Here is a 56,348-nt window from a genome sequence, read left to right on the forward strand (position 1 = left end):
GCAGCGGGGCGGCGTGCGGGCCGGTCAGCGTGAGGGTGTCGCCGTCGAGCTCGGCCACGCAGGCCAGCAGCGCCGGCTCCTCGCGCGCGGTGAGGAGGTCGCCGTTGCGGTCGGTGACGAGATAGCGCCGGTCGCCTGCCAGACCCCACGGCTGCACCTCAGCCTCATCGACGTCATGACCGGTGGTCGATTTGATGGGATAAAAGCGGATGTTCCCCAGCTTCATACGGCAGACCGTATCTCACTGATCGGCGCGGCCTGCGGGGACGCGCTCCTGCGGTGCTGGTACGCGGCCAGCGCGACCGCGCCGAGCGCGGCCACCCCGATGGCGGCGCCGATCCAGGCGACGGACGGGTAGCCGAATCCCGCGCCGATGGACAGCCCGCCCAGCCAGGGGCCCACGGTGATGCCGACGTTGAAGGAGGAGACGTTCATCGCGGCGGTCAGCGTGGGAGCGGCCTTGGCGAGGGCGAAGGGGCGGGCGTTCAGCGCCGGGTTGGTGCCGAATCCGAACGCGCCGAGCAGGAAGACCAGCACGATGGCGAGGACGGGCACGGCCGCGGACGCGGCCAGCGCGGCGGAGGTCGCGATGAGGCCCGTGACCCCGGTGAACAGGACGAGGAACGGCCGCGCGTCGGCGGTCCTGCCGCCGATCGTGATGCCGATCAGCGCGCCGACCCCGTACAGGGCCAGGACGGCGGGAATCCAGGCGGGCGCCAGGCCCGTGGTGCCCGTCAGCAGGACGCTCAGGTAGCTGAAGGAGGCCAGCAGGGCCGCCGTGGTCAGCGCGATCGTGCCGTAGGCGAGCCAGAGCGGCGGGTTCAGCATGGCGCGGAGCTCATCCTGCACGCGGGGCCGAGCCCCGGCCTCGGGACGGCCGCCGGGGATGGTGGCGAACACGCCCACCGCGGCGAGCGCCGACAGCCCGGCCACCGCCCAGAACGCGGCCCGCCAGCCGAGATGCTGGCCGATGACGGTGCCCGAGGACAAGCCGATGATGGTGGCGACCGTCAGCCCGCCCGCCAGGATGCTCATCGCCCTGCCGCGGGCGTTCGCGGGCACGAGGCCGATCGCGGTGCTCGCCGCCACGGCCCAGAAACCGGCGTACACGAAGGCGCCGGCCACGCGGGTGGCGAACACGACGGCGTAGTCGGCCGTCATCGCGCCAACGACGTGCGTGAGGGCGAAGACCAGCATGAACGTCAGCAGCGCCGTACGGGGTGGCCAGCGCAGCGTGGCGATGGCCAGCACGGGAGCGCCGACCAGCATCCCGATGGCGAACGCCGAGATCAGCAGCCCCGCCTCGGGGACGGACACGTGCAGGTCGCGGGCCATCTCCGGGAGCAGCCCGGCCAGCATGAGCTCCGACGTGCCCTGCGCGAATATCGACAGGCCCAGTATGTAGACCGCCAGGGGCATGGCGATTCCTCCAATTTAGAATGATCAGTACAAAATTAGGGCGCGAAAAAGTCAGAACGCGTCCAGCGCGGTTCGTGCGACGGACGCGAGGGTCTCACGGCCGGCGCCCCCGCAGGCGGCCACGCGCAGGCCGCTGACCGTGGCGACGACGAAGTGTGCCAGGGCGAGCGCGTCCTTGCCCGCGTCGATCTCGCCCCGGGAGATGCCGGCCTCGATCGCCCCGCGGATCATCCGCACCCGCTTGTCGTAGTCCAGCCGCAGCAACTCGGCGACCGCCGGGTCGTGACGGGCCATCTCGACCTGCGAGTTGACCACCAGGCAGCCGGCCGGCTCCTCGGGATCGGGCTCGACCGCCCACCCCAGCACGGTGCCGACCTTCTCCCTGGCGGGCAGGTCGGACTCCATCAGCTCGGCGAGCCTGGCGTTGCGCCCGTCCATGTAGTGGCGCAGCGCCTTCTGGAACAGATCGTGTTTGCTCGCGAAGGTGTTGTAGATGCTGCTGCGCCCGAGACCGGTGGCCGCGCACAGGGCCTGCGTCGAGGTGTTCTCGTAGCCCGCGCCCCAGAACGCGCGCATGGCCGCCTCGACCGCACGGTCCTCCTCGAACGTCCTCGGTCGCGCCATGCCCGGCACGCTACCAGTTTTGGAACGGCCAGTGCAATATTCGGGGGTTCACGGTGAGACCCGCCGTCGCGCCGAGGTCAGGTGCTTCGCCGGAACGTGTCGAGGAACACCTTGCGCGTGCCGGCCTGGTCGTCCCACTTCAGCTCGGGCAGGTCGAACGTGATCATGAAACCGGTCGTGTCGTCGATCGTGACGTATCGGGTCAGCGCGTGCATGGGGACCCCGTTGGCGGTGGTGTAGGTGTACTCCCAGTCGGTGGCCTTCCATCCCCGGTAGGACACGGCACGCAACTGCACCTGGATGTAGCTCTCCCTGCCGCCCTCGGACTCCTCCCTGCTCAGCCGGGACAACCCGCCGTCGGCCTGCGGCGTCACCCGCTCCACCACGATCCGCATGCCGGAGTCCTCCGGCCCGTCGAACGTGGTCCTGCCGTCGGCCTTCGCCGGCTTCCAGCCCTCCGGCACGCCGGCCGCGAACCCGGCGGCGGTGTGCTCCTCGTAGCCCTCCGGCACCGGGGACGGCTCGCCCCCCGCGGCCGGAGCGCTCGTCGTGGCGGTGGGGGACGCGGTCGCGGCGGTGACCGCGGCCGGCTCCTGCGATGATCCGCCGGACAGGACGATCATCACGGCGCCCGCGACGACGGCCACCGCCACGATCGCGCTGATGAACGTGAGCGGCGTCGGCCGGCCGTCGCGTATCCACGCGCCGCCGCCGTCGTCCTCGCTCCTGCGCCTGCTCGTGCCGGTGCGCGGGGAGGGGCCGGGCAGCGTGGCCAGGCGGCTGCGGCCGATGTCGTGCGACAGGCCGCGTGACTGCTCGTGCAGGTCGGCGGGGGAGGCCAGCGGCCACGGGGTGGCGCCGGACGTACGGCTGTCGGACGTCAGCGGCAGGATCGGCCGGGGCCGCGGTCCTGAGGACGCGTCCATGCCGTCGGCGGAGTCGTCCACGGACGGGTACGTCCCGAAGGGGTCCGGTCCGCCGGGCGAGGACGCGCCACTCTGTGCAGGCGGGCCACCGAGCGAGGAAGGGCCGCCGGGCGCGTGCGAGCCGTCGAGCGAGGGCGGGGCGCCGATCACGGGGAAGCCGCCCGAGGACGAGGGCCCGCCCAGCGGGGAAGAAGGGTCGAGCGAGGGCGGGGCGCCGGCCACGGGGAAGCCGCCCGAGGACGAAGGGCCGCCCAGGGAAGGGCCGCCGTCAGGTGAAAGCGGGCCGCCGGGTGAGGGCGGGCCGCTGCCCGGCCGCTGTGCCCCCGACGGGCCGCCGAACGCCTCGAACCCCTGCGCCGGCGGTAACCGGTCGGTGTTGTGGCTGCCCGACGGGCTCGTCATCCCGTCATAGGGCATCGAGTAGCCGCCCGACGGGCTGCTCATCGGGTCGTACGGCACGCGCACCGGCCCCGAGGGCGTCTCCACGATCCGCGACGGCATCGGCCCCGAGGGGTGTTCCAGCGGCGGCAGCAGCACGGCCGGCGTCGGGTCGGCCTGGCTGGGCAGCGTTCCAGGCGGGGTCCCCGGCAGCGTCCCAGGCGGGGTCTCCTGCGGGCGCGGCCTGGCGGAGCCGTGCGCGCCCAGCACCGTCTCCAGCATCTCGATGACCTGGGCGGAGGTCAGCCGTTCCGCCGGGCTCTTGCGCAGCAGGCCCTCGATCACCGGCATCAGCGCCCCGGCCCGCTGCGGCCTGATCGGGTCCTGGGTGAGGACCGCGCCGAGCACGGCGATCGGGTCGGGCCCTTCGTACGGCGGCCGCCCCTCGACGGCGGCGTACAGCGTGGCCCCGAACGACCACAGGTCGGCCGCGTGCGTGATCGGCTGGCCGGACAGGCGCTCCGGCGGGATGTACGCGGGCGACCCCATGAGCAGCCCGGTCTGCGTGATTGTCACGTCGCCCTCGATGGCCGCGATGCCGAAGTCGGTCAGCACCACCCGGTCCGAGGTCAGCAGGACGTTGCCGGGCTTGATGTCGCGGTGCATGATGCCGGCGGCGTGGGCGTGCCGGATCGCGTCGAGCACCCTGATGCCGATCTCGGCCGCCTGGATCACCGGCAGCGGCCCGCTCTGGCGTACGGCCTGCTCCAGGGACCACGCGCGGACCAGTTCCATCACGATCCAGGGGCGGCCGTCCTCCTCGACGACGTCGTGCACGGTCACGATGCCGGGGTGCGTCAGCCGCGCGGCCGACCTGGCCTCGCGCAGCATGCGCCGGTGCGCCACCTGCTTGCCCGCGTGGTCGAGGCCGTACGGCAGGATCAGCTCCTTGACCGCGACGTCCCGGTCGAGCAGGACGTCGTGGGCCTGCCACACCATACCCATGCCGCCCCTGCCGACCGGCGACATCAGCCGGTAGCGCCGGCCGATCAGGCGGCCCTGGCTCTGCGGGGTGCCGCTCGGGGGGCCTCCCTCCGCGCCGGGGCCGCTGAGCAAGCGGTCGGCTGCCATGTTCCCGCCCCCATCTCGCCTCATCCGTCACGTGCGTTCTCACGCTACTTGCAGATTGCCACTGAGAAATCCGCCTGACGGCTGCCGCAATGGGCTTTGACCAGGTGCGGCGACAGGGCCGCGGCGGTTTTCTTGCTGGCCTGAGGTTCGTTACGATATCGGCGCTATAACCGCAAGGGAAGCTGACATTGCTTGACAATAGTGCTGACGTGCGGCTATTTCACTTTTCAAATGGGTCACTTGCCGAGCGTGCCAACGCCAGCAACGCGCCGGCGAACGCCTCGGCGGGCGGCCTGACCAGGCCCGCGCCGACCTGCCCCGTGCCGGCCACGCGTCCCGCGATGCCGGTGTTGACGACGGGCAGCAACCCCGTCCTGGCCACCAGGGCGACGTCGATGCCGGCGGGAGTGCCGCGGAAACCGAGGCCCGGGATCTGGTAGGCGGGATGCTCGGCCAGCGTGATCTCGTACATCGAACGGGTGGCCCTGACGGCGTCGGAGACCTCGCCGCCGACGAAACGCACGATGGCGGGGGAGGCCGCCATCGCGAAGCCGCCCAGGCCGGAGGTCTCCGTGATGGTGGAGTCGCCGATGTCCGGGTTGGCGTCGCCAGGGCCGTACGCGCCGAGATAGAGCCCGTCGGGCACGCCGGCCGGGCCGGTGAACCAGCGTCCGCCCAGCCCCGAGACCTGCACGCCGAAGTCGGTGCCGTTGCGCGCCATCGCGACCACCAGCGACGAACCCGGCACGTCGCGGGCCGCGTCCGTGCTGACCTTGGCCGCGGCCATGCCGGCGTTGAGGAAGAAGTGGTCGTTGCCGTTGATGAAGCGCAGCACCTGCGCGGCGGCCCCGGGGGCGGCCTCCACCACGGCGGGCGCCAGCTCGCGCAGCAGCAGCGAGGTGGCGGCGCGGTTGCGGTTGTGCAGCTCGTCGCCCATCTGCAGCGCCTGCGCGATCAGCGAACGCAGGTCGATCGGCCCGGTGCGCTCCAGCGCCGCGGCCAGGGCGGGGCCGAGCACCCCGTCCATCCAGCGCAGCCGCTCCAGCACCTCCGGCCCGTACGCGCCGTAGCGGAGCACCTTGCCCAGGCCCTCGTTGAGCGAGCAGTAGGCGGTGCCGCCGTGCTCCTCGTCGCGCACCTCGAACACCCACATGGACGGGCTCACCACGCCCGCCATCGGGCCCACGGTGGCGTGCTCGTGGCACGGGCGCAGCGTGACGCCGCCCTCGGCGAGCGTGCGCCCGGCCTCGTGCTCGTCGCCCGCCAGGCCCTCCAGCAGCATCGCGCCGATGAGGGCGCCGCGCATCGGGCCGGACGCGCGCTCCCACGTGATGGGCGGGCCCGCGTGCAGGAACGTCCCCTCCGCCAGCAGCTCCGAGGCGCGCCGCACGCCCACCAGGTGCGGGCGGGCGGAGGTCAGCCGGCTGACGGCCAGCTCGTTGGCGGCCTGCCTGCGCGGGTCGGCGAGGACTCTGGCCAGCGCCTCGGCCGTGCCGGGCAGCGGCGGCCGCCACGCCACGGGGACCGTCGGCACGGCCTGGGCCCTGAGCGCGTCGTCGAGCAGGCCGGCGCCGACGGTGACGACGCGGGGCGGTGCGGAGAGCAGGGTCACAGCAGGCTCCTGGCGTGCTGGGGGGCCTGGGCGTCGGAGGTGAACGGGGTCACAGCAGGCTCCTGGCGTGCCGGGCGGCCTGGGCGTTGGAGGTGAACACGGCCGCGCCCGCCTCGCGGAAGGCGGTGGCCTGGCGGTGCAGGTCCTGGGGGTCGCCCTCCGTGCCGATGAGGGCGATGACGACGGTGGCGGGGGCGCGGGCGACGGCGTGCGCGAGCGAGGCGGCCGGATCGGGGTCGGCGCCGTGGCCGAGCACGACGTCCATGAGCACCACGTCGGTGTCCTCGGTGCAGGCGAGCGCCTCGACGCGGAGCGCCGGGTCGATCATGGGGTGGGCGCGTCCCCTGGTGTAGGCGTCGTCGCCGTAGTCGACGATGTCGCCGGAGCCGGCGACCATCGCGGCCTCCGCGCTGAGCGTGCCGCCGGCGTAGACGCCCTTGATCGCCTTGCCGGCCGGGCGGCCGCCCGGCCACGACGGCCAGGACGGCCACTCGGGTACGGGCCTGCCGAGCGCGCGCAGCACCTGCTCCGTCGCCTCCGTGAGGTCGGGCGCGCCCTCCTGGAGCATCGCGCGTACGACCGGCGTGCGCAGCCGGCCCACCGACTCCTCCACGGCCCGGGCCACCTCCGGCGACGGCGGCTTGGAGATGAGCACGATCAGCTCGGTGGCCGGGTCGTCGTCCAGCATGCGCAGGGCCCGCAGCGCCGACAGGCCGCCCACCTCGGCCGACAGGTCCCTGCCGCCCACGCCGAGCACGTGGCTGACGCCCGTGCCCGCCCAGTCGAGCAGGGACGTCACCTGCTGCGCGCCGGTGCCCGAGGCCGCCACCACGCCCACAGGGCCGGGGCGCAGGACGTTCGCGAAGCCCAGGCCGACGCCGCCGATCACCGCCGTGCCGCAGTCGGGGCCCATCACGAGGACGTCCCTGGTCTCCGCCCGCTCCTTCAGCAGGCGTTCCTGCCACACGGGCACGCCGTCGCTGAAGATCATGACGGGCAGGCCCGCCTCGACGGCGTCCAGTGCCTCGGCGAAGGCGTGCTCCCCGGGCGTGGAGACGAGAACCAGGTCAGCCGGGTTCCGCGCGGCCGAGCGGGTGGTCAGCGGCGGCTGGTGCTCCGGCGCCGGATCCGTTCGCTGGAAGGTGGTCAGCTGCCGGTCGGCCTCCTCGACGGCGGCCTCGGTGTCGCTCGCGCGTACGGCGATCAGCAGGTCGCCCGGATCGGTCGCCGGGACCGTGAACCCCAGCTCGCGCAGGATGGACACGTTGAGATCGGTGGCCATGGCGACCATGGCGGCCCTGACACCCGGCATGTCGGACAGTGCCCGGCTGACCCGCATGAGCGTCACCGAGTCGTGATAAGTCCCCCGCCGTACCAGCACCATCTCGCTCACAGCGTCACTCACGGGCTTGCTCACTGGCTCACTCACTGCTCCGGTTCCTGGTCGGCCAGGGCGAGGACCGCGTTCACCCCGATGGCGACGCCCTGCGCCAGATCGGCCCCCGAGGTGTGGCCGAGCCGGTGCAGCCGGCGCAGCGCGGGATCGAGCGCCTGCGTGCCGGCGATGCCGCGCAGCACCCCGATCACCTCGGGGCTGGCCGCGCCCCTGGCCGCGCAGTGCAGCAGCGTGGCCGAGATGGGCGTCGTCCGCGTACGGGCGTCGAAGGTGACCGTCGCGCCGAGCCAGCCGGCCAGCCAGACCGCCCGATCCACGCCGGCCGCCGCGCCCACGTGCCGCAGGGTCACCAGCAGCCCGGCCAGAACGTCGTCGCCGCTCGGCGTGAGCCCCGGCCCCAGCCCCACCAGCTGCTCGGCCGCCGTCACCGCCCCCAGCAGCCAGCCCTTGGCGCATCCGCCCGCCAGCATGTCGACCGCGGCGTTGCCGGCCAGGCCCGGCTCGGGCGGGTCGGTCAGGCGGGCGGCGGCGCGCACGAGGCTCGCCCGGTCGACCGTGCCCAGCGGCGGCGAGGGATCCCACCAGCGCCGGACGGTCAGGTTGAGCGGGCCCAGCTCGATCGAACGGTCGCCCACCGAAGCGTCGTCACCCACCGTGACCTTCGGGAGCGGGCCGGACAGCAACACGGAGTTGGGCAGGCGGATCGCCTCGCCGGTGATGACCGCGATCACCGAAGGCTCAAGATCGGTCCTGACCTCCAGGTAGATCCCGCTGGGAAACGCGGCGAGCACGCGCGCCGGGCGGCGGGACGACTCCAGGACGGGACGTACCGCCGTGCTGGCCGCTCCCGTGACGTGGACGCGGGTACGTCTCGCGTGAGTGCTGACCGTCACCAGACCTCCCAACCGACCCTGGTCCTGACCGTAGAACGGGCCGGGAACCCTCCGTACGGGTAAATTTGCCAACAGTGAGCGGGAAGGTTGGCTCTTCCTGACAGACGGTTCCCGGGGTCACAATCACCTCTATGGAGCCCTCCGTCCGTCCGGCGAGCACCGGAACGATCACCCATGGCGTGTCCGTCGGAGAGGTGCTCGGCGTGTCCACCCTCGCCGACGCCAGGCTGATCGCGGGGGAGAGCGGGCTGGGCCGCATCGTGCAGCGGCTCAACGTCATGGAGGTGCCCGACATCCTGGCCTGGGTCAAGCCGCACGAGCTGCTGCTCACCACCGGCTACCCGCTGCGCAACACGCCGCAGTCGCTCGGCAGGCTGGTGGCCGACCTGGACGAGCGCGGGCTGTCCGCCCTGGCGATCAAGCTGGGCCGCTACGTCGACGAGCTGCCCGCCGAGATGGCCGAGCAGGCCGACCGGCTCGGCTTCCCGCTCATCCAGCTGCCGAACGACGTCGGCTTCGACGACATCCTCAACCAGGTGCTCACCGACATCCTCAACCGCCAGGCAGCCGTGCTCGCCCGCGCCGAGGAGGCGCACCGGGCGCTGGTGCAGGTGGTGCTGGCCGGAGGCGGGCTCAACGAGGTCACCGCCGAGGTGGCGCACCTGCTCGACGTGTCGGTGGCCGCGGTCGACGGTTCGGGCCGCGTGCTGGCCGCCGCGGGACCCGCGGGACACGTGACCGTCCTGTGCGAGTCGGTCACCCGCGAGGGGCCTCCGGCGGCCGGGGCCGACGGGGCACGCAAGCGGTCGTTCGCCTCGGTGCCGGTGCTGGCGGGAGGGCACCACCACGGCAGGATCGTCGCCTACAGCCCGTCCGCGGGCATCAGGGACAGCGACATCGGCATCCTCGAACGCGCCGCCACCGTCGCCGCGCTCGTCGTCACCCGCCAGGAGGCGGTCAACGCCGTCGAGAGCAAATACCGGGCCGACTTCCTGCGCGACGTGCTCACCGGACGGGCCGGCACGGTCGAGCGGGTCACGGCCAGGGCCAGGGCGTTCGGATGGGACCTGTCGCGGCCCGTCACCGTGCTGGTGGCCGAGCTCGACCCCGACGGCGACGAGCGCAGCGCCCAGGACCGGCTGATGGCCTGCTGGACGGCCGCGGTCAGGCGGCACGACCCGCAGGGGGCGGTGGCGGGGTTCTCGCACGAGGTGGTGGCCGTGGTCGACGCCTCCGCCGACGTCGCCAGGATGGCCAAGGACGCCGCCTGCGCCTTCCCCGACGCGCCGCCCGCGACGTTCTCGACCGGCACGTCCCGGCCGAGCCCGGGGGCGGAGACGCTGCCCGAGGCCTACGCGCAGGCGCTGAAGGCCGCCAGGGTCGGGCGGCAGCTGCACGGGCCCGGCGCGGTGGCCCACTTCGACCAGCTCGGTGTCTACCGGCTGCTGTCGCTGGTGAACGACACCGACGAGCTGCACGCGTTCGTCCGCGAGACGCTCGGGCCGCTGGCCACCGACGACGACGCCGAGAACGCCGACCTGCGGCGCACCCTCCAGGCCCTTCTGGAGACCAACCTGAACGTGGCGGAGACGGCCAGGCGGCTGCACTTCCACTACAACACGCTGCGCTACCGGATCGGGAAACTGGAGCGGCTGCTCGGCGGCTTCACCGACGACCCGCACCTGCGGCTCAACCTCACCCTCGCCCTGCACGTGCTGCGCATGCGCGGCATCTAGGCTTGGGGCCTGTGGACTTCGAACTGCGCTCCGACTTCATCCCGCTGTGCGACCTGCTGAAATACTGCGGCATCACGGAGACGGGCGGCATGGCCAAGCAACTCGTCGCCGAGGGCATGGTGCTCGTGGACGGCGAGGTCGAGCTGCGGAAGCGGGCCAAGATCCGGTCAGGCCAGGTGGTCAGCGGTGAGGGGTTCTCGATCCGGGTCGAATAGCCCGAAGGTTCACCTGAACTCACCGCTGGATCACCGGCACCACCGCCGTCCTCCGTGCTGGAACTGACGGAAGGCGCCCAACTGCGGAGAGCGAGAGCTTTTCTCTGGTTCCCGGCGTAGATTTGGCAGATCATGCCCGTGTAGGAGTGATCCGGCGGGCCTAATGTGCCCGCAACGGAAAAGCGTGTCGCCGGCCCAGCGCAACGCCCGGTACAAGAGGGGCTCTCATGGTTTTGGGATGGACCAAGCACGGTGACGGCAAGCATCTGGCCCAGGGAGAGGTGGTCAGGCCCGACGAGCGGCTGAGCTGGCCCCGGATGGTGGGGTTCGGGGCGCAGCACGTGATCGCCATGTTCGGTGCCACGTTCGTCTTCCCCCTGGTGATGGGGCTCGACCCGAACATCGCCGTGATGATGTCGGGGGTCTCGACGATCCTGTTCCTGCTGATCGTGAAGGGCAAGGTGCCGAGCTATCTCGGCACCAGCGCCTCCTTCGTCGGCGGCGTGTTCGCCATCAGGGCGGCGGCGGGAGGCGACACCGCGGGAGCGGACGCGATCGTGACCGGCGCCATCCTGGTCGCCGGCCTCGTGCTGGCGCTGGCCGGGCTGGCCATCCACTTCCTCGGCGTGCAGATCATCCACCGGGTCTTCCCGCCCGTGGTCACGGGCGCGGTGGTGATGCTGATCGGGTTCGGGCTGGCGTTCGTGGTGGCGGACACGTACTGGCCGCAGGACCACTGGGTCGCCCTCGTCACGATGCTGATCACGTTCGTGGTGATCGTGGCGTTCAAGGGGTTCATCGGGCGGATCGGCGTGCTCGTCGGGCTCGTCGCCGGGTTCGTCCTGTCCTGGGTGCTGGACGGGGTGGCCGGGCCGGTCACGTCGGTGCTGCCCGGCGCGAACCTGCGGGACGCCTCCGGGGCCGCCTGCCAGCCCGAGGGCCCGTACTGCGTGGCGACGGCGTTCCCGCACGACCGGGTGGACTTCGAGCCGGTGGCGCAGGCGGAATGGATCGGGTTGCCGGAGTTCCACGGGCCCGACTTCAAGACCTCCGCCGTGCTGCTCGTGCTGCCCGCGCTCATCGCGCTCATCGCCGAGAACATCGGCCACGTCAAGGCGGTCGGCGAGATGACGGGCACCGACGTCGACCCGTACGTGGGCCGCGCCGTGGCGGCCGACGGCCTCACCACCGCGCTCGCCAGCTCGGTCGGCGGCTCGCCCACCACGACGTACGCCGAGAACATCGGCGTCATGGCGGCCACCAAGGTCTACTCCACGGCCGCCTACTACATCGCCGGGGTCATCGCGATCCTGTTCGGCCTGTGCCCCAAGTTCGGCGCGCTGGTCGCGGCCACCCCCGGAGGCGTGCTCGGCGGCGTCACCGTGATCCTCTACGGCATGATCGGGCTGCTCGGCGCGAAGATCTGGATCGAGAACCGGGTGGATTTCGCCGATCCCGTGAACATGGTTCCGACCGGGGCGGGCATCATCCTGGCCATCGGACCTGTGCAGCACTTCATCGGGGGCGACTTCACCTTGGAGGGCATCGCGCTCGGCACCATCGTGGTGCTGGGCGGCTACCACTTGCTCAGGGCCATCGCCGGGCGCGGCCCCGGGCCGGCCGGGGGCGAGCCCGCGTGAAGCCGCCGCCGTTCGCGTACCACGCGCCCCGTGACGTCGGCGCGGCGCTGCGCACGCTCGCGCAGGTGCGCGGCAAGGTGCTGGCCGGCGGGCAGAGCCTGATCCCCCTGATGAACATGCGGCTGGCCGCACCCGAGCACCTCGTCGACATCAACCGGATCGGCTCCCTGTCCACGATCGACGCGACCCCGGCGGGTGTCAGGGTGGGCGCGCTGGTCAGGCACTCCGATGCCGAGCACGCGGGCGCGCACCCGCTGCTCACGCGGGCGCTGAAGCTGGTCGCCCACCCGGCGATCCGCAACCGGGGCACGGTGGTGGGCAGCCTCGTGCACGCCGACCCGGCCGCCGAGCTGCCGGCCGTGCTGGCGGTGCTGGACGGCACGATCCGGCTGGCCCGCTGGGAGGGTCGGGCCGTGGAGCGGGAGGTGCCGGCGCGGGAGTTCTTCGTCGGACCTCTGGAGTCGGCGGTCCGGCCGGGCGAGCTGGCCGTGTCGGCGTACTTCCCCGCGCTGGGCCCGGGCACCGGCACCGCCTTCGAGGAGGTGGCCCGCAGGCACGGCGACTACGCGCTGGCCGGGGTCTGCGCCGTGGTCACGGTGGACGGCGACGCGCGCGTCACCGCCGCCAGGGTCGCCTGCGTCGGCGTCGGGCCCGTGCCCGTCGTCGTGGACGTGACCGGGGCATGCGGGGGAGCGGATGTGACCGGGGCGTTCGGGGAAGTGGACATGACGGGAGCGTCCGGGGGCGCGGCCGGCGGCTGGGCGGAGGCGGCGCGGGCCGTGCAGGAGGAGACCGAGCCGGAGAGCGACGTGCACGCCTCGGCCGCCTACCGGCGGCACCTGGTGGGCGTGCTCGCCGAGCGGGCGCTGCGGAGCGCGGCCGGGGAAGGGGCGGCAGCCCGTGGAGCATGAGATCACGCTCGTCGTGAACGGCGCGACCAGGCGGGTGAAGGTGCCCGCCCGCCGGTTGTTGTCCGACTGCCTGCGCCACGACCTCGGCCTGACCGGCACCCACGTGGGCTGCGAGCACGGCGTCTGCGGCTGCTGCACGGTGCTGCTCGACGGCCGGCCGGTGCGCTCGTGCCTCACGTTCGCGGTCACGGTCGACGGGCAGGAGATCACCACCGTAGAAGGCCTGGCACGCGAGGGAGCGCCGTCGCCTGGACTGAGGAGCGCAGGGAGCGCAGCGACCGGAGCGACGAGGGAAGGCGGCGGATTTGAGCGACCGAGCCGCCTCCACGAAGTGGAGGCAGTGAACACAGCGCTGTCGCCGGTGCAGCGGGCGTTCGCCGAGTGCCACGGCCTGCAGTGCGGGTTCTGCACGCCGGGATTCCTGTGTACGGTCACCGCGTTCCTCAGGGACAATCCGGCGCCGTCGGACGACGAGATCGTCGAGGGCGTCTCGGGCAACCTGTGCCGGTGCACCGGCTACCAGAACATCGTCAAGGCCGTACACCGGGCCGCCGAACTGCTGGCGGAGGAGACATGACGACGAGGTTGTTCGGGGAGCCCGTGCAGCGGCGCGAGGACCCCAGGCTGCTCACCGGGCAGGGGCGCTACCTCGACGACCTCGGCCCCGACGCGCTCGCCGCCGCCTTCGTCCGCTCGCCGCACGCCCACGCCCGCATCCGCGACATCGACGTGACGGGCGCACTCGACGTGCCGGGGCTCGTCGCGATCCACACCTGGGAGGACCTGCCCGAGCGGGTGGGCAGGGCGCTCCCGCTGCTGATCCCGCATCCCGCGCTCACCCACGGCCGCACCGCCTACCCGCTGGCCCGGGACGTGGTCAGGCACGTCGGCGAGCCGGTCGTCATGGTCGTGGCGAGCGACAGGTATGCCGCCGAGGACGCCTGCGCGCTCATCGAGGTGGACTACGAGCCGCTCAAGGCGGTGGTCGGCCTGGAGGAGGCCGTGCAGGGGGCCGCGCTCGTGCACGAGGACGTGCCCGGCAACGTCGGCGCCCACCTCGTGCAGGAGGTCGCGGCGGCCGACGGCCGCGGCGCCGGTGAGGTGATCGAGGCCGCGCCGCACACGCTCTCCTTCCGGCTCGACATCGAGCGCAGCGCCAGCATGCCCCTGGAGGGACGCGGCGTCTACGCCCGCTGGGACGGCAGGGACCTGCGCGTCTACTCCAGCACCCAGACCTCCACCAGCGTCCGCATGGCCGTCGCCGCCACGCTCGGCCTGCCGCTGCCGCACGTCGAGGTGATCGCGCCGGACGTCGGCGGCGGCTTCGGCGTGAAGATCGTGCACCCGTGGCCCGAGGAGATCCTCGTGCCGTGGGCCGCCATGACGCTCGGGCGCGAGGTCAAGTGGGCCGAGGACCGCAGGGAACACTTCATCTCCTCCGCCCACGAGCGCGCGCAGATCCAGCACGTGCGGGTCGGCTTCGACGGCGACGGCCGCGTCCTGGGGCTGGACGTGACGATCCGGCACGACCACGGCGCCTACACGCCCTACGGGATCATCGTGCCGATCGTGACGTCCACCCAGTTGCCGGGGCCGTACAAGATCGGGGCCTACCGCGTCGAGTTCGCCTCCGTCTACACCAACACCGTGCAGGTCACCCCCTACCGGGGGGCGGGCAGGCCGCAGGCCGTGTTCTGCATGGAGCGCACCATGGACAAGATCGCCCGCCATCTGGGCAAGGACCGCACGGAGGTGCGGGCGGTCAACTTCATCGGGCCGGAGGAGTTCCCGTACGACCAGGGCATGACCTTCCAGGACGGCCGCCCGCTGATCTACGACAGCGGGAACTACCCGGAGATGCTCCGCATGATCAAGGAGCTGATCGGCTGGGACGAGCACGAGAGGCGTCCCGGGCGCGGCATCGGCATCGGCTGCTACGTCGAGGGCACCGGCGTCGGCCCCTACGAGGGCGGGCACGTGCAGGTCACCTCCGACGGCCGGGTGCACGTCTCCACCGGGCTCACCTCGCAGGGCCAGGGGCACGAGACGGTGTTCGCCCAGATCGCCGCCACCGAGCTGGGCGTGCCGATCGAGCGGGTCAGCGTGGTCACCGGCGACACCAGAAGGTTCGGCTACGCGGTCGGCACGTTCGCCTCGCGCGCGGCCGTCATGAGCGGCAACGCCATCGCGCTGGCCTGCAGGAAAGTACGCGAGAAGGCGCTGCGCATCGCGGCCGACGCGCTGGAGGCCGACCCGGCGGACCTGGCGATCGACGACGGCATGGTGCATGTGGCGGGATCCCCGTCGGCGTCGATCCCGCTGTCCACGGTGGCCGTGCTGGCCAACCCGCTGAGGTACGCCTTCGACGACGAGGCGGCCAAGGCGACCCAGTTCTCCGGTGCGGCCTCCCCTGACCGGCCGCCGGTCGCGGAGGGGGAGGAGCCCGGTCTGGAGGGGCGCGACTACTACTCGCCGATCAGATCCACGTTCGCGTCGGGCATGCACGCCGCCATCGTCGAGACCGACCCCGACACCGCCGAGATCAAGGTGGTGCGCTACGCCGTCGTGCACGACTGCGGGCGGCTGATCAACCCCGTGATCGTCGAAGGGCAGATCCACGGCGGGGTGGCGCAGGGCATCGGCGGGGCGCTCTACGAGCGCATGGTGTACGACTCGCACGGCCAGCTGGTGAACGCCTCCTTCATGGACTTCCTCATGCCGTACGCCACCGAGATCCCGCGCGTCGAGACCGCCCACCTGGAGACGCCCTCGCCGCTGAACCCCCTCGGCATCAAGGGCGCGGGCGAGGCCGGCGTGATCCCCGTCTCCGCGGTCATCGCCTCGGCCGTGGAGGACGCCGAGGGCATCGACGTCGACCGTATGCCCATCTCCCCGTCCGAGCTCTTCGAGCTCCGCTCCGCCGTGGGATGATCCGGTCTCGTGCCGGATCTGCGTGCCCCCGGAGCGGGCCTGACCTCCTTCCCTGACGTTCCCGACGGCGTCCGCCTGATCGACCTGGCCTGGAACGCGATCACCGAGGTGCCCGGGTGGGTGGCCGGGCTCGGCTCGCTGGAGGAGCTCAGGCTCGACGGCAACCGCCTGCGCGCCCTGCCCGACCTGTCGGGGCTGGCCGCGCTGCGCGCGCTGCACCTGGACGGCAACGCGCTGACGGCCGTCCCGGCCTGCCCGCCGGGCCTCGAGTCGTTCTCCCTGTACGGCAACCGCGTCCGCGCGCTGCCCGAGCGGCTCGGCAGGCGGCTGCGGCACCTGGCGGCGGGCAGGAACGCGTTGACCGAGGTGCCGGCCTCGTTGTGGGAGCTGACCCGGCTGGAGTCGCTCAACCTGGCCGAGAACGAGCTGACCGAAGTTCCCGCGGCCGTCGGCGGGCTGGCCCGGCTGCGCATGCTCGACCTCGGGCACAACCGGCTCACCTCCGTCCCGCCAGAGCTCGGCGACCTGGCGCTCACCGACTACCTCTACCTGAGCGACAATCTGTTCACCGAGGTGCCCGCGGCGCTCGGGCGGCTCGACCGTCTCGCCTACCTCAACCTGACCGCCAACCGGCTCACCCGCCTGCCGGAGGCGCTGGGACGGATGGCCGCGCTGGTGGAGCTGCGGCTCTACGACAATCGCCTGGAGTCGCTGCCCGAGACGGTCGGCGGGCTGACCCGGCTGCGTGAGCTGCACCTCCAGGGCAACCGGCTGACCCGGTTGCCCGCCGCCATCGCCGAGTTGGAGGAGTTGCGCGTGCTCGACCTGCGCGACAACCTGCTCGGCGCGTTGCCCGACGCGTTGCCGTCCGGTCTCAGGCATCTCGACCTGCGCAACAACCGGCTGCGCGAGCTGCCGGACCGGCTGCCCCCGCTGGACAAGCTCGACCTGCGGTGGAACAAGCTCGACGGCGAGCCGGAGGTGCTGCGCCGGCTCGCCGCGCGCGGGTGCGTGATTCTGCGCTGAACCGAGGCGCCGGGTCCTGCGTACCTCCGCACATGACGACTTTTCCACGCTTGGCCGCTTTCGCGCTGCTGGCCGGGCTGGTCGCCGGATGCTCCTCAGAGGGCTGGAGCGACTACGTCGCAGCAGGCGCGAGCGGGCAGCCCGCGGCCCCGCTGACCGTCGAGCAACTCTCCGAGAAGGTCGGCTGCAAGCCGAAGATGCAGGTCGAAGGAGACGACCTGCGCACCGGGTTCTGCAAGACCTCCGACGGCAGGTTCTTCGTCAACACGTTCAGGACCGAGGCGCTCAAGGACGCGTGGATGGATCAGGCGCCCGAGTACAACCCCCACCTCGTCGGCCCCCGCTGGACCGTCCTGGGCCCGCTCGAGGTGCTGGAGTCGATCCAGGAGCGGCTCGACGGAGACCTGCACCTGACCGACCACCGGGTCTCGCAGACGCCCACGCCGGCCACCTGACCGCGCCGGCCCCGTCGTGCTGACCCGTCGTGCTGACCCGTGGAGCTGATCCCGTGGAACGCGTACCTCTGCACATGACGGCTCCTCGGAGCCTCGCCGCGCTCGCGCTTCTGGCAGGGCTGGTCGCGGCCTGCTCCGCGGGCGATGGGAGCGGCGGCTACCTCGCGGCCGGCGCGCGGGCCGGGGCCGCCCTCCTCACCGTCGAGCAACTGTCCGCCAGGGTCGGGTGCGAGCCGCGCCTGCGGGCCGGCGGCGCCGGCGTCCGCTCAGGACACTGCACCACCCCTGACGGCGAGTTCGTCGTGACGACGTTCACCACGCGGGCGGGCAAGGACGCCTGGATGGGCGCCGCCCCCGCGGGCACGCCGCACCTCGCGGGCGACCTGTGGACCGTCACGTCCAGCCGCAAGGTGCTCGACCTGCTGGGCGAGCGGCTCGGCGGCGAGCTGCACATGACGGACCCCGGGAGCGGCGCGATGCGGGTCGTCGAATAGTCCCGCTCACAGGCAGTTCCCTACCCGGGCCCGGCCAGGACGAGCAGGGTCACGCGGTGTGCGCGCAACGCGCGGATCCTGGCCAGCTCGGCCCGCGGGTCGCGCTGATCCTGGCTGATCAGCGCCAGGTAGCCGCGGCGCTTCGTCTCGTGCAGGAGGCCCTGGCGATCTCTCCGGAACAGGGGTCGCCGACCTCGTGGACGCCTGCCCGCCGGTCAAGGCCCGCGCCCCGGCCCTTCCTTTCAGCGATATCAGAACGGGCCTCCACTGTGTTTGCGCCCTGCACGCTCATTTGCTTCTCGTGACGAAATTCCGGTTCACCGGCGCTCATCTGATTCCCCTGGAAGAGATCATGAGATCGGTCTGCACCGACTTCGACACTGATCTGGCCGAGTTCAACGGTGAGAACAACCACGTCCACCTGCTCGTGAAATTCCCACCCAAGATCGCCCTCTCGAAACTGGTCAACTCCCTCAAAGGGGTCTCCTCCGGGCGGATGCGCCAGCAATTCCCCGAACTCGCCGCCCACTATTACCAGGCGAACAAGCTCTGGTCCGGCTCCTCCTTCGCCGGATCGGTGGGCGGTGCTCCGATCAGCGTCCTGCGCCATTACATCGAGCAGCAGAACCGGCTGTTCTTGCCCAGCTGCGCGGACTGGCCGGCTTCACCTCCGGTCTAAAAGCCGGAGCACTGCCGACGCTTCTGGTAGCCGATCCGCGAGGTGACCGCCTGGACGTGGGTGGCGGGCTTGGCGCTCACTCCAGAACTGCCCGTCGTGGCGTGGGAGGCCGTCGCCGGCGACACCCCCGCGGCCCTGGCCACGTCGACGCGCGTAAGGTCGCTCTGGCATGCGGACGACCCCCTTGTCCGGAGCTGGATCCCGTGTGATCGTGACCGAAAGCGCTTACGAAAGCGCTTTCGCGGCGCCTCTCCTGACGGGAGTCTCCTCGATGGCAAGACTTTCCAGCGGCCTAGTGATCATCTCGATGTGCGGTCTGGCGCTGACCGCCTGTGCGAAGACCGACGAACCCGGCGCCGCCCCGTCACCCGGTCAACGGCAGGGGCCGGTCAAGATCGGCATCTCGCTCCCGCTCACCGGCGACTTCTCCGAGCCGGGCAAGGGCATCCAGGAGGGTTACCAGGTCTGGGCGGACCGGGTGAACGCCAAGGGCGGCCTGCTGGGCAGGAAGGTCGAGCTGATCTTCCGCGACGACGCCTCCGACCCCAACAGGGTCAGCTCCGACTACGAGTCCCTCATCACGCAGGACAAGGTGGACCTGGTGTTCGGGCCGTTCTCCTCGCGGCTGGTGATCCCCGCGGCGAAGGTCGCCGAGTCGTACGGCATGGTGTTCGTGGAGCCGGCCGGGGCCGCGAAGGAGGTCTTCGAGCAGGGCTTCGAGCGGCTCTTCTACGCGGCCCCCGCGATCGCCGACGACCACTACGACTACCTGGCCGACTACCTCATCAAGCTGCCGGCCGACCAGCGGCCCAGGACGGCGGCGTACGCGAGCCTGGACGACCCGTTCGCCCAGGGCACCGCGTACGGGCTGCGCGACAGGCTGGCCGCGGCCGGGATCAGGACGGTCGTGGACGAGGTCTACCCGCCGGAGACCACCGACTTCTCGCCCATCGCCGCCAAGATCGCCGCGGCGAAGCCGGATCTGGTCGTCGGGGGCACGCAGTTCGAGGACTCCGTGGGCCTGGTGCGCGCGCTGCAGGAGCTGAAGGTGCAGCCCAAGCTGGCGGCGTTCTCGACGGGGCCGACGCTGGCCGAGTTCCCCGCCGCGGTGAAGGGGGCGGCCGAGCACATCGTCTCGCCCGTCGGGTGGTCGGCCGCCTCGACGTTCACCGGCAACGAGGAGATGGTCAGGCGGTACAAGGAGATGTTCGGCGGCGCGGCCAACGAGGACGCGGCCAACGGCTACACGGTCGGCCAGATCATCGAGGCCGCCGTGAACGCGGCCCGGTGCGCCGACCCGAGCAAGGAGTGCCAGGACAAGCTGACCGAGCACATCAGGCAGGGCACGTTCGACACCGTCGTGGGCCCGCTGTCCTTCGACGACAAGGGCCGGCCCGAGCAGGCGCACATGATCCAGCAGTACGTGAACGGCAAGATCGAGATCGTGCTTCCCGAGCAGGCGAAGACCGCCGACCTCGTCTACCCGAAGCAGGAATGGTGAGCCTGCTCCTGCAAGGGCTGGCCCTGGGCGTGCTGACGGGCGGGCTCTACGCGCTGCTCGCCTCCGGCCTGTCGCTGTACTTCGGCGTGATGCGGGTGGTCATGGTGGCCCACCCGGCGTTCCTGTTCCTGGCCGCCTACCTGACGTACACGGTGCACACGGCGCTCGGGGTGGACCCGTTCCTGGCGTTGCCGGTCACCGTGCCGGTCTTCTTCCTGCTGGGCGTGGCGGTGCAGCGGCTGCTCGTCGCGCGGCTGGCGCCGGAGAACGTGGCGATGATGTCGGTGCTGCTGACGTTCGGGCTCGCGCTGACGATCGAGGGGCTGCTCGGGACGTTCTACACGGGCTCCTACAAGTCGGTCAGCATGGAGTACGCGACCAGGTCGCTGACCATCGGCGGCGTGCACCTCCCGTACGACAAGATCATCGCCTTCGCGGTCGCCGCGCTCACCCTCGGCGTGCTCTTCGCCGTGCTGGTCAGGAGCAGGTTCGGGCAGGCGCTGCGGGCCACCATCCAGCACCGGGAGGCGGCCAGGCTGGTCGGGATCCCGACCGAGCGGGTCGCCGGCTACGGCTTCGGCCTCGGCCTGGCCACGGCGGCCGTCGGCGGCACCGTGCTGGCCCTGATCACGCCGTTCTTCCCCGCCTCCCACTGGGTGTGGATCGGCAAGCTGATGGCGATCATCGTGGTCGGCGGGCTCGGCAGCGTGGCCGGCGCGGCGCTGGCGGCCGTCCTGCTCGGCGTCGTCGAGGGCATCGTGCTCGTCACCGTGGACGCCACCTGGGCGACGATGATGTTCTACGTCTTCCTCTTCCTGACCCTGCTCGCCCGCCCGCAGGGGTTCTTCGGAGGCCGCCTTGCGCACCGCTTCTAGAGGCCTCCCGCTGCTGGTCGCCGCCCTGGCGATCGCCTACCCCTGGCTGGTGCCCAACTACTACCTCGTGTACGCGGGCGCGCTGACCGTCATGTACGCCGCCATGGCCACCTCCTGGAACCTCCTGGGCGGTTTCACCGGCTACGTCTCGCTCGGCCACTCGGCCTTCTTCGGGCTCGGCGCGTACGGCACCGGGCTGCTCGTGACCCGGCTGGACGTGCCGTGGGCGCTGGCCCTGCCGGTCTCGGCGCTGCTGGTCACCGTGTTCGCCGTGGGCGTCGGCGTCGCGGCCGTACGGGTGCGGGGCGCGTCGTTCGTGATCGTGTCGATCGCGCTCGTGTCGATGATGAACCTCGTCGTGCAGGGCTGGCGCTCGCTGACCGGCGGCTCCACCGGCCTGCAGGTGCCCTCGCCGTTCCCCGGCCTGCACCGGGGACAGACGCACATGGTCTTCTTCTACCTGTTCCTCGTGCTGCTCGGGCTCGCGCTGCTGTCCTGGTGGTACGTCTCCCGCTCCCGCTTCGGCGCCGGCCTGCGGGCGATCAGGGAGGACGAGGACAAGGCCGAGTCGCTCGGCGTGCCGACGGCGGCGTACAAGGTGGCGGCCTTCGCCCTGTCGGCCCTGTTCGTGGCGCTGGCCGGCGGCCTGTACGCGCTGTGGTTCGGCAGCCTCGACCCGATCTTCATGTTCTCCATCCTGATCGGCTCGTACATGGTGCTCATGAGCCTGCTCGGCGGGGTCCGGCACGTGTTCGGCCCGCTGCTCGGCGCGCTCATCGTGGCGCCCGCCGGCGAGTACTTCCTGATCGCGCTCGGCGAGACGCAGGTCCACCTGGCCGCGACGGGTGTGCTGCTCGTCCTGGTCGTGCTGTTCATGCCGGAGGGCATCCTGTCGAGGCTCACCAGGACAGGCCCGGGGCCGTCCATCCCGGAGGAGAGCGCCGGGCAGCGGCTGGAGGGGGCGGCCCGATGACCTCGCTGCGCACGGAAGGCCTCACGAAGGCGTTCGGCGGCGTGCCCGCGGTGCACGGCGCCACCGTCGAGCTGCGCGAAGGGCAGGTCAACGGCCTCATCGGGCCCAACGGCTCGGGCAAGACCACGTTCTTCAACCTGATCACCGGCATGATCAGGCCCGACTCGGGGCGGGTGCTCTATCGCGAGCGCGACATCACCCGCCACGCGCCGCACCGGATCGCGCACGCGGGCATCGGCCGCACCTTCCAGCTCTGCCGGGTCTTCCCGCGCCTGACCGTGCTGGAGAACATGCTGGTCGCCGTCCGCCGTACCCGCCTGCGGGAGCTGCTGGCCGGCCTGCACGACAAGGGCGAGGCCGAGCGCGCACGCCGCTGGCTGCACCGCATGGGCATCGAGCACCTGGAGCACGCCGAGGCCCGTGACCTGTCCTACGGCCAGCAGAAGCTGCTCGAACTCGCCGCCGTGCTCATGGCCGAGCCGGACCTGGTGCTGCTCGACGAGCCCGCCGGCGGCGTCAACCCGGCGCTGATCGACCGCATCGTCACCCTCGTACGCGAGCTGAACGCCGAGGGGCGCACCTTCCTCGTCGTGGAGCACAACATGGACATGGTGATGGGCATGTGCGACCACGTGATCGTCTTCGACCGCGGCGCGCCCATCGCCGCCGGGCCTCCCTCGGCGATCAGGGACGACCCTCGCGTGCTGGAGGCGTATCTCGGTGTCTGAGGTCCTGCTGTCGCTGGAGAACGTCGTGGCCGGGTACGGCAGGGCGGCGCCGGTGCTGCGCGGCCTGTCCGTCACCGTGCGCTCCGGCGAGGTCGTCTGCCTCGTCGGCCCCAACGGCGCGGGCAAGTCCACCGTGCTCAAGGTCGCCAGCGGCCTGCTCGCACCCAGGTCGGGCCGGGTGCTGCTGGCGGGGGAGGACGTGGCGGGCCTGTCGCCGCAGCGGCTGCTCGGCCGCGGGCTGGCCCACGTGCCGCAGGGGCACAGCGTGTTCCGGGAGATGACGGTGGCGGAGAACGTGCGGCTCGGCGGCTACACCGTCCGCGACCAGGCCGTGCTGAACGCGAGGATCGAGGCGGTCAAGGAGTTGTTCCCCGTCGTGGCCGAGCGGTGGGGGAGCGTGGCCGGGCTGCTGTCGGGCGGCCAGCAGAAACAGGTCGAGTTCGCCCGCGCCCTCATGCTGGAGCCGGCCGTGGTGCTGCTCGACGAGCCGTCGATGGGGCTCGACCCGCGCAACACGCAGGTCGTGTTCGACCAGATCGACCTCATGCGCGGGGCCGGTGTGGCGGTGCTGCTGGTGGAGCAGAACGCGCGCAGGGCGCTGGAGACGGCCGACGTCGGCTGCGTGCTCGACCTCGGCCAGGTGCACATCTCCGGCCCGGCGCGCGAGCTGGCGGCCGACCCGCGGCTCGGCCGCCTCTACCTCGGCGGAGCGCCGTCTGACCACACGGCCGGGGACGCGGCTACGCCGCGCCCACCCGGACCCGCTTCCTGAACACCCAGTACGTCCACCCCTGGTAGACCAGCACGAACGGCAGCGTGAGCAGCCCGATCCAGCTCAGCATCGTCAGCGTGTAGGGGCCGGAGGCGGCCTCGGCCAGCGTCAGCCCGGGCAGCGGCCGCGCGTGCAGCTCCACGAAGACGGCCAGCGTGGTCAGCATGATGGCGCCCGCCGTGGCCGCGAACGCCCAGCCCTCCCTGCGGCGCCAGATCAGCGCCGTGGCCGCGGCCAGCGCCGCCATGGCGGCCAGCGCGGGCGGCGTGCCCAGGCCCGACAGGGCGAACACGGCCACGGGGACGGCCACGGCGCTGGCGGCCATCGCCGCGACCCGGGCGCGGCGGCGTACCGGGCCGGTGGTCTTCAGCGCCAGGAAGACGGCGCCGTGCAGGACGCACACCGCCAGCGTGAACGCGCCGCCGAGCAGCGCGGCGAGCGGGCGGCCGAACAGCAGGCCGGCGAAGATCGCGCCCCAGAGGAACGCCGGGAGCGCGCTGCCCGCCACGATGCCCGCGTCGCACCAGCGCGGGGAGGCGACCTTGCCGCGCCACTCCAGGCCGACCCCGCGCACGATCAGCCCGACCAGGACGAGCGCGACCGGCAGGTAGAAGGAGCTGAACATGCCCGCGTACCAGGCGGGGAACGCGGCGAACATGGCGCCGACCGCGGTGATCAGCCACACCTCGTTGCCGTCCCACACCGGGCCGATGGTCCGCAGGCTCTGGCGCCGCTCCTCGGCGTTCCCGCTCACGAGCGGCGCCAGCATCCCGACGCCGAAGTCGAAGCCCTCCAGCACGAAGTAGCCGGTCCACAGGAAGGCGATGATGACGAACCACAGATCGATCACTGTCCGCTCCCTCAGTACATCAGCGACGGTTCGAGCTGCTCGGTCGCGGCCGCGGGCCGCCGCTCCTCCTCGGCGCCCCCGCGGACGTGCCGGACGAGGAGCACGACCTCGGCGACGGCGAGCGCGCCGTACAGCAGCGTGAAGACGGTCAGCGAGGTGGCCACCTCGGCCAGGCTCACGCCGGGCGACACGCTGGCGGCCGTCAGCAGCTCGCCCGCGACCGTCCACGGCTGGCGGCCGATCTCGCTGAGCAGCCATCCGGCGGTGACCGCGGCCAGCGGCAGCGGCAGGGCCAGCAGGAACGCCCGCGCCAGCCATCTCGGCATGTCACGCCTTCCGCGGGTCAGCCAGAGGCCGAGCACCGACAGGCCCACCGTGGCCATCCCGAACACGATCATCACCCGGAACGACCAGAACACGACCGCCTGGTCCGGCCGGTAGTCCCCGGGGCCGAACTCCTGCTCGAAGCGCCGCTGCAGGTCCTCGGTGCCCTGGACGGTGGCGCCCGCGTCGTGGGTGGCCAGGAAGCTCAGGACGGCGGGGATCTCGATGCCCGGGGCGACGCTGAACGCCGCGCCGGCGGTGTCGCGCTCCAGCCCTTCGGCGGAGGCCAGCTTCATGGGCTGCTGCTCGTGCATCAGCCTGGCGGACGTGTCGCCCGTGCCCGCCACGACGGCCCCCGCGATCGCCGTCATGATGAGCGCGCCCCTGGCGGCGCCGCGCCACATGCCGGCGCGCGTCCTCAGCAGCCAGTATCCGCTCACGGCCAGCACGAAGCCGCCCGCCACGACGAACGCCGCCCCGATCACGTGGGGCACCTGGGCCAGCGCCGTGGGGTTGGTCAGCACCGCCCACAGGTCGGTCATCCTGGCCTTGCCGCCGACGACCTCGTAGCCGACGGGGTGCTTCATCCAGGCGTTGGCGGCCAGGATGAAGTAGGCCGACAGGTTGGAGCCGATGGCGGCCGCCCAGATGCACGCCAGGTGCGCCCTCTTCGGCAGCCGGTCCCAGCCGAAGATCCACAATCCCAGGAACGTCGACTCCATGAAGAAGGCCAGCAGCGCCTCCATCGCCAGGGGCGCCCCGAAGACGTCGCCGACGAACGTGGAGTATTCACTCCAGTTCATCCCGAACTGGAACTCCTGCACGATGCCGGTGACCACGCCCATGGCGAAGTTGATGAGGAAGAGCTTGCCGAAGAACTTCGTGAGCCGCAGGTAGTGCTCCTTGCCCGTGCGGTGCCAGGCCGTCTGCAGGCCCGCCACGAAGACGCCCAGACCGATGGTCAGCGGCACGAACAGGAAGTGGTACACGGTGGTCACCCCGAATTGCCACCGTGCGAGGTCAAGTGCGTCCATCGTCTGCGTCGACTCCCGTGAGCTCTACAGGCTGTAGTACATCTACTTGCAGTAGTACTACAAGCTGTAGAGCAATGGGGTGCGACCTTGGTCACAGTCCCTCTCCCCGTCTGGCAGGTGTTGCCCTTATCGGCCAGCACGCGGCCGCCTAAAGTTGCTCCATGAAGGTGGGTGGCAGCGCCGTGATCGGCGTTCAGAGAGATCAGGTGTGGACGGCGCTCCAGGATCCGGCGGTGCTGGTGCGCACCATCCCGGGGTGCGAACGCCTGGAGGAGTCGGGACACGACACGTACCGGATGACGGTCAACGCGGGTGTCGCCTCCATCAAGGGGGTCTACCAGGGGGAGGTGGCGCTGACCGACCCGCTCGCGCCCGAGTGCTTCACGCTCAGGGCCCGCGGGCAGGGCGCGCCGGGGACGGTCGACGCCACCGTCGTGGTACGGCTGACCGAGATCGACGGCGGCACCCGCGTCGACTACGACGCCGACGCCGTGATCGGCGGGATGATCGGCGGAGTCGGGCAGCGCATGCTCGGCTCGGTGGCCAGGCGGACGGCGGGCGAGTTCTTCTCGGCCGTCGAGGAGCACCTGCTCGCACCGGCGGAAACGCCCGCCACCATCTCAGGTGCGGCGGCTCCGGCCTCCGGAGACCTGGCTCTCTCCGGCCCGGCCCCCGGCGGCCTGGCCGCGGAGGCTCCCGCCGGCCCGGCTTCCGGCGGTCCGGGTGGGCAGGGCGTCACCGCGTCCGGAGCCGCCGCGGCCGTGGGTGGCGCCCGGCCGGCCGGGGCCGTTCACCAGCGGCCCGCCAAGGCGCGCGCGGAGACGCGGCCATGGGTGATGCTGGCGTCGTTCGGCATGGGCGCGGGCGTGGCGGTCGGAGGTGTCGTGGTGGGCTGGCTGCTCGGCCGCGGCTCCCGGCGCCGAGACCCCTGACGGCGGGCGGAAACAGGTGGTGAGGGGCGTGGCGGCGTGGCCGGGGCTCTCGCGGAAAAGGATCTCCCGGCGTAGCGTGGCTGTATGCGGCAGGCACACGCTGAAGACGCGAGGACCGAGGCCAGACGAGTCGTACGCAACCTGCTCGGCGAGGAGCGCCCGACGGCCCCGACCCTCATCGACGGCGTACGCCCCGTGCTCGGCGACGAGCGGACCGATCGCACGCTGGAGCTGGCGCTCGGGGCCTCGCTCACGAGACGCTCCGCCGAGCTGGCCGCCATCGCCGCACTGCTGGTCGGCACCCGCGAGCTGGGCGCGGAGTGGTGGACGCGGCCCAGGGGCGGCAAGCTGCCCCCTCCCGACGAGGTGGTGCGCACGGCCGTCGCGATCGAGCCGTGGACCGATCTGACCGCGCTGGAGATGCTGGCGGCCTGGATCGCCGACGACGCCGCCGACCAGCTGTGGGGCCGGCCGGTCGCCCAGGTCGATCTCAACTCCTGGCAGGCGGAAGACCGTTTCCGCCTGCCGCCGGGGGTCAGGCCGGGGCAGCGGCTCGTGGTCCACTTCGACGCCGGCGGGCGGCTCGACGCGGTCGTCACGCGCCGGACCGACGACGACCTCGGATCCAATCTGGACTTCCAGTCGCTGCGTTACTCGCGGCCCGCCGAGGCGCAGTGGAGCTGGGGCGTGGCGGCCGGGCTCGGGCCGCACCGGCTGCCGGGGGAACGCCCCGACCCCTACGCGCGCGAGGTCCCCGCGGCGGCCTCGGGCGTGCTCCGCGACTGGGCCGTGCGCCACGGAGCCACCCGCGAGCAGCTGGGCGAGCGGTGGGAGACCGTGGGGGACGTCGTGGCCGCCATCGAGCGGGTCGACTGGATGTGGCGCAGCGGCGAGTGGTTCGGGTGGTGGCGCGGCGCGTCGGCGCTGGTGGACGACTCGGCCTACCTGCCGTACCGGCTGGAGGAGCTCGCCGCGGGCTGATCCGCCCCGGGCGGGGGCGGCGCGGGAGGAATCAGCGCGCGGGGCGGAAGGTTGCATCGGTACATGAAGGTCGAGATTTTCTCCGATGTCGTATGCCCCTGGTGTTACATCGGGCATGTCAGGTTCGCTCGGGCGGCTGAGCGGTTCCGGGCCAGGGGCGGCACCCTCGAGGTGACGATGCGCCCGTTCCAGCTCGACCCCGGCGCCTCCGCGCAGGGCGAGCCCGCCCTTCCCGCGCTCGAGCGGAAGTTCGGGGCGAACGCCCGCCAGATGACCGAGCGCGTCGTCACCACCGCCGCCGGCGACGGCCTGCGGCTCGACTACGACAAGGCCGTCGCCGCCAACACGTTCGAGGCGCACCGGCTGATCGAGGTGGCCACGCGGCAGGGGTTCGGCACGGAGATGGCCGAGCGGCTGTTCCGCGCGTACTTCACCGAGGGCAGGAACGTCGGCGACGCCGGCGTTCTCGGCGAGCTGGCGGCCGAGGCCGGGGTGCACGACGACGGGAAGGGCGCCGAGGAGGTGCGCGGGCAGCTCGCCAGGGCACGCGAGCTCGGGATCACGGGGGTGCCGCTGTTCCTGTTCGAAGGCAAGTTCGCGGTGTCGGGCGCGCAGCCGGAGGAGACCCTCGCGGCCGCGATCGACGAGGTGGCCGAGCGCACGGGGCAGGCGCCGATCACCCAGCTCGCCGCCCCCGCCGACGGTTGCGACGACGACGGCTACTGCGCCGTCTGAACGGGCTCGTGCGCGGGCTCGTGACCGGCGTCCGCCGAGCCCTCGCCGAGCCGGCCGGAGCGGTGGTGCCTGCGGCAGAGCACCTGGTAGCGCACGCGTGCGGCGTCGGTGTCGCCGATCACGACCTGCTCGCCCGTACGCGCCATCGCCCCGCCCACGACCCTGGCGTTCAGCTGCCCGGGCCGGCCGCACCAGCACAGCACCTCGACCTGCAGCCGGCACACCTCGTCGGCCAGCTCGAACAGCCGCTGGGCGGCAGGGAACATCACCGAACGGAAGTCGGAGGCCAGCCCGAACGCGTACACGTCGACGCCGTGCTCGTCCACCAGGTCGGCGAGCTGCTCGATCTGCCCGACCGTGTAGAAGCAGGCCTCGTCGCAGATCAGGTAGTCGATCCTGTCGTGCGCGGTCACCAGCCGGACGAGGTCGAGATCGTCCTCCACCTCGATCGCCTCGAGACCGAGCCCTATCCGGCTGGTGACCTTGGGGCCGCCGGAGCGGTCGTGCTTGGTCAGCACCAGGCCGCGCCGCCCTTGCCGGCCGTGGTTGTAGTTCATCTGGAGGGCGAGCGTGGACTTCCCGCAGTCCATGGGGCCGAAGTAGAACTTCAGCACGGCATCCCTGACACCAGACGGCACCGCAGACAAGGCAGACACTTCAGTCACAGGCCGCCAGCTTAGTGGCTTGGCTTGTTCCATGACCTCATGGGACATTTCTCCCCTGGAGTTACAGGAGGAAGTGTGGTCACCGATAATTCGCCGTCCAACCCGCCCTCGACCCCGCCGTCCGGGGGGCCGTCCGGGGGGCCTTCCGGAGGGCCGTCCAGCGGGCCGTCCAGCCCTCCGGCACTCGACGCGATGATGTCTCAGGACGACATCACGGCCGCCCAGGCCGAGGCGACCCGATGGCGCTACGGATTCCTCGTCGTCGTCACCGGGATCGTCGCCGTCCTGGTCGCCTTCGGCGCCGCCGTGTTCGCCACCCGGGAGTTCGCCGTGCTGTTCGCGGGCGTGGCCGGTGTGATCGGCACCATCATCGGAGCGTATTTTGGGGTGCAGGCCGGTCAGTCCGGCAAGGCCAGGGTGGAGGCAGAGCTCTCCCGCTCCCAGGAGATGGTGGTGAGGCTGGCCGCGTACGTCGGCACAGACAACGCGCCCCGGGTCATCGACGAAGTTCTCGGCCGTCGCCGAAGCTAGAGGAGCCATGCGTAGCGTCCGTATCGGAGTGGACACCGGAGGCACCTTCACCGACGTCGTGGCGGTGGACGAGCAGACCGGTGAGATCCTCACCACCAAGACCCCCTCGACCCCCGCGAACCCGGCGGACGGGTTCGTCTCGGGCATCGAGAAGCTGGGTGAGCTCGACATCGGCTCGATCGTGCACGGCACCACGGTGGCGACGAACCAGCTGCTCGAAGACCGCATCGCCGACCTCGGGTTCATCACGACCGAGGGCTTCGAGTTCATCCTGGAGATCGCCAGGCAGAGCGTGCCCGACGGCTACGGCAACTCCTACTTCTGGGTCAAGCCGCCGAGGATCGTGCCCGTGCACCAGGTCAGGACCGTCGGCGGGCGGCTCGACCACCTGGGCGAGGAGGTGTGGCCGTTCTCCGAGGAGCAGGCCGTCGAGGTGGCCCGCTGGTTCAAGGCCAGGGGCATCACCGCGATCGGGGTGTGCTTCCTGCACGCGTACGCCAACCCCGAGCACGAGCGGCGCATGCGCGAGGTGCTGTGGCGCGAGCACCCGGAGGCGGTGATCTCCTTGTCGAGCGACGTGCTGCGCGAATACCGCGAGTACGAGCGCTCGGTGACCACCCTCGTGGACGCCGCCGTCAAACCGGCGATGCGCGGCTACATCGCCGGCCTGTCCAACCGGCTCGGCACGCCGTTCTCCGTGATGAAGTCGAACGGCGGCATCCTGTCGGCCCGCGAGGTCGTCAACCAGCCGATCACCACGGTGCTGTCGGGGCCCGCGGCGGGCGCGCTCGGCGCGGCGCTCATCGCGTCCACGGCGGGCCGCCGGTCGGTGATCACGCTGGACGGCGGCGGCACCTCCACCGACGTGGCCGTGGTGGTCGACGGTGAGCCGTCCATCACCACGGAGGGGTCCGTCGGCCGCTACCCGTGCAAGATCCCGATGATCGACATCGTCACCGTCGGGGCGGGCGGCGGCTCGATCGCGTGGATCTCGCCCGAGGGCACGCTCAAGGTCGGGCCGAAGTCCGCCGGCGCCGACCCGGGCCCGCTCTGCTACGGCAAGGGCGGCACGGAGGTGACGGTCACCGACGCGCACGTGTTCCTCGGACGCATCCCGCCGCACCTGCTGGGCGGGGAGATCCCGCTGGACGCCGGCGCCGCCCGCGCGGGCATCCAGGCGCTGGCCGGCAAGCTCGGCCTGACCCCCGAGCGCACGGCGACGGGCATCCTGGAGATCAGCGCGTTCAACCAGAGCAACGCGATCCGGCAGCTCACCGTCAAGCGCGGGCTGGACGTCCGGGACTTCCCGCTGGTGACGTTCGGCGGGTCAGGGCCGCTGCTGGCCTGCCGGCTGATCGACATCCTCGGCCTGCCGTCCGTGGTCGTCCCGCGCGACCCCGGCAACGTGTCGGCGTTCGGGCTGCTCACGGTCGACGTCAAGAACGACTACGTCCGTACGTACGTCACCCGCGACCTCGAACTCGGCAAGGCGGTCGAGATCTTCCACGACCTGGAACATCAGGCGGGCGAGGCGCTGGACCGCGAGGGCTTCGACGACCCGGTCTACGTGCGCAGCGCCGACCTGCGCTACTACGGGCAGGCGTACGAGGTGCGGGTGGCCGCTCCCGCGGGCGAGATCGACGAGGCCTGGCAGGCCGAGGTCGTCGACCGTTTCCACGCCGCCCACGAGAAGCTGTACGGCTACGCCTACCGCGACGACCCCCGCCACGGCGTCGAATGGGTCAACCTGCGCGTGTCCGGCATCGGCCCCATCAGCCGTCCGGTCATCCCCCGCCTGGACAAGGCGGGCGAGGGCGCCACCTCGGTGCGTCCCGTGCACTTCGACGAGACCCGCGACACCCCCATCCACCAGCGCTCCGCGCTCGGCCCCGGCGCCACGGTCACGGGCCCGGCGGTGATCGAGGAGTACGGCTCCACGATCCCCATCCACCCGGGCTTCACCGCGACGGTGGACGACTTCGGCAACGTGGAGATATCCGCAGTGGACGAGGAACGGTGAACGACCGATGAACACGGCTGACCCCATTCTGGTGGAGATCGTCGAGGGGACCCTCGCGTCCGTCGAGAAGGAGGTCGAGACGGCCATCGCGCGCACGGCCCGCTCGCCGATGATCCGCGACGCCCACGACTTCCGCGCCGGCATCCACGACGTGCGCATGCGCAAGCTGACCGGCCGCTCCTACAGCGCGCTGGTGCAGCCGGTCGTGCGCGACTTCCCCGTCGAGACGATGAAGCCCGGCGACGTCTACTTCCACAACGACGTCTACCTCTCGGAAGGCGGCATCGGCCACCTGCCCGACCTGTGCGTCACCGTGCCGGTGTTCCACGAGGGGGAGGTGGTGGCGTTCGTGCAGGCGTTCGGCCACCACGACGACATCGGCGGATCCGTGCCCGGGTCCATGCCCTCGCACGCCCGGTCGGTCTACGAAGAGGGCCTGATGGTGCCGCCCATCAAGCTGTGGGACGAGGGCGTGCCCAACGAGGCCGCGCTGCGCATCATGACCCGCAACTCCCGCATGCCCGACTCCCTCGCCGGCGACCTCGACGCCGAGTGCTCGGCCTGCCTCATGGGGGCGCGGCGGCTGGCGGAGCTGTTCGACCGGTACGGCAGGCAGGCCGTCGAGGAGAGCTTCGACGCGATCATCGGCAAGACCACCGAGACGTTCCGCAGGGAACTGCTCGCCAAGATCCCCGAGGGCACGTACGTGTGGGAGGACTACGCCGAGCACGACGGCGTGGACGAGCCGCGCCTGCACGCCCAGCGCATCACCCTCACCGTCGACCACTCCGCCCTCGGACACGCGGGCGGCCAGGCGCCGCTGACCATCGACTTCACCGGCACGTCGCCGCAGGCCAAGGGGCCGATCAACCACGCGGGCGACTACGCCGACGGCGTGTTCATGAAGAAGTGGCTGGCCCCGGTGCTGCGCAACCTGGCCGACACGCCGGAGCGCATGGCCGAGCTCGACGTCAACGAGGGCGTCGTCCCCCTCATCAACATGATCTTCCCGGAGAAGGGCAGCCTGCTCACCCCGGTCTTCCCCGCTCCCACCAACGCCCGCACGTTCGTCATCCTGCGGCTGCTCGGCGTGCTGGCGGGCGTGCTCGCCAAGGCCACGGGCGGGCGCATGCCGGCCGACCAGGAGACCATCCGCTACACCGGCGTCCACGGCACCGGCGCCGACGGCGAGCCGTACCTGATGCGGGAGGTGCTGGGCGGCGGCTCCGGCGGGCGCTGGTACGCCGACGGCGAGGACACCATCCACGTGGTGCCCGACTCGCGCAACATCCCCGTGGAGTTCGCCGAGGCCCGCTGGCCGTTCCGGGTGGAGCGCCTGGCGCTGGCCTGCGACTCGGGCGGGCCGGGCATGTTCAGGGGCGGTCTCGGCTACGACAAGCACATCAGGATGCTCAGGGACGCGTCGTACATGTCCATCGCCGACCGCTCGATCCTGTCCTGCTGGGGCGTCAACGGCGGCCTGGCCGGGCGGCCGTTCCGCGTGGAGATCGCGGGCAAGGAGATGGAGGGACTGGTCGACGACCACCCGGTGCAGGCGGGAGAGCTGATCAGGATCCGCACCACCGGGGGCGGCGGATGGGGCTCACCCTACGATCGCGACCCCCGGGCGGTGGCCGCGGACGTGCGCGACGGGAAGGTGTCGATCGCCGGCGCGCTGGGCGACTACGGCGTGGTGCTCGACGGCGATCGTATCGACGAGCAGGGCACCGCCGAGCTGAGGGCCCGGCTGCGGCCTCCGGCCGGACGGTTCTTCGACCGCGGGCCGGGGTACGCGAAACTCGCCGGCCGGCCCTTCGCGGACGTCGACGAGCTCAGCGGCCCTCTCGACAGCGGCCCTCCCGACAGCGGCCCGCCCCATGACGGCGCGCCTGACAGCGGCCCGTCGCACGGCGGCCCGCCTGAGAGCGGCCGGTCCCATGACGGCCCGCCCGGCGGCCCGCCCGGCGGCCCACCCGGCGGCCCACCCGGCGGCCCGCCCGGCGGCCCGCCCGACAGGGGCGCCCCCGGCGATGGCCCGGCCGACGGCGGCTCGCCCGGCGAAGGCCCGGTCGGAGAGCCCTGACAGGTCCCCCCCCGACCCGGGAAGAGTGGCGAGCCACGGGTTCGGTCAGCGCTGGTTCGGTCAGCGCTGGTTCGGTCAGCGCTGGTTCGGTCAGGGCGTGTCGAAGCTGGCGACGTAGGTGGCCGACATGCCTCGTCACCGTGCCCCTGGGCCTCGGCGCGGCGCAGCCGCTCGCCCGCCGCCGCCACCACGTCGAGCCGCACGCCGGCCGCCTCTTCTCTCCCGCCTGCGTGATCAGCCGGGTGTCCTTCGCCGCGTTGCTGACGGCGAAGCCGGTCGTGAAGTCGCCCTCCGGGATCGACGCCGATCTCGCCTGGAAGCAGGGGCCGTCCATCGGGCCACCGGTGATCACTCGGCGGATCGGGCCGGGGTCGACGCCGAGCCGTGGCCGGCGCGAGGGCCCGCTTGCCGGCGGTTGACACGGTGGCGATGACTCGCCCCGCACCGAAGAGCCGGGCCGGCTGCACAGCCAGCGGCCCGACGCCGCCAATCGTTGGGTAATGTGCACGCTTCGTGTGAGTATCTGCGCTTATGCGGAGCCGGGCGAGCTCGCCTCATGTCTGTTTCGTGTGACGAATCGAACCCGACTCACCGCGTGGAGGCAGGCCCGGCTCGACCGCCGCCCCACCGGAGTACCCATCTCACCGACCTGCGCGACATCTTCAACTCGATCCCAGGTCGGGCACGTAGGACACGTCGATGCGGGAGAGGCCGCAGCCGATGCAGTGGAAGCGCAGCGGGCAGGCGTGTCCGCCGGCGGCAACGTGAGCGAGTCCCGCTTCAGTACGCCTATCCCGAGCCTTCTTGCTGGCACACCGGTCAAATGACTGATTCGCCGTGATGCGGCGCATGCCAGCCTGCTGGGGCCAACGCAAGATCAGGTTCCGGTGGTCTTCCTCATCCCGCCTCGTGCGCGGAGTACCGCGGGTTGGCCCGACCGGACTATACGGTCTCGTGTTCATCACTCGCGCTCCCGGTCGGAGCCGAGCCAAAGAAGGGGACTCCATGAAGCGAATCGCAAGGTGCGCGGCCAGCGTCGCGCTCGCCGCGGCCGGCCTACTGGGAAGCAGCGCCACTGCCCAGGCCGCCATCATCTACTGTAAACCCGGTGATATCTGCCTTTTCGAGCACACAAACTTCGAAGGGTATCGTGTAGACATGCAAGCCAATCAAGAAGACGTTTATTCTTGGTGTCGCAATCTGGGAGCAATCAACAACGAAGTAAGCTCAATGAAGAACGCATCCATAGAAAACGTATGGTTCTTCGACGGTAGAAATTGCACCGGAACTAAGGGCTACGTGGCGCTAAGCGGTTCGGAAGACTCTACCCTGAGTAACAACGGCTGGAACGACAGGGTCACCTCGATAGGGGGACCTCAATAAGCCTACCTGGTCTTTAGAAACCCGCGATCTGGATCTCCGCAAGCCTGCGACCTGCGATCAATTTTGCGAGGTTCGGATCAGCGATCTCTGTTTAATACTCGCTAATAGTTCGACGGCCGGCAACTCGTGTCGGCCGTCGAGCTCCTGGCCACCGTGCTGAGGACTGCCGCGCCGCACCGCTCGATTGTGAAGTTGCCTGGCAATACCTCCTTACGTCAAATGCCGGATGGCATCGACGGCCAACATCATGGGTCACCGGAGAAGCAGCGTGGGTGTGCGTTTGCGGGTTGTGAGTGCGGTCCTGCTATCTGGTATGACGGCTTGCTCGTCGCCGGCAGAGCCAAAGGCCCTCTCTGCACCGGTTCCGATCGGGCCGGAGGCCCGCAGGCTGTCAGTGCCATTCGACCGCTATGACTTCTCCCCGAAGGACATGTCGCTGCTCAAAAGCGCCGAGGACCTTTTCATCCATGACTGTATGCGGGCCCGTGGCATGAAGTGGCAGGTGCTACCTCCAGCTGTGGAGGATGAGATAGGACCGGCCAACCGCCGCCGTTACGGCGTTATCGAACCCGAGGTAGCCCGCCTGTTCGGCTATCACCCCGCCCCGGCACTCCCTTCGATGGCGCGGCGCAGCGCGGTGCATAAGCTCCGCATGGAACACCTCTCAGCCACGGAACGGCAGGCCGCGTACGGTAAGGCGGACGGCTGTCTCAAACATGCCCGCGACCGTATCCAGCAAGGAGTTCCGCCCGTCGACGCGAAGTTGTTCAACAAGCTGATTTTCGATACCTTCGCGCAGTCCAAGCGCGACTCCCAGGTCGTCCGGGCCTTCCAGGTGTGGAGCGCCTGCATGCGCGACGATGGCCTGCATTACCCCGATCCGCTGGCCGCCGCCGGCGACCAGCGGTGGGACCATGGCGAGCCGACCCAGGAAGAGCGTCGCGCGGCACAGGCCGACGTGCGATGCAAGGCGAAGAGCGACATGATCTCCGTCTGGTCCGCCGCGGAGAAGCGCCTTCAGGATGCCGCCATTCGCGCGCACCCTGCACAGTTCCGCACGCTACAGGCAGCCAAAGACCGGCAGCTTGACACCGCCCGCCGCATCCTGGCTGATCAGAACCAACGCCCGGCCGGGGCACCACTGTCGGGCTCCTCCGTGCCCTCCGCGCTCACCGCGTTCTTCTACGGCCAGGCGGCCGGCGACATCGAACGGATCATCACCGGCCCGGCGACGCAGTTCTGCTTCTTTGGCATGTGGTCGTCGCTGTACGCCTACACGCCCGGTCTTTTTCCCGCCAGATGCGGAGCGACCGCCGCCGGCAGGCTGGGCGCCCTCTCCGGCGCCGTCCTGGTCCCCGTGCCGCAGCTGCCATGATGGTCTCCATTTCCATCAGTAATCCGTGGAAAAGGGGACGATCGTGCGTATTGCTCTCGCCGGGCTCGCCACCAGCCACCCGTACACCGACGCCCGCACCCTGACCCGGCATGCCGAGCTGGTGGTGTGGGAGCCCGATCCCGAGCGGTTGCGGCGTTTCACCGACGAGCATCCGGCCGCGAAGGTGGCGGAGAGCCTGGCCGGGGCGCTGGGACACGAGCCCGACGGCGTGGTGCTGACCGTGCCCAACCCGCAGGTGCCCGCGGCGCTGGCCCGGGTGCTGGAGACGGGCGCGGCGTGTTTCGTGAACAAGCCGGCCGCCGCGACCAGGGGCCAGCTCGACGCGCTCGACCGGCTGCCGATCCACGAGCGGGTGATGTCGACGTCGGTGCTGCGGTTCGCGCCCGCCTTCGCGGGGCTGCGGGCCGTCCCGGACGAGCTGCTCGCCGTGCGTGCCACCGTGCGCCATGACGTGGGCCTCTGGGCGTCCGGCTACAACGCCTGGCAGGACACGCCGGGCGAGGGCGGCGGCACGATGGTGACCATGGGGATTCACGGGGTGGAGCTGCTGGTGGCCCTGCTGGGCCCGGACGTGCGGCTGGCCGGGGCCGCCCGGTCCACGCGGCATTACGGTGCGCTGCGTTCGGAGGACACCGGGGTGATGGCCCTGCGGTGGGGCGGCGGCGTGCTCGGCACGGTCGAGGTGCTCGGCGTCTCCGAGACGGAGTCCTACGCGATCACGCTGCACGGACGCGACTCCACCGAGACCGTGCTCATCGAGGGCGGCGACGACCCGATGAGGGGCCTCGGCTACGAAGGCACCATCGACGCGTTCCTCGCCATGGTGGGAGGCGCGCCCAGCCCGGTGCCGTGGGAGCAGACCAGGGCCGTCCTCGACGTGCTCGTCTCGGCGAGGGAGAGCGCGTAGGGAGCCGTCCCGGCGTTGACAGCACGACTCTCGCGCAGTTACGGTCTGGACCGTAAATAGCGGATGGAGGACGTTCGTGCGGACGACGGCGGAACTCGAGGAGCGGCTGGCGCGGCCCGGCGCCGGGCTCGTCGACGACCTGGGCAGGCTGCCCGGCGACATCATGATCCTGGGCGCGGGCGGCAAGCTGGGCCCGAGCCTGGTGCGGCTGGCCCTCAACGCCACCCGCGGCGACCGGCGGATCATCGCGGTGTCCCGGTTCGGCGAGCCGGGCCTGGCGGACGCCCTCAGGGCGGACGGCGCGACGGTGGTGAGCGCCGACGTGTCCGACGAGCGGGCGCTGCGCGACCTGCCGGAAGCGCCCAACGTGGTCTTCCTGGTCGGCGCCAAGTTCGGCACGCAGGGGCGTGCCCACGCCGCCTGGTTCACCAACACCTACCTGCCCGGCCGGGTCGCCGACCGGTTCAGGGAGAGCAGGATCGCCGCCCTGTCCACCGGCAACGTCTACCCGCTCGTCCCCGTGGCCGGCGGCGGCAGCACCGAGGACTCGCCGGCCGGGCCCGTCGGCGACTACGCGATGAGCTGCCTGGGCAGGGAGCGGGTGCTGACGCACTTCTCCGAGACCTACGGCACCCGCGTGGCGCTGCTCCGGCTCAACTACGCCGTCGAGCTGCGCTACGGCGTCCTGGTCGACCTGGCGCAGAAGATCCTGGCGGGCGAGCCCGTCGATCTCACGACCGGCCAGGTGAACGTGGTCTGGCAGGGCTACGCCAACGAGGTGACGCTGCGGTCGCTGCTGCTGGCCGACGCGCCGCCGTACGTGCTCAACGTGACCGGTCCCGAGCTGATCTCGGTGCGGCAGGCCGCGCTGGCGCTGGGCGAGGCGCTCGGCAAGGAGCCGGTCCTCACCGGCGAGGAGGCCCCCACGGCGCTGCTGTCGAACGCGGGCCGCTGCCACCGGCTGTTCGGCTACCCGGAGCTGACCCCCGCCGAGCTCATCGAGCACACGGCGCGCTGGGTCGCGGACGGCGGGCCGCTGCTCGGCAAGCCCACCAAGTTCGAGCGCCGTGACGGGCGTTTCTGATCCACAGCTCACATCACCGCACCTATCACTTGGGGGGACTCACGTGCTCGGCACGGCTCCAGAGGCGCACGCGTCCGTGCGCGACCTGTTCAGGCGCGGCCTGGTGATCCCGGCGCACCCGCTCGCGCTGACCTCGGACAGGAAGCTGGACGAGCGCCGCCAGCGGGCGCTCACCCGCTATTACGTCGAGGCGGGCGCGGGCGGGCTGGCGGTGGGCGTGCACACCACGCAGTTCGCCATCCACGGCACCGGGCTGCTGGCTCCGGTGCTCGAACTGGCCGCCACGGTGGCGGGCGAGTACGCGCACGAGGTGGTGCTCGTGGCCGGCGCCACCGGGCCGACCGCGCAGGCGGTGGCGGAGGCCGAGCTGGCCAGGTCGCTGGGCTACCACATGGTGCTGCTCAGCCCGTACCGGGAGCTGGACGAGGACGGCCTGATCGAGCGGGCGCGGGCGGTGGGCGAGGTGCTGCCGGTGATCGGCTTCTACCTGCAGCCCGCGGTCGGCGGCCGCCACCTGTCCAGGGAGTTCTGGACGAGGCTGGCGCAGATCGAGGCCGTGGCCGGCATCAAGGCGGCGCCGTTCGACCGCTACCGCACCCTCGACGTGCTGCACGGCGTGGTGCGCGCGGGCCGGGCCGGCGAGGTCGCCCTCTACACCGGCAACGACGACCACATCCTGACCGACCTGATCACCTCGCACCGCGTGGTCGTGGACGGGCGGGAGGTGGACGTCGAGTTCGTCGGCGGGCTGCTCGGCCAGTGGGCGGTGTGGGTACGGCGGGCCGTGGAGCTGCTGGAACAGGCCAGGGCGGCGCGTTCAGGCGACGACGCGGCCGTGCGCCGGCTGCTCACCCTCGACGGGCACCTGACCGACGCGAACGCCGCCATCTTCGACTCCGCGAACGCCTTCCACGGCTGCATCCCCGGCATCCACGAGGTGCTGCGCAGGCAGGGCCTGCTGGAGGGCCGCTGGTGCCTGGACCCGGCGGAGGACCTGTCGCCCGGCCAGCTCGCCGAGATCGACCGGGTGCTGGCCGCCTATCCGGAGCTGCGCGACGACGAGTTCGTCGCGGAGAACCTCTCTCGCTGGCTCGCCTGAGCGATGGGCGGGGGCGGGGTGCCGGCGCGTCCGGCGGTGAACGGGGGCAGGGCGCCGGAGCGCCGGGCGGCAGCCGGCCGCGGGGCGCTAGAGCGTCAGGCGGTAGAGGGTCAGCGGGCGGCCGCTGGATCCGCTGGTGAGGTTGCCGGTGCGCTCGGCGAGCCCGGCCAGCTCCAGGCGGTGCAGCATGCGCCGGGCCGTGCGCTGCTGGACGGCCAGCCGGTCGGCGATCTCCCGCGTCGTCAGGGGTTCGTCGCCCGCGGCGGCCCGCGCCTCCAGGAGTTTCTCCAGCGTGGGCACCGACAGCCCGACCCGGCGGGCGATGACCGACAGGCTCTGCCGGCCCGCGGGCGTGGTGGTCACCGACTCCAGGACGATGTCGGCGTCCGCTCGCAACGACAGCACCGCGGCTACCGGGCCGATCCTGCGGGCCTTGGCCAGCGCGCGGCGCGCCAGGCTCTCCGCCTCCGCGGCGCTGCGTCCCAGGCCGAAGCCGACGCGGACCGCGTCGTTCTGGCCGGCCAGCCGGGCCAGCATGGGCAGCCCGGTGAAGCCGCCCGTGGCGTCGTGCAGCGGGCCGCGGGTCGTGACCAGCAGGTGCGTGCCGCCGCGGAAGGCCGCCAGCGTGCCGCCCAGGGCCGTGGCCTCGCGCAGCAGCCCCTCCTCGTTGGCCACCTCGATGAGCCCGAGCGCGATCTGGGCGTCCTCCTGCACCTGCCCCTCGGCGGTCAGCACGAGCTGGCGCAGCGCCACCCGTACGGAGTGCACGGACGGCACCAGGCGCAGCACGTGGCGCTCGTCGCGCAGCGCTTCGTACACGGAGCTCAGGCAGGTGATCACCGTGTGCGCGGGACTCCTGCGGTGGAAGGCGATCGCCTTCTGGGAGGTCATCCCGGGCCGGTAGGAGTGCGTGCGCAGCTCGCCGGTCGGCAGTCCGGCCTCGGTGAACGTGGCGTCGACGTCGGCGGCCGACAACGTGTCGATCGACAACATGGTGACGTCCTCGCCCTGGTGCTGGAGGCGTACGAGGGCGTTGAGCAGCGTCGCGCCGGAGTAGTCGACGAACGCGGCGGGACGGGTGAGGGCCTCGGCGTCGCGGGAGAGCATGTAGGGGACGATGCCGGTGAACAGCCAGCCCTCGACGGAGGTGGCGTGGGCCTCGACGATCGCGGGGGCCTGCGACTCATGGTCGTAGTCGAGGCGCAGGGTGCTCACGCCCGGCTGCTCCTCGCAGACGGCCGCGACGTCGTCGACCAGATCGTGCGGGCCGACGACTCCGATGACGATTCCCACGCACGCCTCCCTCTCGCTCATTTCGGTCAAGACCGCAATCATAACTGGTGAGGTGCCAGGTGAAGTTCCCGTCCATGGCAGAAGCAGACGGCCGCACCCTCGGCGACGAGGAGGTGGCCGCCGTCGAGCGGGTGATCCGTTCGGGCATGCTCAGCTCCGTCTGGGGGACCGAGGCGCGGGCGCTGGAAGGCGAGATCGCGCAGGCGTACGGCTCCCGCCATGCGATCGCGTGCAGTTCCGGCACCGCGGCCCTCCATCTGTCGGTCGTGGCGGCCGCGCCGGACCCAGGGGACGAGATCATCACGACACCGATCACGGACTTCGGAACCGTGGCCCCCATCCTGGCGCAGAACGCCGTTCCTGTCTTCGCCGACGTGGATCCGTCCGACGGAAATCTCGATCCCGGCGCGGTGGCCAGGCTCATCGGCCCGCGGACGAAGGCGATCATGGCGGTGCACCTGTTCGGGGCGCCGGCCAGGATCCACGAGTTGCGCGCGCTCGCCGACGAGCACGGCCTGGTGCTGATCGAGGACTGCGCGCAGGCCTGGCTGGCCGAGCTGCCCGGCGGCGGGCTCGCGGGGACGACGGGTCACGTGGCGTGCCTCAGCCTGCAGCAGTGGAAGCACATCACGTGCGGCGACGGCGGGCTGGCGATCACCAGCGACGACGAGCTGGCCAGGCGGATGCGGCTCTTCTCCGACAAGGGCTGGGACCGCGCGGCCGGGCGCTCGCACGCCTCCTTCGGGCTCAACTACCGCATGACCGAGCTCCAGGCCGCGGTGGCCCGCGCCCAGCTCGCCAAGCTTCCCGGCGTGGTCGCCGCGCGCCGCCGTACGGCCCTGCGGCTGATCGAGGCACTCAAGGACCTGCCAGGGGTACGGCTGCCGCGCCCGCAGGGCCACGCGTGGTGGCTCTTTTCGATCGTGTGCCCGGACGGCGACGCTCCCGAGCTGGCGGCGCACCTGGCGGCGGCCGGGATCCCGGCGCGCGCCGGATACCTCGCGGAGCCGCTGAACAGGGCGCCGGTGTGGCGGGCGGCCGTCTACGGGACCGCCCGCTTCCCGCTCGACGGCTACTCCCCGAACCCCTGCCCGCAGGCCGAGCGCATGGTGGACCGTACGCTGCTCGTCATCGACTGGAACGAGAACTACACGTCCGAGCACGTCGAGCTGATCGCCCAGGAAATAACGAAATTTCGGGCTCGGGGCTAGTCACGTTCATATCTCAGGCATTGACCAGGCCAAGTCCCGCTCACTAGGTTTCGGTCAGGACCGGTATTAAGCGAAAGGAAGCCGCCGATGAAGAAGGCAGCGGCAGTCGGCCTCGCGGCCGCCCTGAGCCTGGCGGCCGCCGGGTGCGGATCAGGCGGCGGCTCGGACAAGAGCTCCGTGACCCTGTGGATGTACCCCGTCATCGGGGACCAGGCGAAGAGCCAGGCGTTCTGGGGCAAGGTCGAGAAGGACTTCGAGGCCGCCAACCCCACGACCGACATCAAGATCGACCTGCAGCCCTGGGAGGGCCGTCAGGAGAAGGTCACCACGGCGCTCGTCTCGAAGAAGGGCTTCGACCTGGTCGTGCTCGGCCCCGACCAGATCCCGCAGTACGCCCAGCAGGGCACGATCGAGCCGGTCGACGACATCGTCGCCCCGGCCAAGGCCTCCTACCTGCCCAACTCGCTGACCGCCCTCACCGTCGACGGGAAGCTCTACGGCGTCCCCATCTACCAGACGATCACCGCGCCCATCTACAACAAGAAGCTGTTCTCCGAGGCGGGCGTGGACAAGGTGCCGGAGACGCTCGACGAGCTGAAGGAGGCCGCGCCCAAGCTGGCCGCCAAGAAGGTCGCCATCCTCGACTACCCGGGCAAGCCCGAGGTGACGCTCAACCAGAGCTTCTACCCGATCCTGTGGGCCAACGGCGGCACCGTCTTCGCCTCCGACGGCAAGAGCGTCGCGTTCAACGGCCCTGAGGGTGTGGCGAGCCTGCAGCTCCTGCTCGACCTGAAGGCCGCGGGCGGCCTGCCGCCGAACACCGCCAGCAAGGGCAACGACATCGAGGGCGGCCTGCTGGCCGCCGGCAAGACCGCCATGTACCACGCGGCCACCGCGGGCCAGGTCGACCAGCTCGCCACCGCCATCGGCGAGGAGAACGTCGGCATCGGCCTGCCCCTCGAAGGCACGAAGCGGGTCGCGTTCGGCATCCCCGGAGGCCTGATGGTGGCCAAGCACTCCGAGAACAAGGAGGCGGCCAAGAAGTTCGCCGCCTACCTGGCCTCGCCGGAGGTCTCCGCCGCGCTGGCCAAGGAGTCGGGCTTCTTCCCCGCGCGCACGGACGTGACCGTGCCCGGCCAGTCGGAGGCGTCCAAGGAGTTCGCCAAGTCCCTGCAGTACGCCTTCCCCGGCGACACCCACCCGAAGGCCCGGCAGGTGATGGGCGTGCTCGCCCCGCACATCCAGGCGGCGCTGCTCGGCAAGGAGGACGCGAAGACCGCGCTCGACGCGGCCGCCGAAGAGGCGAACCAGCTGCTCGGCAGCGGCGGCTGAGAGGGAAGGAACCACCTGGTGCGTCAACGCTTGCGTGACCCGGTCACCGGCCTGCTGTTCGTGCTGCCCGTACTCGTGCTCTTCCTGATCTTCCGGATCTTCCCGTCGCTGGGCGCGGCGGGAATGAGCCTGACGAACTGGAACATCGGCGGCGAGTGGGACATCATCGGCGCGGACAACTACATCCGGCTGCTCGACGACGTGAACTTCTGGCTGAGCCTGCGGGTCACCCTCGTGTACTCCGCCGTCTACGTGCCGCTCACCATGCTCGTGGCGCTCGGCACGGCGTTGCTGCTCAACCAGGTGGTCTTCATGCGCGGCCTGTTCCGCGGCATGCTCTTCCTGCCGTACGTGACCAGCTTCGTGCTCGCGGGCATCGTCTGGCGCTGGATCTACGAGTTCAACGGCCTGATCAACGGCCTGCTCGCCAAGGCCGACCTCGGCCCGGTCGCCTTCCTCGAGGAGTCGGGGGTGGTCTTGCCCGCCCTGGCGGTCGTGGCGGTGTGGAAGGGCTTCGGCTACTCGATGCTGATCCTGCTGGCCGGGCTCAAGGCGATCCCGTCCTCCTACCTGGAGGCGGCCAGCATCGACGGGGCGAGCGCGTGGCAGCGCTTCCGCAGGATCACGCTGCCGCTGCTCAGGCCCGCGATCTTCTTCGTCATGGTGATCGAGACGATCAGCGCGTTCCAGACGTTCGACACGGTGTACGTGATGACCGGCGGCGGCCCCGCCAGGGCGACGTACACCCTCATCTACGGCATCTACGACCACGGCTTCCGGTCGTTCGACTTCGGCTACGCCGCCACCTGGGGCATGGTGCTGTTCGCGATCGTGCTGGTCGTGTCGCTGGTCCAGCGCCGCTTCCTGGACCGGGGGAACACATGACGACCACCACGACCTCCCGTCCCTCCGTACGGGCCGAGACCCCCGGCGCGGCGCGCAGGCGGTGGTGGCGGGGCAGGTGGCCGCTGGCCGCCCTGCTCGCGCTGCTGTCGGTGCTGACCGTCAGCCCGTTCGTGGCGATGTTCATCGTGGCGCTGTCGCCGGCGGGCCGGCCGACCGTGCCCGCGCGGTGGCCGGAGTCGCTCACGCTCGACAACATCACGATGGTGTTGTCGTCGTCCGGCTTCGTCACCTGGACGATCAACTCGCTGATCTACGCCGTGGTCTCCGTGGTGATCATTCTGCTCACCTCGTCGATGGCGGGCTACGCCTTCGCCAAGAAGCGCTTCCCCGGCCGCGAGGCGATGTTCTGGACGTTCCTCGCGACCATGATGGTGCCGTTCCAGGCCACGCTCATCCCGACGTTCGTGCTGGTCAACAGCCTGGACGGGGTGGACACGTTCTGGGGGCTGATCGTGCCGACGCTGGCCAACTCGCAGGCCGTCTTCCTGATGCGGCAGTTCATCCTGGGCCTGCCGGACGAGCTGTTCGACGCCGCGAAGGTGGACGGCGCCTCCGAGTGGCGGGTGTACTGGACGATCGTGCTCCCGCTGACCAAGCCGATCCTGGCCACGCTGGGCGTGTTCGTGTTCCTGTGGCACTGGAACGACTTCCTGTGGCCGCTGGTCGTCGGGCAGAGCGACGCCACGCGCACGCTCACCGTGGGCCTGACCACGCTGCGGACCGAGGAGATGCAGCTGTCGCTGCTCATGGCGTCGGCCGCGGTGTCCGTGGTGCCGTGCCTGCTGGTGTTCTTCCTGCTGCAGCGCTACCTGGTCAACAGCATCGCGATGACGGGACTGAAATGATCGCCCTCAGCCTGGCTCCCGAGCTGCGCGAGATGTTCCTCCCGCCGCCCGTCTTCGCGCAGCTCCGGCGGCTGGCCCCGATCGGCCCGCTGGAGCGGGCGCGGGTGCTGGTCACCGGGTGGGACACCCCGCGCGTGGACGCGGAGACGCTGGCCCGCGCGCCGGAGCTGCGGCTCGTGGCGCACACGGGCGCGGCGGTGGGGTTCCTGGTCTCCGACGCGCTCTGGGAACGCGGCATCCGGGTGACCCAGACCGGAGCGGCGATGGCGCCCGCGGTGGGCGAGGTGGCGCTCACGTTCACGTTGTGCCTGCTGCACCAGGTGCACCGCTTCGACCACGGCCTGCGGTCCGGGTCGGGCTGGGCGGAGACCAGGCAGGCCGCCAGGCCCCGGCGCGAGCTGCGCGGCAGCGTGGTCGGCGTCGTGGGCGCCTCCCGCACCGGCAGGGCGTACGCGGGCCTGGTCCGGGCGCTGGGCGCGGAGCTGCTGCTCGCCGACCCGACCGTCTCCGCCGGTGAGGTGGCCGGGATGGGCGCCACGCTGGTGGAGCTCGACGACCTGCTGACGCGCAGCGACGTCGTGGCCCTGCACGCCCCCGCCATCCCGGCGACCCGGCACCTGATCGGCCGCAGGGAGCTGGCGCTCATGCCCGACGGCGCGGCGCTGGTGAACACCGCGCGATCGTGGCTGGTCGACCCCGCCGCGCTCCTCGACGAGCTGCGCGGCGGCAGGATCGACGCGGCACTCGACGTCTTCGACGAGGAGCCCCTCCCGGCGGACAGCCCGCTGCGCGGCCTGCCGAACGTGCTGCTCACGCCCCACCAGGCGGCGGGCACCGAGGAGGCCAGGCACCGGATGGGAACGCTGACGGTCGGCGAGATCGCCAGGTTCCTCGCCGGCGAGCCGCTCGAGCACGAGATCACCCGCGAACAGCTGCGCTGGACCGCCTAGCGCTCCCGAAGAGAGGGTCTAAGCTGTGCGAATGGCCCCTATCGACCCCCGTGCGGCCGCGCTGCGCGACCGGCTGCGCGGCACCCTGATCGCCGCCGCCGCGACCCCCATGACCGGGTCGGGCGAGGTCGACCTCGACGTGGTCGCGCGCTATTTCGCCGGCCTGGTGGCCGGCGGCGCCACCGGCCTGGCCGTGCTCGCCCACACCGGCCGCGGGCCCTTCCTCGCCCCAGGCGTCCGCGCCTCCGTCATCGAGCGCGCCGCCGCACTGAACGTCCCGGTGCTGGTCGGCGTGGGCGGCGGTCCCGAGACCTCCGACCCGGCCGAGCAGGCGCGGGTGGCCGCCGGCCTGGGCGCGGACGGCGTGCTCGTGTTCCCGTCGGAGGGCGACAGGGCCGCGCTGCACGAGGAGGTGTGGCAGGCCGCCCGCCTGCCGATGGTCGCCTTCGACCTCTACACGCGGCCGTGCCCGCCGGGCGTCCTGCGGGAGATCCTGCGGCACCCCGGCGTGGCGGGGCTCAAGACCGCGCTGCTGTCCGACGCCATCGGCTGCCAGCGGGCGATCATGCTCGCCCGCGAGGCCGGCCGGCTGGCGATCACCGGGGAGGACCGCATGTTCGGGCCCTCGCTGCTGTGGGGGGCCGAGGCGGCGCTGGTGGGCGTCGCGGCCGCCGCCGTCGAGGTGACGGCCGAGGTGATGCGCGCCTTCCGCGAGCCCGGCCTGCGCGCGTTCGAGCAGGCATCGGCACGCCTCGACCGGCTGGCGGCCGCCACCTTCACCGACCCCATGGAGGGGTACGTCCAGCGCATGCTCTGGCTGGCCGCCGCCGAGGGCCGCATCCCCGGCACCCACGCCCACGACCCTCACGGCCCCGGCCTGACGGAGCGCGAACGCCTGGAACTGCAGGCCCAGGACTTCGGCCCGCCCCCGGCGCGGGAACGGGCCGGGGCGATCGCCTGAGCGAGGGCGCCGCCGAGCCCGTACGGTGTCAGAGCCGGAAGAGGGCGGCGGCGTTGCGCCAGGCGATCCGCTCGGCCGTCTGCCCTGACAGGCCGGCCGCGGCGACCGCCCCGAAGGCCGACGACGGGTCGATCAGGGTCGCGTCCGTGCCGAACAGGAGCTGGGCCGGGTCCACGCCCGCCACCACCTCCGCGATGCGGCCCGCCGGGGCGTGCGACCAGCAGGGCTCCAGATAGAGGCGGTCGCAGGCGCCCGCCGCCTCGATGGCGTGCCGGAACCCGTCCGCACCCATGTGCCCGGCGATCACGCGCAGATCCGGGATGTCCAGGCAGACCTCGGCCAGGTCGAGCACCGAGGTGCCCCACGTGTGCACGAGCGCAGGGCGGCCCGTCCCGGCGACCAGCGTCAGCGCCTCGCGCAGCCGGGCCGAGCCGGCCGGCGAGCCCGTGTAGTCGGTGTGGATCTTGACGCCGACGAACCTGCCGCCCGGGAGGTACGCGCGCAGATCCGCCTCCGCCTCGCGCAGCCGGCGCGGGTTGACCGTGACGTAACCGAGCAGGCGGTCCTGGGTCTCCAGGTACGCGGCCAGGGCGCGGTTGCCCGCCGGGGCGTCGTAGATCACGGCCTCGGTGGCGGAGACGATCGCCCGGTCGATGCCGTAGCGGTCCATGGTCGCCAGGGTGGATCCGGCCACGTCCATGGTGAAGAACCACGGGCCCCAGTGGGCGTGCACGTCGATGATCACAGCGCGGGCCTCCTCGGCGTTCCGGCGAGCAGCCTCGTCGCGTTGCCGCCCGCCACCGCGGCGGTCTCCGCCGGCCCCAGGCCGCTGGTGGCCAGGCGGAGGAGGGGGACGAGGGGTTCGTAGTGGGGGGTGCGCGAGCCGTACAGCAGGCGGTCGGCCCCGATCTCCGCGGCGACCGTCTCCAGGGCGTCGGGGGAGTTGAGCAGCCGGGTGGAGGTGTGGAAGCCGGGCTCGTCCGAGGCGGCCACCAGGAAGTCGCCCAGGTGGTAGAAGTGCGTGTCGAGGAAGACCACGTCGGCCCCGAGCCCCGAGAAGGGCTGCCAGAACCTGCGCACGTCGCCGCCGGTGAGCACCACCAGGCCGAGCCGCGCCGCCCGGCGGGCGACGTGCCGGACGGACGGGAAGCCCGCTTCGACCCCCTGCTCGTCCGGGAAGAGGCGGACGGCCCTGACCCCCGCCGACGCCAGCCGCTCCAGCTCGCGGGCCGCGCCGATCGGGTCGCGCAGGTCCACGGCCCCGACGGGAACGATCTCCGGGCGCGCGGCCATGGCCAGCAGCTCGTCGTTGCCCGTGCGCACGTCGAACAGGGCCGCCCGCAGGCCGGCCACGGCCGCCGCCCGGACGCGGTGCGCGGCCAGCGTCTCCAGCACGGCGCCTGGCGTGCCGGGCGGCCCGTCGCGGTCCGGGTACGCGCCGAACAGCACGTCCACGTCGAGCGTCACCTCCAGCTCGCCGACCAGCCGCCACGCGTCGAAGGGCGTGGCGGACCCAGCGTTTTCGGGCCTGTCCTCAATCGACATGCCGGTCATTATGTCATTGACGAGGAGCGTTGCTGAAGATACGGTCATGACCTTAATTAGGGCCTGCTCCGCCTCCGCGAGCGTCGTCGATCGCGCCGGGCACGTACCGCCCGGCCTTGACCGCCGCTCCATCGCCCGGATAGTTTCGGTCTGTGCCGAAATATGTGATCGATGCGCACCGGCTCGTCGGTCCCGTGCCGTTCGACGACCTGCCGTCGGATCCCCGGGGCGAGATGGACCGGCTGGGCATCGACCGGGCCCTCGTCACCCACACGCTCAGCCTCTACTCCGACCCGGGAGCGGGCAACGAGGCCCTGCTCGCGCTCGGCGATCCCCGGCTCGTCCCCGTGCCCGTCGTGGTGCCAGGGGAGACGGAGGAGCCGCCCCCCGGCGTGCGGATGGTCAGGCTCTGCCCGGAACGCCACCGGTTCGATCTCACGGGCCCGGCCACGCTGCGCTGCCTGCCCGCCCTCGGGCTGACCGCCGCGATCGACCTCGACGAGACCTCGCCCGCCCAGCTCCGCCACCTCGCCGAGCGCCTGCCCGGCCAGCGCCTCCTCGTGCTCAACCCCGGCTACCGCAGGCTGCGCGCGCTGGGCGAGCTGATGGACGAGGCGCCGAACGTGTGGGCCGAGATCGGCACCGTCAACACCCAGGGCGGCGTCGAATGGCTGGCCGCGCGGTTCGGGGCGGAGCGGCTGGTGTTCGGCACCGGAGCGCCCGTCGCCGACGACTGCGGGCCGCGCTTCCTGCTCGACCACCTCGACCTGCCCCCCGAGGACGTCGAACGGATCGCGTCGGGTTCGCTGGAGGCGCTGCTGTGATCCTCGACGCCCACGGCCACGTGGGGACCTGGCCGGACTTCCTCATCCCGCATCCCGCCGCCGAGCACCTCGTGGCCGCGATGGACCGGATCGGCGTGACCGCGATGGGCATCAGCCACCTGCTCGCCGTCGGTCCCGACGCGGTGCGCGGCAACGCCGCCGCCCTGGAGATCGCCGAGCGCTTCCCCGGCAGGTTCGGGGTCTGGCAGGTCTACAACCCGCACCACCGCACGCCGCTCCCCGGCGAGGGAGCGCGGGGCGTGTGGGGCGTCAAGCTCCACCCCGACGTGCACCAGTGCCGCCTCGACGACCCCCTGTACGAGCCGGTCTGGCGCCGCGGCCTGCCGGTTCTCGCGCACGGCCAGACCGACTCGCCATGGAGCGACCCCGCCCAGTTCGCCACCGTCGCCGCACGCCATCCGCACGTGCCGCTGCTCATGGGGCACACGGGGCTCTGGCCGTACGGGTTCGGCCGCGCGGCCCGGCTCGTGGCCGACCGTCCCAACGTGTTCCTGGAGACGTGCGGCTCGAAGATGACCGGTCGCTGGATCGCCAGGCTGGCGGCGCTCGCGGGGCCGGAGCGGGTGCTGTTCGGCTCGGACGCGTGCTTCCTCGACCTGCGTACGGGCTACGGCCGCGTCGCGCTGGCCCCGCTCGCCGACGCCGACCGCGCTCTCGTCCAGGGCGGCAACCTGGCCCGCCTCCTCGGCCTCCCCCTGCCTGACCTGCCCGGCTCGCCCGGGTCACCCGGTTCGCCTGAGAAGGGACATCCAGCGTGACGCTCGCCATCCATGGAGGCGCCCCCGTCCGGACGGCCCCCTGGCCGGCCTGGCCGCCGCCCGTCGACCCCGCCCAGCGCGAGCTGGTCACGAAGGTGCTGGAGAGCGGCCTCTGGGGCGCCACGCAGGGCGGCTCCGTCGTCGCGGACCTGACCGCCGCGTTCGCCCGCCGCTCCGGCGTCCGGCACGGCGTCGCCGTTGCCAACGCCACGCTGGGCCTGTTCGCGGCGCTGCGCGGTCTGGGCGTCGGCAGGGGGGACGAGGTGATCGTGCCGGCGTACACGTTCGTGGCCTCGGCCACCGCGGTGCTGCTGGCCGGAGCCACCCCCGTGATCGCCGACGTCGACCCCGTGGACCTGCACCTGTCCCCGGGCGCGGTGCGCGACGCGCTGACCGGCAGGACGGCCGCGATCATGCCCGTCCACCTCGCGGGCAGCCCCGCCGACATGGACGCGCTGAACGACCTGGCCGCCCGCCACGGCCTCGCGGTCGTCGAGGACGCCGCCCAGGCGCACGGCGCCACCTACAAGGACCGTCCGGTCGGCGGCCTGGGTGACGCCGGCGTCTACAGCTTCCAGGCGAGCAAGGCGATGACCGCGGGTGAGGGCGGCCTGATCGTCTGCCGCGACGAGGCCGTGCACGAGCGCGTCTGGTCGGTCTGCAATCTCGGGCGCGCGCTGGGCGGGCAGTGGTACGGTCACCCGTCCGTCGGCTGGAACCTGCGCCTGACCGAACTCCAGGCGGCGCTGCTGCTGCCCTGGCTGGACCGGCTCGACGAGGAGATCGACCGCAGGAACACCTTCTGCGCCGCTCTCGGGCGCGAGCTGGCCGGCGTCCCCGGGGCCGACGTGGTGCCCGCGACGGAGGGCACCACCCGCGACTCGCGCCACCTCCTCATGGTGCGCCTCGACCCCGGCGTGGACCGCGCGTTCCTGCTGGGGGCCATGGCGGCCGAAGGCGTGCCGCTGGACGCCGGCTACCCGCCGCTCGGCACCATGTCCGCGCTCACCGGCGAGGGCGCCCGCGCCGAGCCGTGCCCCGCCGCCGCCGAGGCGTCGGACACCGTGGTGTGGGTGCGCCAGTCGATGCTCATGGAGGCGCCGGCCGCCGCGGCCGACATCGCCGAGGCCCTCGCGAAGGTGCTGGGCCACGAAAGCGCCACCGTGAATTAGTTCCTTCACCGTAATCCAGGTATTGACGACATAACAGCGTCTCTCTAGGTTTCGGTCATGACCTTAATTAGACGAATGCTGACCGCCGCGCTGGCGGCCGTCCTCGTGCCACTGGCCGCGGCCGCCCCCGCGGGCGCGGCGGAGCGCCGGGTGGAGGACCTGGGCGTGCCCTTGGAGGACGTGCTGCTGCTCGGCGGCGTCGCGGCGCCGGGCCCGGGCGGCGAGACCGTGCTCTGGGGCGCCTCCTCCGGCAGCCCCGCCCACCTCAACGCCGTCGACCCGGCCACGGGGGCCGAGGTGGCCAGGTACGACCTGCCGGGTGCCGAAGGCGCATGGGCCGTGACCGCCACGGGCGACGGCAGCGTCTACGCCGGCACGTACGGTGACGGGCGGCTCTACCGCTGGACGGACCAGGGCGGTGTGCAGGACCTCGGCCGGCCCCTGCCCTCGGAGAACTTCATCTGGGCCGTGGCGGCCGGCGAGGGCGCCACCGTCTACGGCGGCACCTACCCCGGTGGCCGCCTGTTCGCCTACGACCCCGAGACCGGCGTACGCGACTACGGCAGGCTCTCGCCCGACCACGACTACGTCCGCAGCGTCTCCTACGCCGGCGGGAAGATCTACGCCGGCACCGAGGACCCGGCCGCGCTCTTCGAGATCGACGCCGCCTCCGGCACGTCCAGGCAACTCCCCCTTCCCGACGGCCTCGACCCGGCGGGCAAGTGGGCCTACGACGTGGACGTCGCCGCCGGCCACCTCTACGTCCGCTTCGGCAGCGCCTTCCCCGGCCCGCTGCACGTGTGGGACATCGCCGCCGGCCGCTGGACCGACACCCTCGACCCCGCCCACGGCCTGGACGTCTCGCCGCCCGACGCCGACGGCGCGGTCTACCTCGTCAAGGACGCCGAACTCGTCCGCTACGACCCGAAGACGAAGGAGACGACCGGCACGGGCATGCCGTTCACGGGCCGCGTCGCCAACACCCGGGGCATCGGCTGGGCCGAGCTGGGCCTGCCGGACTACCCGGGCAAGAGCGTCGTGGGCCTGCTCTGGCGCGGGCTGATGTTCCGCTACAACCCGCAGACCGGCGCGACGTCGTTCGTGGAGACGCAGGTCAAGGGCGAACCGATCGACGTGACCGCGCTCTCGGAAGGCCCCGACGGCCGCATGTACGCCGGCGGCTTCCTCAACGGCGGTTTCGCCGCCCTGGACCCGAAGACGGGCGAGCGCGCCGAGTTCCACACGTTCTCGCAGAGCGAGGACATGGCCACGCACGGCGGGAAGCTCTACGTCGGCGCCTACCCCGACGCCAGGGTCTACGCCTACGATCCGAAGCTGCCGTGGAACAGCCCCGAGTACTCGCCGAGCCCCGTGCCCGGCCCGGCGGACAACCCGGCACGCCTGTTCGACCTGTCCGCGGACAAGCAGATCAGGCCGCGGGCGCTGGCGTCGGCCGGCCGCTACCTCGCCGCGGGCACCATGCCCGACCTCGGCCACCTGGGCGGCGTGCTGGCCGTCTGGGACCCGGAGACCGGCAAGCTCAAGCACTCCCAGCGCGACGTGATCAAGGAACAGAGCATCGTCTCCCTCGCCTACCGCGACGGCGTGCTCTACGGCGGCACCTCCATCTACAGCGGCCAGTCGGCCACGCCGCCGACCCAGCCGGAGGCCAAGCTCTTCGCCTGGTCGGTGAAGGACGACCGGCTGCTGTGGGAGATCGTCCCCGCGCCGGGCAAGCCGGCCGTCCCCGCGCTGGCGTTCGACGATCGGGGCAGGCTGTGGGGGATCGCCGGCGGCGAGGTGTTCGCCGTCAACACGGCCGCTCGCAAGGTGGTCCAGCGGGTCACGCTGTCGGGCAGCGAGAGCGCGAGCGGGCAGCTCTCCTTCAACCGGCGTGACCGCACGCTGTACGGCGCCCACGCCGGCCAGTACGTCTTCTCGCTCGACCCGCGCACCGGCCGGCACACCCAGCTGAAGCAGGGACCCGTGCACCAGCTCGCGGTGCACGGGTCGGGCGACGTCTACTTCGCCGAGGGCCCGCGCCTGTTCCGGCTCACGGGTCAGCAGACGCGGTAGGTGGAGAAGTTCTCGAAGCGCGACAGGTAGAGGTGCCCGTCAGGGCCGAGGAGGAGGTTCGAGATCGGGCGGGCGATGAGCGTGAAAGCCATCGTCCCCGGATCGATCCGGTACGCCTTCCCCTGTACCTTGCCCCAGAGGAAGCCCTTGTGGAACACGAGGTTGGTGTCGAGCCAGACCTGCGTGACGGTGTCCCACGGGTAGGTCTGGTGCCTGACGGTCCTGACGGTCCGCCCGGTGGCCGGGTCCAGCTCGAACAGCGCGTCCGGCGTCAGCCCCCACAACCGGCCGGCGTCGTCGAAGGTGATCGAGCCGAGAGCCAGGTCACCGGGCACCGGGACGCGTCGCCACTTGAGCGAGTCGGTGGCGATGTCGTACGCGAACGCCACCCCCTCGCCCTGAGGAGTGCTGGTGCCGCCGAAGCCCGAGGTGGCGCCGTAGACGACGCCGTCCCGGTAGGCCAGGCCGATGACGCTGTGACCTGGGATGATGTTCCTCTTGATCACCGTACGGCCGGTGGCGGGGTCGAGCAGGCCGAGCGCGCCGCCGAGCGTGCCCGACTTGGGCACGGTGCCGAACGCCAGCCAGTCGCCCGCGGAGATCATCGCGAAGGGACGGTCCTGCTCCTGGGCGCCGAGGTCGAGCAGGAGCCTGGGCGCGCTCCCGTCGAACTCGTAGATCCGGGCGCCCGGGTAGACGCCCAGGTAGAGCTTGCCCTTGTGGGAGACGATGCCCTCGCTCTGGCCGACGTCGGACCAGTTGCGCGTCTCGCCGGTGGCGGGGTCGTAGGCGGCCAGGCCGCCGGTGAAGAAACCGCCCGCGTAGACGTGGCCGTCGGGGCCCGCGCCGAGGGAGCGGATGCTGACGGGCTGGCCGGTCAGGGTGCCGTCGAGCAGCCTGCCCTGGCCGGTCCTGCGGTCGAAGTGCCAGATGCGGCCGGTGGAGCTGGTGCCGACGAGGGTGTGCCCGAGCCAGCCGAGCGTGCGGGCGGCGCCCCCGCCGTGGTCGGTGAAACCGAGTTTGGTGATCTTCTCGGTCTTGAGGTCGTACCTGACGAGTTCGCCGCCCTGGAACAGGTACAGGTCGTGGCCGAGCCGGCCGCCGCCGACGGTGAGGCTGCCGACGTCCTCCACCACGTCCTTCCACACGTTCTCGCGCAGGTCGTACACGCCCATGGGGGCGGCGCCGGCGGAGGTGACGAAGCGCACCAGCAGGTGGCGGCCGGTCACGGCCACGTCGTAGGCGTAGCCCGCGCCCTCGACGGGCGGCTCGATGACGCGCTCGACCGTCCCGCCGGAGCCGACCACCGCGACCTTCATGCTCTCCGCGCCGACGCCGGCGTACACGGTGCCGTCGGGGCCGACGGCGAGGTCTCTGACGAACTGCTCGCCGGGGACGGGGCTGCCCAGGTCGGTGGTGGTGCCGTTCGCGGTGTCGTGGCGGAAGAGCCTGCCCGTGGGAGAGGTGCCGCCGTAGACGGCGGACCCGTCGGGGCTGGCGGCGACGGTCCAGACGAACGTCTCGGTCGCGACGGGGATGCCGAGCTCGCTCACCCGGTCGGAATCCGGCTCGTAGCGGAAGAGCCGGCCCATCGCGCCGGCGGTGGCGTTGTAGCTGCCGACGTAGACCGAGTGGTCGGGGGCCACGGTGACGGCCCAGGAGCCGAGCGCCAGCGGCAGCGGCCGCTCGCCGATCAGGCGGCCGTCGCGGGCGTCCCTGATGCCGAGCAGCGCGGGGCCGGAGGCGCTGGAGGTGACGGAGTAGACGCGCGGGCCCTGGGGGTGATCGGCGTCGAGCGCGGTGCCGGCGGTGGTGGCGCCGGTCAGGGGAAGCGGGTCGAGGGTGTGGAAGCCGCACTCCGTCGGAGGTGCTGCCGCGGTATCGGCCTGGGCCGGAGACGAGAGGGATAAGGCGACAAGAAGCAGTGCCACGATGGTACGCACGTACGACCTCCCTGGGGTGTAATAACGGTCTCGACCGTAATTTGGCCGATGGCTCCGTGGCAAGATGGCGGGCGTGGGCCCTTCAGTGATCATCGCCGTCCGGCACGGGGAGAGCGAGGCCAACCTCGCCTACCGGCGGGCCGGCGACACGCCGCTGGTCTACGAGCGGGGCGACGACGAGGTGACGCTGACGGAGCAGGGCAGGGCGCAGGCCGCCGCCCTCGGGCGGCTGCTGGCCGCACTGCCCGCGGGCGAGGCGCCCGAGCTGGTGTGGTGCTCGCCCCATCTGCGCGCCCTCGACACGTGGCGGATCGCGCGGGCGACCTGGGGGATCCACCCGCTCCCCGTCACCGTGGACGAACGGCTCAGAGACCAGGAGATGGGCGAGTTCGCCCGCTACAACCCCGCCGCGGTCAGGCAGCGGTTCCCCGGCGAGCCGGAGCGGCGGGAGGCGGAGGGCGCCTGGGCCTACCGCCCGCCCGGGGGCGAGTCGCTGGCCGACGTCGTGGCCCGGCTGCGTGACCTCCTCGCCGGCCTGCCGCGGCGGGCCGACGGCCGGCCGGTGCTGATCGTCGCCCACGACTCCGTGGTGCTGGGGCTGCGCCACGTCATCGCCGGCGGACCCGACGCGGAGCTCGCGGCCGTGCTGGAGTTCGCGCCGGTGCTCAACGCCTCCGTGTCGGCCTGGCGCACCGGCGGCGGCCGCTTCGAGCTCGTCCGCTTCAACGACGTCGGCCACCTCGGCCCCTGACCTCCCGGGGCTCGCCCGCCGCGACGGGCCCGCCCGTCCCGGCCCGTGGCCTCACCCCGTCCGGACGATCAGGTCGGCGCGTTGCCGCGTCCGGTCCTCGGCGAACCACGCGCGCTCGGCCACGAACCACGTCCGCCACCGTGGCTCCAGCTCGGGGCCGTCCCGCTCCAGGACGCGTGCCAGGCGCACCGCCTCGGGCGCCTCCACCCAGACGGTGTACGCCAGCAGCTCCGCCACCGAGGCCCTGGCCGTGCCGACCCCCTCGATGATGAGCGCCGGCGCGACGGGCACGGTCACCTGTTCGGCGTATTCGCCGCGCACCCAGTCATACCTGCGGAAACGCCCCGGACGGCCGTGCCGCAACGGATCGATCACCTGCGACTCCAGCGCGTGGAACCAGCCGCCGGGCCCGTCGTCCCAC

54 protein-coding genes (2 of these 54 running past the window's edge) are annotated in these 56,348 nt (G+C 71.9%); 38 read left to right on the plus strand and 16 right to left on the minus strand.

Translation table 11 applies throughout. The features are described 5' to 3' along the window. The 7 genes from ACZ6SA_RS10510 to ACZ6SA_RS10540 all read right to left on the minus strand — a co-directional run. On the minus strand, nucleotides 1-226 hold the 5' end (the start) of the coding sequence (locus ACZ6SA_RS10510) for an MOSC domain-containing protein (protein WP_465827513.1). Its footprint begins 590 nt before the window's first position; 226 of the gene's 816 nt are visible here — the first part of the coding sequence; it begins with the start codon at nucleotides 224-226; its stop codon lies off the left edge, out of view. Further along, the gene (locus tag ACZ6SA_RS10515; protein ID WP_347644319.1) at nucleotides 223-1,419 is read right to left on the minus strand and encodes a Cmx/CmrA family chloramphenicol efflux MFS transporter; all 1,197 of its coding nucleotides are present in this window, start codon (nucleotides 1,417-1,419) and stop codon (nucleotides 223-225) included. The genes ACZ6SA_RS10510 and ACZ6SA_RS10515 overlap by 4 nt, the downstream gene beginning before the upstream one ends. A gap of 51 nt (nucleotides 1,420-1,470) precedes the next feature. Continuing rightward, nucleotides 1,471-2,043, minus strand: coding sequence for a TetR/AcrR family transcriptional regulator (locus ACZ6SA_RS10520; protein ID WP_465827515.1), 573 nt, complete (start codon nucleotides 2,041-2,043; stop codon nucleotides 1,471-1,473). Between the two features lie 77 nt (nucleotides 2,044-2,120). Further along, nucleotides 2,121-4,478 (minus strand): serine/threonine-protein kinase, encoded by a 2,358-nt coding sequence (locus ACZ6SA_RS10525; RefSeq protein ID WP_347644317.1) that lies wholly within the window; start codon nucleotides 4,476-4,478, stop codon nucleotides 2,121-2,123. Between the two features lie 220 nt (nucleotides 4,479-4,698). Further along, nucleotides 4,699-6,090: a YlbE family protein gene (locus ACZ6SA_RS10530; RefSeq protein ID WP_347644316.1), complete on the minus strand. Its 1,392-nt coding sequence runs from the start codon at nucleotides 6,088-6,090 to the stop codon at nucleotides 4,699-4,701. A gap of 49 nt (nucleotides 6,091-6,139) precedes the next feature. After that, entirely contained in the window at nucleotides 6,140-7,495 is a 1,356-nt protein-coding gene (locus ACZ6SA_RS10535; RefSeq protein WP_465827517.1) for an FdrA family protein, read from the minus strand. Nucleotides 7,496-7,515: 20 nt separating this feature from the next. Beyond that, complete coding sequence (locus ACZ6SA_RS10540; protein ID WP_347644313.1) at nucleotides 7,516-8,379, minus strand: oxamate carbamoyltransferase subunit AllH family protein; 864 nt, start codon at nucleotides 8,377-8,379, stop codon at nucleotides 7,516-7,518. 131 nt (nucleotides 8,380-8,510) lie between these two features. Here ACZ6SA_RS10540 and ACZ6SA_RS10545 point away from each other — a divergent pair, with 131 nt between their 5' ends. From ACZ6SA_RS10545 to tnpA, 10 genes are all read left to right on the plus strand, one after another. Next, on the plus strand, nucleotides 8,511-10,115 hold the full coding sequence (locus ACZ6SA_RS10545) for a PucR family transcriptional regulator ligand-binding domain-containing protein (RefSeq protein WP_465827518.1): 1,605 nt from the start codon (nucleotides 8,511-8,513) through the stop codon (nucleotides 10,113-10,115). A gap of 11 nt (nucleotides 10,116-10,126) precedes the next feature. Next, nucleotides 10,127-10,330 (plus strand): RNA-binding S4 domain-containing protein, encoded by a 204-nt coding sequence (locus ACZ6SA_RS10550; protein WP_220446781.1) that lies wholly within the window; start codon nucleotides 10,127-10,129, stop codon nucleotides 10,328-10,330. A gap of 227 nt (nucleotides 10,331-10,557) precedes the next feature. Next, nucleotides 10,558-11,970: a uracil-xanthine permease family protein gene (locus ACZ6SA_RS10555; protein WP_465827520.1), complete on the plus strand. Its 1,413-nt coding sequence runs from the start codon at nucleotides 10,558-10,560 to the stop codon at nucleotides 11,968-11,970. Continuing rightward, complete coding sequence (locus ACZ6SA_RS10560; RefSeq protein ID WP_443151241.1) at nucleotides 11,967-12,881, plus strand: FAD binding domain-containing protein; 915 nt, start codon at nucleotides 11,967-11,969, stop codon at nucleotides 12,879-12,881. Before ACZ6SA_RS10555 ends, ACZ6SA_RS10560 begins: the two co-directional genes overlap by 4 nt. Beyond that, entirely contained in the window at nucleotides 12,871-13,458 is a 588-nt protein-coding gene (locus tag ACZ6SA_RS10565; RefSeq protein ID WP_347644308.1) for a (2Fe-2S)-binding protein, read from the plus strand. The genes ACZ6SA_RS10560 and ACZ6SA_RS10565 overlap by 11 nt, the downstream gene beginning before the upstream one ends. Further along, nucleotides 13,455-15,812: an aerobic carbon-monoxide dehydrogenase large subunit gene (gene cutA, locus ACZ6SA_RS10570; RefSeq protein WP_465827521.1), complete on the plus strand. Its 2,358-nt coding sequence runs from the start codon at nucleotides 13,455-13,457 to the stop codon at nucleotides 15,810-15,812. The genes ACZ6SA_RS10565 and cutA overlap by 4 nt, the downstream gene beginning before the upstream one ends. A 9-nt stretch (nucleotides 15,813-15,821) precedes the next feature. Further along, nucleotides 15,822-16,838, plus strand: coding sequence for a leucine-rich repeat domain-containing protein (locus ACZ6SA_RS10575; RefSeq protein WP_465827523.1), 1,017 nt, complete (start codon nucleotides 15,822-15,824; stop codon nucleotides 16,836-16,838). Between the two features lie 50 nt (nucleotides 16,839-16,888). Further along, nucleotides 16,889-17,293, plus strand: coding sequence for a hypothetical protein (locus tag ACZ6SA_RS10580; protein WP_347644305.1), 405 nt, complete (start codon nucleotides 16,889-16,891; stop codon nucleotides 17,291-17,293). Nucleotides 17,294-17,346: 53 nt separating this feature from the next. Continuing rightward, nucleotides 17,347-17,787 carry a hypothetical protein gene (locus tag ACZ6SA_RS10585; protein WP_465827525.1) on the plus strand — a complete coding sequence of 147 codons (441 nt, stop codon included), beginning with the start codon at nucleotides 17,347-17,349 and terminating at the stop codon, nucleotides 17,785-17,787. Between the two features lie 196 nt (nucleotides 17,788-17,983). Continuing rightward, nucleotides 17,984-18,466 carry an IS200/IS605 family transposase gene (tnpA, locus tag ACZ6SA_RS10590; RefSeq protein ID WP_465827527.1) on the plus strand — a complete coding sequence of 161 codons (483 nt, stop codon included), beginning with the start codon at nucleotides 17,984-17,986 and terminating at the stop codon, nucleotides 18,464-18,466. Here tnpA and ACZ6SA_RS10595 read toward each other — a convergent pair. Continuing rightward, entirely contained in the window at nucleotides 18,463-18,609 is a 147-nt protein-coding gene (locus ACZ6SA_RS10595; RefSeq protein WP_465827528.1) for a LacI family DNA-binding transcriptional regulator, read from the minus strand. The two genes, tnpA and ACZ6SA_RS10595, sit on opposite strands and share 4 nt — an antisense overlap. A 128-nt stretch (nucleotides 18,610-18,737) precedes the next feature. Here ACZ6SA_RS10595 and ACZ6SA_RS10600 point away from each other — a divergent pair, with 128 nt between their 5' ends. The 5 genes from ACZ6SA_RS10600 to ACZ6SA_RS10620 are packed head-to-tail and all read left to right on the plus strand — an operon-like array spanning nucleotide 18,738 to nucleotide 23,315. Beyond that, complete coding sequence (locus ACZ6SA_RS10600) at nucleotides 18,738-19,967, plus strand: amino acid ABC transporter substrate-binding protein (protein ID WP_465827530.1); 1,230 nt, start codon at nucleotides 18,738-18,740, stop codon at nucleotides 19,965-19,967. After that, nucleotides 19,964-20,842, plus strand: a complete 879-nt coding sequence (locus tag ACZ6SA_RS10605) for a branched-chain amino acid ABC transporter permease (protein WP_465827531.1) — start codon at nucleotides 19,964-19,966, stop codon at nucleotides 20,840-20,842. Before ACZ6SA_RS10600 ends, ACZ6SA_RS10605 begins: the two co-directional genes overlap by 4 nt. Continuing rightward, nucleotides 20,826-21,815 (plus strand): branched-chain amino acid ABC transporter permease, encoded by a 990-nt coding sequence (locus ACZ6SA_RS10610; protein ID WP_347644298.1) that lies wholly within the window; start codon nucleotides 20,826-20,828, stop codon nucleotides 21,813-21,815. The genes ACZ6SA_RS10605 and ACZ6SA_RS10610 overlap by 17 nt, the downstream gene beginning before the upstream one ends. Beyond that, a complete protein-coding gene (locus ACZ6SA_RS10615; protein ID WP_347644297.1) occupies nucleotides 21,812-22,543 on the plus strand; it encodes an ABC transporter ATP-binding protein in 732 nt (243 codons plus the stop codon). The genes ACZ6SA_RS10610 and ACZ6SA_RS10615 overlap by 4 nt, the downstream gene beginning before the upstream one ends. Continuing rightward, nucleotides 22,536-23,315 (plus strand): ABC transporter ATP-binding protein, encoded by a 780-nt coding sequence (locus tag ACZ6SA_RS10620; protein ID WP_347644296.1) that lies wholly within the window; start codon nucleotides 22,536-22,538, stop codon nucleotides 23,313-23,315. Before ACZ6SA_RS10615 ends, ACZ6SA_RS10620 begins: the two co-directional genes overlap by 8 nt. On the opposite strand, the gene cydB is transcribed toward ACZ6SA_RS10620, so the two are convergent. Together cydB and ACZ6SA_RS10630 are read right to left on the minus strand one after the other, a co-directional pair. Continuing rightward, nucleotides 23,284-24,165, minus strand: a complete 882-nt coding sequence (gene cydB / locus ACZ6SA_RS10625) for a cytochrome d ubiquinol oxidase subunit II (RefSeq protein WP_347644295.1) — start codon at nucleotides 24,163-24,165, stop codon at nucleotides 23,284-23,286. The genes ACZ6SA_RS10620 and cydB overlap by 32 nt on opposite strands. 11 nt (nucleotides 24,166-24,176) lie before the next feature. Continuing rightward, the gene (locus ACZ6SA_RS10630) at nucleotides 24,177-25,523 is read right to left on the minus strand and encodes a cytochrome ubiquinol oxidase subunit I (RefSeq protein WP_347644294.1); all 1,347 of its coding nucleotides are present in this window, start codon (nucleotides 25,521-25,523) and stop codon (nucleotides 24,177-24,179) included. Between the two features lie 161 nt (nucleotides 25,524-25,684). Between ACZ6SA_RS10630 and ACZ6SA_RS10635 the strand changes: the two genes are divergently transcribed. From ACZ6SA_RS10635 to ACZ6SA_RS10645, 3 genes are all read left to right on the plus strand, one after another. Further along, nucleotides 25,685-26,455, plus strand: a complete 771-nt coding sequence (locus ACZ6SA_RS10635) for an SRPBCC family protein (protein WP_465827533.1) — start codon at nucleotides 25,685-25,687, stop codon at nucleotides 26,453-26,455. 84 nt (nucleotides 26,456-26,539) lie between these two features. After that, entirely contained in the window at nucleotides 26,540-27,436 is an 897-nt protein-coding gene (locus ACZ6SA_RS10640) for a hypothetical protein (protein ID WP_465827534.1), read from the plus strand. Nucleotides 27,437-27,499: 63 nt separating this feature from the next. Beyond that, a complete protein-coding gene (locus ACZ6SA_RS10645) occupies nucleotides 27,500-28,171 on the plus strand; it encodes a DsbA family oxidoreductase (RefSeq protein WP_465827535.1) in 672 nt (223 codons plus the stop codon). Here ACZ6SA_RS10645 and ACZ6SA_RS10650 read toward each other — a convergent pair. Then, nucleotides 28,156-28,785: a thymidine kinase gene (locus ACZ6SA_RS10650; protein WP_347644290.1), complete on the minus strand. Its 630-nt coding sequence runs from the start codon at nucleotides 28,783-28,785 to the stop codon at nucleotides 28,156-28,158. The genes ACZ6SA_RS10645 and ACZ6SA_RS10650 overlap by 16 nt on opposite strands. A 243-nt stretch (nucleotides 28,786-29,028) precedes the next feature. Between ACZ6SA_RS10650 and ACZ6SA_RS10655 the strand changes: the two genes are divergently transcribed. The 9 genes from ACZ6SA_RS10655 to ACZ6SA_RS10695 all read left to right on the plus strand — a co-directional run bounded on the left by ACZ6SA_RS10655 (nucleotide 29,029) and on the right by ACZ6SA_RS10695 (nucleotide 39,339). Beyond that, entirely contained in the window at nucleotides 29,029-29,367 is a 339-nt protein-coding gene (locus tag ACZ6SA_RS10655; RefSeq protein ID WP_465827537.1) for a hypothetical protein, read from the plus strand. A gap of 7 nt (nucleotides 29,368-29,374) precedes the next feature. Continuing rightward, on the plus strand, nucleotides 29,375-31,387 hold the full coding sequence (locus ACZ6SA_RS10660) for a hydantoinase/oxoprolinase family protein (RefSeq protein WP_347644288.1): 2,013 nt from the start codon (nucleotides 29,375-29,377) through the stop codon (nucleotides 31,385-31,387). A 7-nt stretch (nucleotides 31,388-31,394) separates the two neighbouring features. Beyond that, a complete protein-coding gene (locus ACZ6SA_RS10665; RefSeq protein ID WP_465827539.1) occupies nucleotides 31,395-33,470 on the plus strand; it encodes a hydantoinase B/oxoprolinase family protein in 2,076 nt (691 codons plus the stop codon). Nucleotides 33,471-33,610: 140 nt separating this feature from the next. Continuing rightward, entirely contained in the window at nucleotides 33,611-33,889 is a 279-nt protein-coding gene (locus ACZ6SA_RS10670; protein ID WP_465827540.1) for a hypothetical protein, read from the plus strand. 586 nt (nucleotides 33,890-34,475) lie between these two features. Continuing rightward, entirely contained in the window at nucleotides 34,476-34,853 is a 378-nt protein-coding gene (locus ACZ6SA_RS10675; protein WP_347644285.1) for a peptidase inhibitor family I36 protein, read from the plus strand. 394 nt (nucleotides 34,854-35,247) lie between these two features. Then, complete coding sequence (locus ACZ6SA_RS10680; RefSeq protein ID WP_465827542.1) at nucleotides 35,248-36,228, plus strand: hypothetical protein; 981 nt, start codon at nucleotides 35,248-35,250, stop codon at nucleotides 36,226-36,228. Between the two features lie 43 nt (nucleotides 36,229-36,271). After that, nucleotides 36,272-37,156 carry a Gfo/Idh/MocA family protein gene (locus ACZ6SA_RS10685; RefSeq protein WP_465827543.1) on the plus strand — a complete coding sequence of 295 codons (885 nt, stop codon included), beginning with the start codon at nucleotides 36,272-36,274 and terminating at the stop codon, nucleotides 37,154-37,156. A 76-nt stretch (nucleotides 37,157-37,232) separates the two neighbouring features. Beyond that, complete coding sequence (locus ACZ6SA_RS10690; RefSeq protein ID WP_347644282.1) at nucleotides 37,233-38,240, plus strand: NAD-dependent epimerase/dehydratase family protein; 1,008 nt, start codon at nucleotides 37,233-37,235, stop codon at nucleotides 38,238-38,240. A 43-nt stretch (nucleotides 38,241-38,283) separates the two neighbouring features. Beyond that, nucleotides 38,284-39,339 (plus strand): dihydrodipicolinate synthase family protein, encoded by a 1,056-nt coding sequence (locus ACZ6SA_RS10695; RefSeq protein WP_347644281.1) that lies wholly within the window; start codon nucleotides 38,284-38,286, stop codon nucleotides 39,337-39,339. 87 nt (nucleotides 39,340-39,426) lie between these two features. Here ACZ6SA_RS10695 and ACZ6SA_RS10700 read toward each other — a convergent pair whose 3' ends face one another. Then, nucleotides 39,427-40,632, minus strand: a complete 1,206-nt coding sequence (locus tag ACZ6SA_RS10700) for a hypothetical protein (protein WP_347644280.1) — start codon at nucleotides 40,630-40,632, stop codon at nucleotides 39,427-39,429. A 74-nt stretch (nucleotides 40,633-40,706) separates the two neighbouring features. Between ACZ6SA_RS10700 and ACZ6SA_RS10705 the strand changes: the two genes are divergently transcribed. The 6 genes from ACZ6SA_RS10705 (at nucleotide 40,707) to ACZ6SA_RS10730 (ending at nucleotide 46,837) form a co-directional block, all read left to right on the plus strand. Further along, nucleotides 40,707-41,843, plus strand: a complete 1,137-nt coding sequence (locus tag ACZ6SA_RS10705; RefSeq protein ID WP_465827545.1) for a DegT/DnrJ/EryC1/StrS family aminotransferase — start codon at nucleotides 40,707-40,709, stop codon at nucleotides 41,841-41,843. A gap of 87 nt (nucleotides 41,844-41,930) precedes the next feature. Continuing rightward, nucleotides 41,931-43,175: an ABC transporter substrate-binding protein gene (locus ACZ6SA_RS10710; RefSeq protein ID WP_465827547.1), complete on the plus strand. Its 1,245-nt coding sequence runs from the start codon at nucleotides 41,931-41,933 to the stop codon at nucleotides 43,173-43,175. A gap of 18 nt (nucleotides 43,176-43,193) precedes the next feature. Further along, nucleotides 43,194-44,060 (plus strand): carbohydrate ABC transporter permease, encoded by an 867-nt coding sequence (locus tag ACZ6SA_RS10715; protein ID WP_465827548.1) that lies wholly within the window; start codon nucleotides 43,194-43,196, stop codon nucleotides 44,058-44,060. Beyond that, nucleotides 44,057-44,926: a carbohydrate ABC transporter permease gene (locus tag ACZ6SA_RS10720; RefSeq protein WP_347644276.1), complete on the plus strand. Its 870-nt coding sequence runs from the start codon at nucleotides 44,057-44,059 to the stop codon at nucleotides 44,924-44,926. Before ACZ6SA_RS10715 ends, ACZ6SA_RS10720 begins: the two co-directional genes overlap by 4 nt. Continuing rightward, a complete protein-coding gene (locus tag ACZ6SA_RS10725; RefSeq protein ID WP_465827550.1) occupies nucleotides 44,923-45,876 on the plus strand; it encodes a hydroxyacid dehydrogenase in 954 nt (317 codons plus the stop codon). Before ACZ6SA_RS10720 ends, ACZ6SA_RS10725 begins: the two co-directional genes overlap by 4 nt. Nucleotides 45,877-45,907: 31 nt before the next feature. Continuing rightward, nucleotides 45,908-46,837 (plus strand): dihydrodipicolinate synthase family protein, encoded by a 930-nt coding sequence (locus ACZ6SA_RS10730; protein WP_465827551.1) that lies wholly within the window; start codon nucleotides 45,908-45,910, stop codon nucleotides 46,835-46,837. A gap of 28 nt (nucleotides 46,838-46,865) precedes the next feature. On the opposite strand, the gene ACZ6SA_RS10735 is transcribed toward ACZ6SA_RS10730, so the two are convergent. Continuing rightward, on the minus strand, nucleotides 46,866-47,582 hold the full coding sequence (locus ACZ6SA_RS10735) for an amidohydrolase family protein (protein WP_347644273.1): 717 nt from the start codon (nucleotides 47,580-47,582) through the stop codon (nucleotides 46,866-46,868). After that, nucleotides 47,579-48,382: an amidohydrolase family protein gene (locus ACZ6SA_RS10740; protein WP_347644272.1), complete on the minus strand. Its 804-nt coding sequence runs from the start codon at nucleotides 48,380-48,382 to the stop codon at nucleotides 47,579-47,581. The genes ACZ6SA_RS10735 and ACZ6SA_RS10740 overlap by 4 nt, the downstream gene beginning before the upstream one ends. A 152-nt stretch (nucleotides 48,383-48,534) precedes the next feature. On the opposite strand from ACZ6SA_RS10740, the gene ACZ6SA_RS10745 reads away from it, so the two are divergent. The 4 genes from ACZ6SA_RS10745 (at nucleotide 48,535) to ACZ6SA_RS10760 (ending at nucleotide 53,233) form a co-directional block, all read left to right on the plus strand. Further along, a complete protein-coding gene (locus ACZ6SA_RS10745; RefSeq protein ID WP_347644271.1) occupies nucleotides 48,535-49,206 on the plus strand; it encodes an amidohydrolase family protein in 672 nt (223 codons plus the stop codon). Next, entirely contained in the window at nucleotides 49,203-49,985 is a 783-nt protein-coding gene (locus tag ACZ6SA_RS10750) for an amidohydrolase family protein (protein WP_347644270.1), read from the plus strand. The genes ACZ6SA_RS10745 and ACZ6SA_RS10750 overlap by 4 nt, the downstream gene beginning before the upstream one ends. Next, complete coding sequence (locus ACZ6SA_RS10755; RefSeq protein WP_465827553.1) at nucleotides 49,982-51,157, plus strand: DegT/DnrJ/EryC1/StrS family aminotransferase; 1,176 nt, start codon at nucleotides 49,982-49,984, stop codon at nucleotides 51,155-51,157. Before ACZ6SA_RS10750 ends, ACZ6SA_RS10755 begins: the two co-directional genes overlap by 4 nt. A gap of 75 nt (nucleotides 51,158-51,232) precedes the next feature. Further along, entirely contained in the window at nucleotides 51,233-53,233 is a 2,001-nt protein-coding gene (locus ACZ6SA_RS10760) for an outer membrane protein assembly factor BamB family protein (protein WP_465827555.1), read from the plus strand. Here the strand turns inward: ACZ6SA_RS10760 and ACZ6SA_RS10765 are convergent. After that, a complete protein-coding gene (locus ACZ6SA_RS10765) occupies nucleotides 53,218-55,176 on the minus strand; it encodes a ligand-binding sensor domain-containing protein (protein ID WP_465827556.1) in 1,959 nt (652 codons plus the stop codon). The two genes, ACZ6SA_RS10760 and ACZ6SA_RS10765, sit on opposite strands and share 16 nt — an antisense overlap. A 73-nt stretch (nucleotides 55,177-55,249) precedes the next feature. Between ACZ6SA_RS10765 and ACZ6SA_RS10770 the strand changes: the two genes are divergently transcribed. Next, on the plus strand, nucleotides 55,250-55,927 hold the full coding sequence (locus ACZ6SA_RS10770; protein WP_465827557.1) for a histidine phosphatase family protein: 678 nt from the start codon (nucleotides 55,250-55,252) through the stop codon (nucleotides 55,925-55,927). 51 nt (nucleotides 55,928-55,978) lie between these two features. Here ACZ6SA_RS10770 and ACZ6SA_RS10775 read toward each other — a convergent pair whose 3' ends face one another. After that, nucleotides 55,979-56,348: the 3' portion of a uridine kinase family protein gene (locus ACZ6SA_RS10775; RefSeq protein ID WP_347644265.1), read on the minus strand. It continues 164 nt past the right edge of the window; 370 of the gene's 534 nt are visible here — the last part of the coding sequence; its start codon lies off the right edge, out of view; the stop codon is at nucleotides 55,979-55,981.

This window comes from Nonomuraea sp. NPDC049378, from assembly GCF_055586745.1.

What these genes read in the sequence shown, in the direction of transcription:
- ACZ6SA_RS10760 (WP_465827555.1), top strand. Translation starts at nt 51,233, where the DNA reads ATGCTGACCGCCGCGCTGGCGGCCGTCCTCGTGCCACTGGCCGCGGCC.
- ACZ6SA_RS10615 (WP_347644297.1), top strand. Translation starts at nt 21,812, where the DNA reads ATGACCTCGCTGCGCACGGAAGGCCTCACGAAGGCGTTCGGCGGCGTG.
- ACZ6SA_RS10655 (WP_465827537.1), top strand. Translation starts at nt 29,029, where the DNA reads ATGATGTCTCAGGACGACATCACGGCCGCCCAGGCCGAGGCGACCCGA.
- ACZ6SA_RS10675 (WP_347644285.1), top strand. Translation starts at nt 34,476, where the DNA reads ATGAAGCGAATCGCAAGGTGCGCGGCCAGCGTCGCGCTCGCCGCGGCC.
- ACZ6SA_RS10720 (WP_347644276.1), top strand. Translation starts at nt 44,057, where the DNA reads ATGACGACCACCACGACCTCCCGTCCCTCCGTACGGGCCGAGACCCCC.
- ACZ6SA_RS10630 (WP_347644294.1), bottom strand. Translation starts at nt 25,523, where the DNA reads ATGGACGCACTTGACCTCGCACGGTGGCAATTCGGGGTGACCACCGTG.
- ACZ6SA_RS10710 (WP_465827547.1), top strand. Translation starts at nt 41,931, where the DNA reads ATGAAGAAGGCAGCGGCAGTCGGCCTCGCGGCCGCCCTGAGCCTGGCG.
- ACZ6SA_RS10555 (WP_465827520.1), top strand. Translation starts at nt 10,558, where the DNA reads ATGGTTTTGGGATGGACCAAGCACGGTGACGGCAAGCATCTGGCCCAG.
- ACZ6SA_RS10525 (WP_347644317.1), bottom strand. Translation starts at nt 4,478, where the DNA reads ATGGCAGCCGACCGCTTGCTCAGCGGCCCCGGCGCGGAGGGAGGCCCC.
- ACZ6SA_RS10520 (WP_465827515.1), bottom strand. Translation starts at nt 2,043, where the DNA reads ATGGCGCGACCGAGGACGTTCGAGGAGGACCGTGCGGTCGAGGCGGCC.
- ACZ6SA_RS10545 (WP_465827518.1), top strand. Translation starts at nt 8,511, where the DNA reads ATGGAGCCCTCCGTCCGTCCGGCGAGCACCGGAACGATCACCCATGGC.
- ACZ6SA_RS10665 (WP_465827539.1), top strand. Translation starts at nt 31,395, where the DNA reads ATGAACACGGCTGACCCCATTCTGGTGGAGATCGTCGAGGGGACCCTC.
- ACZ6SA_RS10725 (WP_465827550.1), top strand. Translation starts at nt 44,923, where the DNA reads ATGATCGCCCTCAGCCTGGCTCCCGAGCTGCGCGAGATGTTCCTCCCG.
- ACZ6SA_RS10635 (WP_465827533.1), top strand. Translation starts at nt 25,685, where the DNA reads ATGAAGGTGGGTGGCAGCGCCGTGATCGGCGTTCAGAGAGATCAGGTG.
- ACZ6SA_RS10600 (WP_465827530.1), top strand. Translation starts at nt 18,738, where the DNA reads ATGGCAAGACTTTCCAGCGGCCTAGTGATCATCTCGATGTGCGGTCTG.
- ACZ6SA_RS10705 (WP_465827545.1), top strand. Translation starts at nt 40,707, where the DNA reads ATGGCAGAAGCAGACGGCCGCACCCTCGGCGACGAGGAGGTGGCCGCC.
- ACZ6SA_RS10740 (WP_347644272.1), bottom strand. Translation starts at nt 48,382, where the DNA reads ATGTCGATTGAGGACAGGCCCGAAAACGCTGGGTCCGCCACGCCCTTC.
- ACZ6SA_RS10730 (WP_465827551.1), top strand. Translation starts at nt 45,908, where the DNA reads ATGGCCCCTATCGACCCCCGTGCGGCCGCGCTGCGCGACCGGCTGCGC.
- ACZ6SA_RS10640 (WP_465827534.1), top strand. Translation starts at nt 26,540, where the DNA reads ATGCGGCAGGCACACGCTGAAGACGCGAGGACCGAGGCCAGACGAGTC.
- cutA (WP_465827521.1), top strand. Translation starts at nt 13,455, where the DNA reads ATGACGACGAGGTTGTTCGGGGAGCCCGTGCAGCGGCGCGAGGACCCC.
- ACZ6SA_RS10515 (WP_347644319.1), bottom strand. Translation starts at nt 1,419, where the DNA reads ATGCCCCTGGCGGTCTACATACTGGGCCTGTCGATATTCGCGCAGGGC.
- ACZ6SA_RS10660 (WP_347644288.1), top strand. Translation starts at nt 29,375, where the DNA reads ATGCGTAGCGTCCGTATCGGAGTGGACACCGGAGGCACCTTCACCGAC.
- ACZ6SA_RS10645 (WP_465827535.1), top strand. Translation starts at nt 27,500, where the DNA reads ATGAAGGTCGAGATTTTCTCCGATGTCGTATGCCCCTGGTGTTACATC.